General features: G+C 61.5%; 53 protein-coding genes and 1 pseudogene (2 of these 54 only partly in view). 25 read left to right on the forward strand and 29 right to left on the reverse strand.

Translation table 11 applies throughout. The annotated features are described in order from the left end of the window. Positions 1–501, reverse strand: partial view of a 3-dehydroshikimate dehydratase QuiC gene (quiC, locus tag FEE99_RS28355; protein ID WP_041477758.1) — the beginning only. The gene continues 1,401 nt to the left of window position 1, outside the view; only the first 501 of its 1,902 coding nucleotides appear in the window; its start codon is at positions 499–501; its stop codon lies beyond the left edge, outside the window. Positions 502–862: 361 nt separating this feature from the next. Between quiC and FEE99_RS28360 the strand changes: the two genes are divergently transcribed. After that, positions 863–2,197 carry an MFS transporter gene (locus tag FEE99_RS28360; protein WP_041477757.1) on the forward strand — a complete coding sequence of 445 codons (1,335 nt, stop codon included), beginning with the start codon at positions 863–865 and terminating at the stop codon, positions 2,195–2,197. Positions 2,198–2,317: 120 nt separating this feature from the next. Here the strand turns inward: FEE99_RS28360 and FEE99_RS28365 are convergent, their stop codons facing one another. Beyond that, positions 2,318–3,196 (reverse strand): DMT family transporter, encoded by an 879-nt coding sequence (locus FEE99_RS28365; RefSeq protein WP_041477756.1) that lies wholly within the window; start codon positions 3,194–3,196, stop codon positions 2,318–2,320. Positions 3,197–3,586: 390 nt separating this feature from the next. Between FEE99_RS28365 and ypfJ the strand changes: the two genes are divergently transcribed. Continuing rightward, the gene (gene ypfJ, locus FEE99_RS28370) at positions 3,587–4,471 is read left to right on the forward strand and encodes a KPN_02809 family neutral zinc metallopeptidase (protein WP_041477755.1); all 885 of its coding nucleotides are present in this window, start codon (positions 3,587–3,589) and stop codon (positions 4,469–4,471) included. Beyond that, the gene (locus FEE99_RS28375; protein ID WP_041477754.1) at positions 4,472–5,425 is read left to right on the forward strand and encodes an alpha/beta fold hydrolase; all 954 of its coding nucleotides are present in this window, start codon (positions 4,472–4,474) and stop codon (positions 5,423–5,425) included. A gap of 133 nt (positions 5,426–5,558) precedes the next feature. On the opposite strand, the gene FEE99_RS28380 is transcribed toward FEE99_RS28375, so the two are convergent. From FEE99_RS28380 to FEE99_RS28390, 3 genes are all read right to left on the reverse strand, one after another. Then, the gene (locus FEE99_RS28380; protein ID WP_041477753.1) at positions 5,559–6,152 is read right to left on the reverse strand and encodes an HAD family hydrolase; all 594 of its coding nucleotides are present in this window, start codon (positions 6,150–6,152) and stop codon (positions 5,559–5,561) included. After that, positions 6,149–7,018: an acyl-CoA thioesterase II gene (tesB, locus tag FEE99_RS28385; protein ID WP_041477751.1), complete on the reverse strand. Its 870-nt coding sequence runs from the start codon at positions 7,016–7,018 to the stop codon at positions 6,149–6,151. The genes FEE99_RS28380 and tesB overlap by 4 nt, the downstream gene beginning before the upstream one ends. Before the next feature lie 111 nt (positions 7,019–7,129). After that, a complete protein-coding gene (locus FEE99_RS28390; RefSeq protein WP_041477750.1) occupies positions 7,130–7,699 on the reverse strand; it encodes a GNAT family N-acetyltransferase in 570 nt (189 codons plus the stop codon). An 82-nt stretch (positions 7,700–7,781) separates the two neighbouring features. Here FEE99_RS28390 and FEE99_RS28395 point away from each other — a divergent pair, with 82 nt between their 5' ends. Together FEE99_RS28395 and FEE99_RS28400 are read left to right on the forward strand one after the other, a co-directional pair. After that, on the forward strand, positions 7,782–8,702 hold the full coding sequence (locus FEE99_RS28395) for a histone deacetylase family protein (RefSeq protein ID WP_024014421.1): 921 nt from the start codon (positions 7,782–7,784) through the stop codon (positions 8,700–8,702). Between the two features lie 280 nt (positions 8,703–8,982). Beyond that, positions 8,983–10,263: a TIGR03862 family flavoprotein gene (locus FEE99_RS28400; RefSeq protein ID WP_052392145.1), complete on the forward strand. Its 1,281-nt coding sequence runs from the start codon at positions 8,983–8,985 to the stop codon at positions 10,261–10,263. Positions 10,264–10,297: 34 nt separating this feature from the next. On the opposite strand, the gene FEE99_RS28405 is transcribed toward FEE99_RS28400, so the two are convergent. From FEE99_RS28405 to FEE99_RS28425, 5 genes are all read right to left on the reverse strand, one after another. Continuing rightward, positions 10,298–11,638 (reverse strand): DEAD/DEAH box helicase, encoded by a 1,341-nt coding sequence (locus tag FEE99_RS28405; RefSeq protein WP_041477749.1) that lies wholly within the window; start codon positions 11,636–11,638, stop codon positions 10,298–10,300. A 52-nt stretch (positions 11,639–11,690) separates the two neighbouring features. Further along, the gene (yedA, locus tag FEE99_RS28410) at positions 11,691–12,626 is read right to left on the reverse strand and encodes a drug/metabolite exporter YedA (RefSeq protein ID WP_041477748.1); all 936 of its coding nucleotides are present in this window, start codon (positions 12,624–12,626) and stop codon (positions 11,691–11,693) included. Positions 12,627–12,935: 309 nt separating this feature from the next. Beyond that, the gene (locus FEE99_RS28415) at positions 12,936–13,541 is read right to left on the reverse strand and encodes a 3'-5' exonuclease (RefSeq protein WP_024014425.1); all 606 of its coding nucleotides are present in this window, start codon (positions 13,539–13,541) and stop codon (positions 12,936–12,938) included. Positions 13,542–13,563: 22 nt separating this feature from the next. Continuing rightward, positions 13,564–14,043 carry a LabA-like NYN domain-containing protein gene (locus tag FEE99_RS28420; RefSeq protein WP_041477747.1) on the reverse strand — a complete coding sequence of 160 codons (480 nt, stop codon included), beginning with the start codon at positions 14,041–14,043 and terminating at the stop codon, positions 13,564–13,566. A gap of 287 nt (positions 14,044–14,330) precedes the next feature. Then, positions 14,331–15,092 carry a DUF2076 domain-containing protein gene (locus FEE99_RS28425; RefSeq protein ID WP_041477746.1) on the reverse strand — a complete coding sequence of 254 codons (762 nt, stop codon included), beginning with the start codon at positions 15,090–15,092 and terminating at the stop codon, positions 14,331–14,333. A gap of 177 nt (positions 15,093–15,269) precedes the next feature. Here FEE99_RS28425 and FEE99_RS28430 point away from each other — a divergent pair, with 177 nt between their 5' ends. Both FEE99_RS28430 and FEE99_RS28435 read left to right on the forward strand, forming a co-directional pair. Continuing rightward, positions 15,270–15,944 (forward strand): YciC family protein, encoded by a 675-nt coding sequence (locus FEE99_RS28430; protein WP_016773061.1) that lies wholly within the window; start codon positions 15,270–15,272, stop codon positions 15,942–15,944. Positions 15,945–16,019: 75 nt separating this feature from the next. Further along, positions 16,020–17,099, forward strand: coding sequence for an endonuclease/exonuclease/phosphatase family protein (locus FEE99_RS28435; RefSeq protein WP_041477745.1), 1,080 nt, complete (start codon positions 16,020–16,022; stop codon positions 17,097–17,099). A gap of 11 nt (positions 17,100–17,110) precedes the next feature. Here the strand turns inward: FEE99_RS28435 and FEE99_RS28440 are convergent, their stop codons facing one another. The 3 genes from FEE99_RS28440 to hrpB all read right to left on the reverse strand — a co-directional run bounded on the left by FEE99_RS28440 (position 17,111) and on the right by hrpB (position 20,772). Next, entirely contained in the window at positions 17,111–17,536 is a 426-nt protein-coding gene (locus FEE99_RS28440; protein ID WP_052392144.1) for a hypothetical protein, read from the reverse strand. Between the two features lie 13 nt (positions 17,537–17,549). Further along, positions 17,550–18,122 carry a hypothetical protein gene (locus tag FEE99_RS28445; protein WP_041477744.1) on the reverse strand — a complete coding sequence of 191 codons (573 nt, stop codon included), beginning with the start codon at positions 18,120–18,122 and terminating at the stop codon, positions 17,550–17,552. Positions 18,123–18,252: 130 nt separating this feature from the next. Then, positions 18,253–20,772 carry an ATP-dependent helicase HrpB gene (hrpB, locus tag FEE99_RS28450; RefSeq protein WP_041477743.1) on the reverse strand — a complete coding sequence of 840 codons (2,520 nt, stop codon included), beginning with the start codon at positions 20,770–20,772 and terminating at the stop codon, positions 18,253–18,255. 110 nt (positions 20,773–20,882) lie between these two features. Between hrpB and FEE99_RS28455 the strand changes: the two genes are divergently transcribed. Further along, complete coding sequence (locus tag FEE99_RS28455) at positions 20,883–21,302, forward strand: hypothetical protein (protein WP_041477742.1); 420 nt, start codon at positions 20,883–20,885, stop codon at positions 21,300–21,302. 13 nt (positions 21,303–21,315) lie between these two features. Next, positions 21,316–22,224, forward strand: coding sequence for a cation diffusion facilitator family transporter (locus FEE99_RS28460; protein ID WP_041477741.1), 909 nt, complete (start codon positions 21,316–21,318; stop codon positions 22,222–22,224). Positions 22,225–22,251: 27 nt separating this feature from the next. Here FEE99_RS28460 and FEE99_RS28465 read toward each other — a convergent pair whose 3' ends face one another. After that, positions 22,252–23,187, reverse strand: coding sequence for a DUF6515 family protein (locus FEE99_RS28465; protein ID WP_041477739.1), 936 nt, complete (start codon positions 23,185–23,187; stop codon positions 22,252–22,254). A 450-nt stretch (positions 23,188–23,637) separates the two neighbouring features. On the opposite strand from FEE99_RS28465, the gene FEE99_RS28470 reads away from it, so the two are divergent. After that, positions 23,638–24,117: an Lrp/AsnC family transcriptional regulator gene (locus FEE99_RS28470; RefSeq protein WP_007909658.1), complete on the forward strand. Its 480-nt coding sequence runs from the start codon at positions 23,638–23,640 to the stop codon at positions 24,115–24,117. Positions 24,118–24,287: 170 nt separating this feature from the next. Continuing rightward, positions 24,288–24,497 (forward strand): DUF2788 domain-containing protein, encoded by a 210-nt coding sequence (locus tag FEE99_RS28475; RefSeq protein ID WP_016773053.1) that lies wholly within the window; start codon positions 24,288–24,290, stop codon positions 24,495–24,497. On the opposite strand, the gene FEE99_RS28480 is transcribed toward FEE99_RS28475, so the two are convergent. The 4 genes from FEE99_RS28480 to FEE99_RS28495 form a co-directional block, all read right to left on the reverse strand. Then, positions 24,492–25,127, reverse strand: coding sequence for a pseudouridine synthase (locus FEE99_RS28480; protein ID WP_041477738.1), 636 nt, complete (start codon positions 25,125–25,127; stop codon positions 24,492–24,494). The genes FEE99_RS28475 and FEE99_RS28480 overlap by 6 nt on opposite strands. Before the next feature lie 72 nt (positions 25,128–25,199). Then, a complete protein-coding gene (gene amn, locus FEE99_RS28485; protein ID WP_167351308.1) occupies positions 25,200–26,699 on the reverse strand; it encodes an AMP nucleosidase in 1,500 nt (499 codons plus the stop codon). A 182-nt stretch (positions 26,700–26,881) separates the two neighbouring features. Next, positions 26,882–28,537, reverse strand: a complete 1,656-nt coding sequence (locus FEE99_RS28490) for an acyl-CoA dehydrogenase family protein (RefSeq protein ID WP_041477737.1) — start codon at positions 28,535–28,537, stop codon at positions 26,882–26,884. A 95-nt stretch (positions 28,538–28,632) separates the two neighbouring features. Then, positions 28,633–30,984, reverse strand: a complete 2,352-nt coding sequence (locus FEE99_RS28495; protein WP_041477736.1) for a hybrid sensor histidine kinase/response regulator — start codon at positions 30,982–30,984, stop codon at positions 28,633–28,635. A 475-nt stretch (positions 30,985–31,459) separates the two neighbouring features. Between FEE99_RS28495 and FEE99_RS28500 the strand changes: the two genes are divergently transcribed. The 4 genes from FEE99_RS28500 (at position 31,460) to FEE99_RS28515 (ending at position 34,977) form a co-directional block, all read left to right on the forward strand. Further along, a complete protein-coding gene (locus tag FEE99_RS28500) occupies positions 31,460–32,257 on the forward strand; it encodes a hydroxymethylpyrimidine/phosphomethylpyrimidine kinase (RefSeq protein WP_007909650.1) in 798 nt (265 codons plus the stop codon). Positions 32,258–32,275: 18 nt separating this feature from the next. Further along, positions 32,276–32,899: a thiamine phosphate synthase gene (thiE, locus tag FEE99_RS28505; protein ID WP_041477735.1), complete on the forward strand. Its 624-nt coding sequence runs from the start codon at positions 32,276–32,278 to the stop codon at positions 32,897–32,899. 15 nt (positions 32,900–32,914) lie between these two features. Beyond that, complete coding sequence (gene hemL, locus FEE99_RS28510) at positions 32,915–34,198, forward strand: glutamate-1-semialdehyde 2,1-aminomutase (RefSeq protein WP_041477734.1); 1,284 nt, start codon at positions 32,915–32,917, stop codon at positions 34,196–34,198. A gap of 224 nt (positions 34,199–34,422) precedes the next feature. Beyond that, positions 34,423–34,977 carry a tetratricopeptide repeat protein gene (locus FEE99_RS28515; protein ID WP_041477733.1) on the forward strand — a complete coding sequence of 185 codons (555 nt, stop codon included), beginning with the start codon at positions 34,423–34,425 and terminating at the stop codon, positions 34,975–34,977. 192 nt (positions 34,978–35,169) lie between these two features. Here the strand turns inward: FEE99_RS28515 and FEE99_RS28520 are convergent, their stop codons facing one another. After that, positions 35,170–35,499: a DUF1820 family protein gene (locus tag FEE99_RS28520; protein ID WP_016773045.1), complete on the reverse strand. Its 330-nt coding sequence runs from the start codon at positions 35,497–35,499 to the stop codon at positions 35,170–35,172. Between the two features lie 132 nt (positions 35,500–35,631). On the opposite strand from FEE99_RS28520, the gene miaB reads away from it, so the two are divergent. The 5 genes from miaB (at position 35,632) to lnt (ending at position 41,105) form a co-directional block, all read left to right on the forward strand. Further along, positions 35,632–36,960 carry a tRNA (N6-isopentenyl adenosine(37)-C2)-methylthiotransferase MiaB gene (gene miaB, locus FEE99_RS28525; RefSeq protein ID WP_041477732.1) on the forward strand — a complete coding sequence of 443 codons (1,329 nt, stop codon included), beginning with the start codon at positions 35,632–35,634 and terminating at the stop codon, positions 36,958–36,960. Positions 36,961–37,242: 282 nt separating this feature from the next. Next, positions 37,243–38,235: a PhoH family protein gene (locus tag FEE99_RS28530; protein WP_016773043.1), complete on the forward strand. Its 993-nt coding sequence runs from the start codon at positions 37,243–37,245 to the stop codon at positions 38,233–38,235. After that, positions 38,228–38,722, forward strand: a complete 495-nt coding sequence (gene ybeY / locus FEE99_RS28535; protein WP_041477731.1) for an rRNA maturation RNase YbeY — start codon at positions 38,228–38,230, stop codon at positions 38,720–38,722. The genes FEE99_RS28530 and ybeY overlap by 8 nt, the downstream gene beginning before the upstream one ends. A 5-nt stretch (positions 38,723–38,727) precedes the next feature. After that, positions 38,728–39,567 (forward strand): HlyC/CorC family transporter, encoded by an 840-nt coding sequence (locus FEE99_RS28540; RefSeq protein WP_024014438.1) that lies wholly within the window; start codon positions 38,728–38,730, stop codon positions 39,565–39,567. A gap of 14 nt (positions 39,568–39,581) precedes the next feature. After that, a complete protein-coding gene (gene lnt, locus FEE99_RS28545; protein WP_041477730.1) occupies positions 39,582–41,105 on the forward strand; it encodes an apolipoprotein N-acyltransferase in 1,524 nt (507 codons plus the stop codon). 118 nt (positions 41,106–41,223) lie between these two features. On the opposite strand, the gene FEE99_RS28550 is transcribed toward lnt, so the two are convergent. Both FEE99_RS28550 and FEE99_RS28555 read right to left on the reverse strand, forming a co-directional pair. Further along, positions 41,224–41,985, reverse strand: coding sequence for a YdcF family protein (locus FEE99_RS28550; RefSeq protein ID WP_064361244.1), 762 nt, complete (start codon positions 41,983–41,985; stop codon positions 41,224–41,226). 104 nt (positions 41,986–42,089) lie between these two features. After that, complete coding sequence (locus FEE99_RS28555; RefSeq protein ID WP_024014441.1) at positions 42,090–42,413, reverse strand: hypothetical protein; 324 nt, start codon at positions 42,411–42,413, stop codon at positions 42,090–42,092. A 255-nt stretch (positions 42,414–42,668) separates the two neighbouring features. On the opposite strand from FEE99_RS28555, the gene leuS reads away from it, so the two are divergent. The 5 genes from leuS (at position 42,669) to FEE99_RS28580 (ending at position 48,777) form a co-directional block, all read left to right on the forward strand. Continuing rightward, a complete protein-coding gene (gene leuS, locus FEE99_RS28560; protein WP_041477728.1) occupies positions 42,669–45,275 on the forward strand; it encodes a leucine--tRNA ligase in 2,607 nt (868 codons plus the stop codon). 88 nt (positions 45,276–45,363) lie between these two features. Then, on the forward strand, positions 45,364–45,969 hold the full coding sequence (locus FEE99_RS28565) for an LPS-assembly lipoprotein LptE (RefSeq protein ID WP_041477727.1): 606 nt from the start codon (positions 45,364–45,366) through the stop codon (positions 45,967–45,969). A gap of 39 nt (positions 45,970–46,008) precedes the next feature. Beyond that, the gene (gene holA, locus FEE99_RS28570) at positions 46,009–47,046 is read left to right on the forward strand and encodes a DNA polymerase III subunit delta (protein WP_041477726.1); all 1,038 of its coding nucleotides are present in this window, start codon (positions 46,009–46,011) and stop codon (positions 47,044–47,046) included. A 182-nt stretch (positions 47,047–47,228) separates the two neighbouring features. Beyond that, positions 47,229–47,393 (forward strand): alternative ribosome rescue factor ArfA, encoded by a 165-nt coding sequence (arfA, locus tag FEE99_RS28575; protein WP_016773035.1) that lies wholly within the window; start codon positions 47,229–47,231, stop codon positions 47,391–47,393. 61 nt (positions 47,394–47,454) lie between these two features. Further along, complete coding sequence (locus tag FEE99_RS28580) at positions 47,455–48,777, forward strand: lytic murein transglycosylase (protein ID WP_041477725.1); 1,323 nt, start codon at positions 47,455–47,457, stop codon at positions 48,775–48,777. Between the two features lie 96 nt (positions 48,778–48,873). Here the strand turns inward: FEE99_RS28580 and FEE99_RS28585 are convergent, their stop codons facing one another. The 8 genes and pseudogenes from FEE99_RS28585 to rodA all read right to left on the reverse strand — a co-directional run. Then, complete coding sequence (locus FEE99_RS28585) at positions 48,874–49,821, reverse strand: S66 peptidase family protein (RefSeq protein ID WP_041477724.1); 948 nt, start codon at positions 49,819–49,821, stop codon at positions 48,874–48,876. Positions 49,822–49,953: 132 nt separating this feature from the next. Beyond that, on the reverse strand, positions 49,954–50,952 hold the full coding sequence (gene lipA / locus FEE99_RS28590; protein WP_160768663.1) for a lipoyl synthase: 999 nt from the start codon (positions 50,950–50,952) through the stop codon (positions 49,954–49,956). A 25-nt stretch (positions 50,953–50,977) separates the two neighbouring features. Beyond that, positions 50,978–51,625 (reverse strand): lipoyl(octanoyl) transferase LipB, encoded by a 648-nt coding sequence (gene lipB / locus FEE99_RS28595; RefSeq protein ID WP_041477723.1) that lies wholly within the window; start codon positions 51,623–51,625, stop codon positions 50,978–50,980. Then, positions 51,625–51,900 (reverse strand): DUF493 domain-containing protein, encoded by a 276-nt coding sequence (locus FEE99_RS28600; protein WP_024014446.1) that lies wholly within the window; start codon positions 51,898–51,900, stop codon positions 51,625–51,627. Before FEE99_RS28600 ends, lipB begins: the two co-directional genes overlap by 1 nt. 86 nt (positions 51,901–51,986) lie before the next feature. Continuing rightward, positions 51,987–53,144, reverse strand: coding sequence for a D-alanyl-D-alanine carboxypeptidase family protein (locus tag FEE99_RS28605; protein WP_016773028.1), 1,158 nt, complete (start codon positions 53,142–53,144; stop codon positions 51,987–51,989). Positions 53,145–53,331: 187 nt separating this feature from the next. Beyond that, positions 53,332–54,341 (reverse strand): annotated as a pseudogene (locus tag FEE99_RS28610) (septal ring lytic transglycosylase RlpA family protein). Then, the gene (gene mltB, locus FEE99_RS28615; RefSeq protein WP_041477722.1) at positions 54,341–55,351 is read right to left on the reverse strand and encodes a lytic murein transglycosylase B; all 1,011 of its coding nucleotides are present in this window, start codon (positions 55,349–55,351) and stop codon (positions 54,341–54,343) included. The pseudogene FEE99_RS28610 and the gene mltB overlap by 1 nt, the downstream one beginning before the upstream one ends. A gap of 17 nt (positions 55,352–55,368) precedes the next feature. Next, positions 55,369–56,338, reverse strand: the 3' portion of a protein-coding gene (rodA, locus tag FEE99_RS28620) for a rod shape-determining protein RodA (protein ID WP_050977864.1). 134 nt of this gene lie beyond the right edge of the window; 970 of the gene's 1,104 nt are visible here — the last part of the coding sequence; the start codon falls outside the window, past its right edge; its stop codon occupies positions 55,369–55,371.

A 56,338-nucleotide genomic window follows, 5' to 3' on the forward strand; every position in this document is an offset into this window, starting at 1 on the left:
GAAGCTGTCGAGCAGCACGCCGAGGCTCGGGTGATCGGCCTTGCGGACGATGTCCCAGACCTGTTGATAAGTATTGACGTGACGGCCCCACGCCAGCGCTTCGTAACCGATGCGCAAGCCACGGGCGCCGGCGCGTTCAGCCAGCAGGCGCAAATCATCGACGAGGATTTGTTGATCGCCGACACTGTCCGGCGAGGCGTTGCTGCAGACCAGCACCAGGTCGGTGCCGAGCTCCTGCATCAGATCGAATTTGCGCTCGGCACGCTCAAGGTTGCGCGCCAGGCGATCGCGGCGGCAGCCTTCGAAGTCACGGAACGGCTGAAACAGGGTGATGGCGATCCCCAGATCGGCGCACATCTGTTTAATTTCCCGGGGGCTGCCGTCGTAGTACAGGAGGTCGTTTTCGAAAATCTCCACGCCGTCGAACCCGGCGGCGGCAATGGCTTCGAGTTTTTCCGGCAGGGTGCCGCTCAAGGAAACGGTGGCAATGGAACGCTGCATGTTTCAACTCCCGGACTGCGCCGCTTTATCTTTACTGTAGGAGCTGCCGAAGGCTGCGATCGTTTGATCTTGATTACCAAAACAGCAAAATCAAAAGATCACAACCTTCGGCAGCTCCTACCGGGGAATGGGTTTTTATAGTGAGGGAAATTATTGGCTGCATCCCTGCGCGCAGCAATTTAAAGTGTACTACCCGGTTAGTTTTGCGTGCGATTATCGAACACTAAGGCGATTTGGCGAATTGACGATTTTTTGTTCACTGCCCAACATCGGTTGCACATCGAGTCCGGCCACTAACCACCGGGCAAGGTGTTCGACAGAAAAGAACACCAAATAACAAATCCAAAAACGGGTGGAACACATGATTCCTTCACAGACTTCCCGCATGGCTCCGGCCATGAGCACTGCCACGGGTGGCATTGGCGACAAGATCCGCGGCGCCATGGCCGTCGGCAAGACCCGCTGGGGCATGCTGGCGCTGGTGTTTTTTGCCACCACCCTCAACTACATCGACCGCGCCGCCCTCGGCGTCATGCAGCCGATCCTCGCCAAGGAAATGAGCTGGACGGCGATGGACTACGCCAACATCAACTTCTGGTTTCAGGTCGGCTACGCGATCGGGTTTGTCCTGCAGGGACGCCTGATCGACCGGGTCGGCGTCAAGCGCGTGTTCTTCTGCGCCGTACTGCTCTGGAGCCTGGCCACCGGTGCCCATGGCCTGGCGACCTCCGCAGTCGGCTTCATGGTCTGCCGCTTCATCCTCGGCCTGACGGAAGCGGCCAACTACCCGGCCTGTGTGAAAACCACGCGCCTGTGGTTCCCGGCCGGTGAACGCGCTGTCGCTACCGGCATCTTCAACGCCGGCACCAACGTCGGCGCGATGTTCACGCCGATGCTGCTGCCACTGGTCCTGCATGTGTGGGGCTGGCAAGCGGCGTTCCTGTGCATGGCGGCACTCGGCGGCATCTGGCTGTTGTTCTGGGGCTTGAAGTATTTCAATCCGGAAGATCACCCGACGGTTAAACAGTCGGAACTCGATTACATCCAGCAGCAAGTCGAACCGGAACAGGCCCGCGTGCCGTTCAGCAAGATCCTGCGCATGCGCGGCACCTGGGCCTTCGCCCTCGCCTACTCGCTGACCGCGCCGGTGTTCTGGTTCTATCTGTACTGGCTGCCGCCGTTTCTCAATCAGCAATACAACCTCGGCATCAACGTGACGCAGATGGGTATTCCGCTGATCATCATCTACGTCACGGCTGACTTCGGCAGTGTCGGCGGCGGGATTCTGTCCTCGTTCCTGATCGGTCGCGGGATGAACTCGATCAAGGCGCGGCTGCTGTCGATGTTGCTATTTGCCTGCTGCATCATCGGCGTGGTCATGGCCGCCGGCTCGGCGAATCTGTGGGTGGCGGTGGCGGCGATCTCGCTGGCGATCGGCGCGCATCAGGCCTGGACTGCGAACATCTGGAGCCTGGTGATGGACTACACGCCCAAGCACATGATGAGCACGGTGTTCGGCTTCGGCGGCATGTGCGCGGCGATCGGCGGGATGTTCATGACCCAGATCGTCGGCCACATTCTCACCGTTACCAACAACAACTACACGGTGCTGTTCACGCTGATTCCGGCGATGTACTTCCTCGCACTGACGTGGATGTATTTCATGGCACCGCGCAAGATTCCGACCGTCGAATAACCCGCTAAATCGCCCCTGTAGGAGCTGCGGAACGCTGCGATCTTTTGATCTTGCTGTTTAAGATCAAAAGATCGCAGCCTCGTTTCACTCGTCAGCTCCTACAAGGGATCTTGCTCCTCCTTAGCGCCGGCTCTGCTGCCACGCTGCCGCCAATCCGCTGCAACAGATCACCGCGATACCAATCACCGTCAACCCGCTCGGTGTGTGATTGAACAGCAGCCAGCCCAACAACCCGGCAAAGACGATCTGGCAATAGCCGAACGGCGCCAGCAATGCCGGCGCGGCGTGACGGAAGGCCTGGGTCAGAAACAAGTGCGCAGTCATTCCGCAACTGCCCAGCGCCAGCATTAGCGCGGCATGAGGCAACGTCGGCACTTGCCAGAAGAACGGCACCAGCGCGCTCATCACCAGGGTATTGCACAGCCCGGCGAAGAAGTTGCTGGTGGTCGGGCTGTCCACTTCGGCGAGCTTGCGCGTCAGCAATTGGTAGAAGCAGAAGAACAGCGCCGAGCAGAACGGCAGCAGGATCGCCGGGGTGAACAGTTCGCCGCCCGGGTGGACGATGATCAGCACGCCGATGAAGCCGCAGATCACCGCGATCCACTGTCCGCGCGTCACTCGTTCCTTGAGCAGCGGCACCGATAACGCCGTCACCAGTACCGGCGCGAGAAAGTTGACCGCCGTGGCTTCCGCCAGCGGGATGTACAGCAGCGCAGTGGTGAAAAACAGGCTGGTGCCGAGCAGGCACAGGGCACGGGCGAGCTGCCATAACGGTTTTTTCGTACGCAGAACGCGCAAACCGGACTGCGGCAGGAAAATCCCCGCCATCAACAAGGTGTGCACCACATAGCGCGCCCACACCACCATCACGATCGGATAAAAACCGGAGAGGTATTTCGACAAGGCGTCGTGGCTGGAAAACAGGAACGTCGCCACGACAATCAGCAGGATCCCCTTGAAGGGTTGGTTGACACCGGAGAGCGGGGTGCTGACGGTCATTGGCAATCTCTGAAAAAATACCCGGGCGAGCGTTCGCGCTGGCGGCAATCGTTGTGGCAATCATAGTCGGCCGAGCTTTCAGCAACCGCACAGGTTGCACTCTTCTTCGCCGGGAAACCGCCGCCAGGCAAAACCTTGAGGCAAGATTCCCGCCACTTCGGCGCCCGGCCAGTGTGCAACATCACAGACTGCCGTCGAAACGGCGGGTTCATGAATCGGCAGAAGAAATCCCACTCGGGATTGAATTCACGGCCCGCTCGACCGTCAATACCAGGCCCGCACCATGTGGGCGCGTGTGCATGGACGGACGACCGGACTGGCGCCACACTCACACAGCGGCAACACTCATCACCAGCAGATTCATCACCGGCAATAAAAGAGGATTCCCACATGCTATGGAAAAAAGGCCGACGCAGTGACAACGTCGTCGACGCCCGGGGTGATGACGCAGGCGGTGGCGGCGGCATGCGCTTCGGTGGCGGCAAGGGCCTGAGCCTGACGGCCATCGTGCTGATTGTCGGCATCGGCTGGCTCACCGGCCAGGACCCGATGCAGATCCTCGGCCAGTTGACCGGCCAGATGGACCAACCGGCGCCCTCCTCGCAAACCCGTCAGGCGCCACCGGCCAATGATGAACAGGCCGAATTCGTCCGTTCGATCCTTGGCGACACCGAAGACACCTGGGGTCCGATCTTCCAGCAGGCCGGACGCCAATACAAAGACCCGACACTGGTGCTGTTCAGCAATCGAGTGAACTCCGCGTGCGGCATGGCCACTTCTGCCACCGGCCCGTTCTATTGCCCGGCAGACCAGAAGGTCTATCTGGACATGGCGTTCTTTCAGGAAATGTCGCAGCGCTTCAAAGCCGCCGGCGATTTCGCTCAGGCTTACGTGATTGCGCACGAAGTCGGACACCATGTGCAGACGCTGCTGGGCGTCTCGGCGAAGATGCAGGCGGCGCGTCAGCAAGGCCGGCAGATGGAAGGCGACGGCGGCTTGCTGGTTCGCCAGGAATTGCAGGCCGACTGTCTTGCCGGCGTCTGGGCGTATAACGCGCAGAAACGCCTGAACTGGCTGGAACCCGGCGACATCGAAGAAGCCTTGAACGCCGCCAACGCCATCGGCGATGATCGCTTGCAGCAACAGGGCCAGGGCCGTGTGGTCCCGGACTCGTTTACCCACGGTACGTCAGCGCAAAGGGTGCGCTGGTTCAAAACCGGATTCGCGCAAGGCCAGGTAAGCCAGTGCGACACCTTCGCGGCGAAAACCCTGTAAATGCATAAATGGCTTGTGGCGTTACTGTTCATCGCCGGCACCGCGCAAGCGGCCGGCGTCGACGCGATCAGCGCCGGTCGCCTGCAACTCAAGGCCGGGGAAATGGCAGTGGGCATCGGCCCGGCACCTGAGAAGATCGAGCGGGTGCTGATCGTCATTCACGGTCGCCTGCGCAACGCCGAGACCTACCGCAAAAGCGCGGAAAGCGCCGCCGAACTCGCCGGGCAGACCGCGCACACGCTGGTGATCGCCCCGCAGTTTCTCAATGAAAGCGACGTCACCCTGTATTCCTTGCCGCCGACGGTGCTGCGCTGGCAGGGCAACGAGTGGATGGGCGGCGGCTTGTCCACCGGGCCGAATCCGCTGAGTTCCTACGCGGCGCTGGACGAAATCGTCGCGCGGCTCAGCGACCGCAAACAGTTTCCGGACGTGAAGCAGATCGTGATCTTCGGCCACTCCGGCGGTGGTCAGGTGGTGCAGCGTTACGCCCTGCTGGCCAAGGATCAGCCGGCGCTCAAGGCCAACGGTATTCGCTTGCGCTATGTGGTTGCCAATCCCTCTTCTTACGCGTACTTCAACGAGCAGCGGCCAGTGGCGTTCGACCACGCACAATGCCCGGGCTTCAATCGCTGGAAGTACGGCCTGGCGGACATGCCGGTGTATGCCAGCGGGCAAACGCCGTTGCAGGTCGAGAGCGCTTACGTCAAACGCGAGGTGATTTATCTGCTCGGGCAGCAGGACGTCGACCCGGAACACCCGGCGCTGGACAAGAGCTGCGCAGCCGAGGCGCAAGGGGCTTACCGCTTGATGCGCGGGAAGCTGTATTTCGGCTATTTGCTGCGCCGCCATCCTGAGGGGGTCAATCAGCGGCTGGTGGAGGTGCCTGGGGTCGGGCATGACGGGGATGGCATGCTGACGTCGGCGGAGGGGCAGAAGGCGTTGTTTGATCAGTGAGTTTTTTGCTGAATCCACCGGCTCCTTCGCGAGCAGGCTCGCTCCCACATTTGGAATAAATGCCACAGTTGGAACGCATTCCCCTGTAGGAGCGAGCCTGCTCGCGAAGGCGTCCGATCAGACAACAACGATCTCAGGCCTGCAGCATCCGCCGCAACTCAACACAATCCCTTGCATGCCAATCCGTCAACTCCGGCCACGGGTTATCCGGCAGATTCACCAGCACCGTCCGCGCCCCCGCTGCTCGGCCGCAATCGAGATCAAAGCGATAATCACCAACCATCACCATGTCACTGGCCGGCACTTGCCAGGCATCGGCCAGTTTCAGCAAACCGCCCGGATGCGGCTTTGGCGGTGCTTCGTCGCGACCCAGCACATCCTCGACCGCGAAGCAGTCGGCCAGGCCGATTGCCTCCAGCGTGACATGCGCCAGCTCCCGCGCATTGCGCGTGAGGATGCCGAGGCGATAACCCCGCGCATGCAGGTCGCGCACCAGCTCAACCGCGCCGGTGGCCGGGGTCGAGCCCAGCGCCAGATCGCGTTCATGCTCGAGCAACCAGGCATGCTTGGCCGCCGCTTCATCCGCCGGCAACGCGGCGAGGTGGGTGAGGATGTCGTCCTCGGGCGGAATCGCCAGTGCCACACGAATCGCCGCGAAATCATGCACGGCTACAGTCAGCGTGCCGTCCATGTCGAATACCCAATGGCGAACCGCGGTCAGGCTCATGCCCAGTCCTTGCGATGGCGGATCAGACCTTCCTGAGTCACCGAAGCGACCAGTTGCCCGGCGCGGTTGAACACGCTGCCACGGGAAAAACCACGGGAGTTGCCGGCCCACGGGCTGTCCATCGCGTAGAGCAACCAGTCATCGGCGCGCAGATCATTGTGGAACCACAGCGCGTGATCGAGGCTGGCGACCTGCATGTCTTTCTGCCAGACCGACTTGCCGTGGGGCAGCATCGAAGTGGTCAGCAGGCCGAAGTCCGAGGCGTACGCCAGCAGGTATTTGTGCAGCGCCGGGATGTCGGCCAAGGCGCCGTCGGCGCGGAACCACACGTACTTCAGCGGATCAGCCGGTTGCGGGTTGTACGGGTCTTTTTCGGTAACCGGGCGTACTTCGATCGGTTTCGGGCACAGCAGTTTTTCACGCATGTGCTCGGGAATCAGGTGCGCTCGCTGCTGGATCAGTTCCAGTTCCGAGGGCAGGTTTTCCGGACCAACCACCGCCGGCATCTGGCCCTGATGCTCGAAGCCTTTTTCGTCGTACTGGAACGAAGCGCTGCACGTGAAGATCGGGTGGCCCTTCTGAATCGCCGTCACGCGGCGGGTGCTGAAGCTGCCGCCATCACGCACGCGATCAACCGAATAGACCACCGGCAACTTGGCATCGCCCGGGCGCAGGAAATAACCGTGCAGCGAGTGCACATGACGCGCCTCTTCCACCGTCTGACTGGCCGCCGACAGCGACTGGCCGAGCACCTGACCACCGAACAACTGGCGGAACCCCAGATCCTGACTACGACCACGGAACAGGTTTTCTTCGATCGGTTCCAGGGTCAGCAGATCGACCAGATCTTCCAGCACTTGGCTCATTCAGACTCTCCTCACACAAAGCAATGGCCGCGCAGTCTTGGCTGCGGCGGACGATTCAGGTTCTGGCACGGGCCAAATACGATGGCGGCCATTGTAAACGTCCGTGTCGGCTTATTCATGCAAGGTTTGCAGCCATTGTTCGCGGCTGATGCGATACAGAACATGACGGCGCAACGGGTGATCGAGCGCAAGCTTGGGGTGATCGAAATCATCCTGCGGATCGTGATGCATGCCGATCGCCTGCATGACCTTCTCCGACTGCGCATTCTGCCCGGCGGTAAACGAGATGATTTCCTCCAGTTTCAACTGGTCGAAACCGGCGCGAAGTGCGGTCCACGCCGCTTCGCTGGCGTAGCCCAGGCCCCAGTGTTCCTTGGCCAGACGCCAGCCGATCTCCACCGCCGGCGTGAAAGGCGCATCGAAGCCGACCACGCCCAACCCGGTGAAACCGATGAACTCGCCCGTGTCCTTGCGCTCCAGCGCCCACAGGCCGAAGCCATGCTCGGCAAAATGCCCGCGCACGCGGCCGATCAACGCGGCGCTTTCGAGCCGGGTCAACGGCGTCGGAAAGTAGCGCATCACCTGCGGATCGGCGCACATCGCGGCGAATGCCGGCAAATCCTCGTCCTGCCACTGACGCATCAACAACCGCGCGCTTTGCAGCTCCAGTATCGGCTCCATCGTCCCCTCCATTTCCATGCCGTTGAGTCTACATCGCTGGTAGGATCGTTCATTCTTTCCCTGGTTCTGCGCGAAACAAGCCATGCCCTTGCCGTTGATCTATCACGAAGACTACAGCCCCGAGTTTCCCGCGGATCACCGCTTTCCCATGGACAAGTTTCGGCTGCTGCGCGATCACCTGGTCGACAGCGGCCTGACCCGCGACGCCGACCTGCTGCGCCCGCAGATCTGCCCCAACGACATCCTCGCCCTCGCCCATGACCGCAGCTATATCGAACGCTACATGAGCGGCGAGTTGTCCCGCGAAGACCAACGGCGCCTCGGCCTGCCGTGGAACGAAGCGCTGGCGCGACGCACCGTGCGCGCGGTGGGCGGTTCGATCCTGGCGGCAGAGCAAGCCCTTGAGCATGGTCTGGCCTGTCATCTGGCCGGCGGCACCCATCACGCTCATTATGATTACCCGGCCGGGTTCTGCATCTTCAATGACCTGGCGATCATCAGCCAGTACCTGTTGCAGAGCGGCCGGGTCAATCGCGTGCTGATCTTCGATTGCGACGTGCATCAGGGCGACGGCACTGCGCGGATTCTGCATGACACGCCGGAGGCGATTACCGTTTCCCTGCACTGCGAAAAGAATTTTCCCGCACGCAAAGCCGAAAGTGACTGGGACATTCCGCTGCCCAAGGGCATGGGCGATGCCGACTATCTGCAGGTGGTCGATGACACGCTCAATTACCTGCTGCCGCTGTATCAACCGGATCTGGTGCTCTACGACGCTGGCGTTGATGTGCACAAGGACGATGCCCTCGGCTATCTGCAACTGACCGACGCCGGCGTGGCCGAGCGCGATGAACGGGTGATGCGCCATTGTCTGGGCCGCGACATCCCGGTGGTCGGGGTGATCGGCGGCGGCTACAGCAAGGATCGCCACGCCCTCGCCCGCCGCCACGGCATCCTCCATCACAGCGCGCAACGAGTGTGGGATTCACACGGCTGTCATTGAAACGTGCTGCGTTACCCACAATCGCTGTGGAACTGCCTGTGGATAACCTGAGTGAAAGGGACTGCAGGCCAGGCTGGGCATGGCGCCCAGCGCACTGTTTATTTTTTAACCAGCCTCGAAATACACCGCAGCCCCGGTGGGAGCGAGCCTGCTCGCGAAAGCTTTAGCACCTACAACATCTAATTGACTGACAGACCGCGTTCGCGAGCAGGCTCACTCCTACAGGGGTTCAGCGCTGTTAGAATGCGCGCCTTGTCCCGCCATACCGCAGCGCACGCCCATGACCCAGAACTCCGCCCCCGCCAACATCCACGTCGCCATCATCGGCGGTGGCCCCGCCGGCCTGATGGCCGCCGAAGTGCTGGGCGAGGCCGGAATCCGCGTCGACGTGTACGACGGCATGCCCTCGGTCGGGCGCAAGTTCCTGCTGGCCGGGGTCGGCGGCATGAACATCACCCACTCCGAAGCGTACCCGGCGTTCCTCTCCCGCTACGCTGAACGCGCACCGCAGATCGCCCCGCTGCTACGCGGATTCGATGCCGATGCCTTGTGCCAGTGGATTCACGAACTGGGCATCGAAACCTTCATCGGCAGCTCCGGCCGCGTGTTCCCCACCGACATGAAAGCCGCCCCGCTGTTGCGCGCCTGGCTCAAGCGCCTGCGCGACAGCGGCGTGGTTATCCACACCCGCCATCGCTGGCTCGGTTGGAACGCAAGCGGCGCATTGCGCATCGCCAGTCCGCAAGGCGAAATCAGCGTAAACCCCGACGCCACCCTGCTCGCCCTCGGCGGCGGCAGTTGGTCGCGCCTGGGCTCGGATGGCGCGTGGATGTTGACGCTGGAGCAGCGCGGCGTGGATCTGGCACCGTTGCAGCCAAGCAATTGCGGCTTCGAGGTGCAGGCCTGGAGCGAGCTGATGGTGAGCAAATTCGCCGGCGCGCCGCTGAAAAACATCGCCATCGGTTTGAACGACGATATCCCGCGCTTGGGCGAATGCGTGATCACCGCGACCGGCATTGAAGGCAGCCTGATCTATGCGCTGTCGGCGCCGATACGCGAGGAAATCAATCGCTATGGCGCAGCGGTTATCCACATCGACCTGCTGCCCGGCCGGCCTGTGGATAAATTGCAGGCGGCGCTGAGCAAACCACGCGGCTCGCGCTCAATGGCCAAGCATCTGCACAGCCAGGTGGGGATTGATGGGGTTAAAGCAGCATTGTTGCGCGAGCTGACCGACGCCGAAACCTTCGCCGATCCGGCGCTCCTGGCGCGAGCGATCAAAGCGTTGCCGCTGACTCTGGTGAAAACCCGTCCGCTGGACGAAGCGATCAGCAGTGCTGGTGGCGTGAGATTCGAGGCGATGGATGAGCGCTTGATGCTCAAGGCGCTGCCGGGGGTGTTTTGTGCGGGCGAGATGCTCGACTGGGAAGCGCCGACCGGAGGTTATTTGCTGACCGGGTGTTTTGCCAGTGGGCGCGCGGCAGGGTTGGGTATTGTGCAGTGGGTCAAGCAGCAGCAAGTTCTGAGCTGCAAGCTGCAAGCCGAAGCAAAGCGCTTCTAACTTGCAGCTTGCAGCTGAACGCTCGGAGCTGCTTTCAGGGTTTGCGCTTACGCGGCCCAGTATTGAACACCGGCACTTTGCGCACCGGCTTGATCGATGGCTCCGGTGCCGAGGTCTCGCCGCTGTCGACCCACTTGCCCAGATTGCGTTTTCCACCGCCACCGCCCGACGCTTTCGGCTTCTTCGGTTTCTTCGGCTTTTTGATCACCTGACCGCTGGCATCGGTGTCCGGCACGCGGTGCTCGGGCTCGAAATCCGGTTCGTTCTGGCGCTTCAGGTTCTGCCGCGTCAGCATTTCGATGGCCGAGAGCATGTTCACTTCATCGGCACACACCAGCGAGATCGCCTCACCAGTGGCACCCGCGCGGCCAGTCCGGCCGATGCGGTGAATGTAATCCTCGGCCACGATCGGCAGATCGAAGTTGACCACCAGCGGCAGGTCTTCGATGTCCAGACCACGGGCGGCAACGTCGGTCGCCACCAGAATCTGCACTTCGCTGAGCTTGAACCGGTCCAGCGCGCGCTGGCGCGTAGCCTGCGGTTTGTCGCCATGGATGCCGTCAGCATTCACACCGAGGCCCTGAAGTTTTTCCACCAGCGCATCGACGCCGTTGCGGGTCTTGGCGAACACCAGCACCTGCTTCCACTTGTTCTTGCGCATCAGGTGCACGAACAGTTCGGCCTTGCGCTTCTTGTCCACGGTGACGATCCACTGCTTGACCGTGTTGGCGGCGACGTTGCGCGGGCTGACTTCGACGCTCAAAGGATCATTGAGCATCTGCCCGGCAAGCAGGCGGATGTCATCGGAGAAGGTCGCGGAAAACAGCAGGGTCTGGCGTTTTTTCGGCAGCATGCGGTAAATGTTCGCCAGTTCTTCGGAGAAGCCCAGGTCGAGCATACGATCGGCTTCATCCAGCACCAGCGTTTGCAGTTGATCGAGTTTCAGCGCGTTCTGGCGGAACAGGTCGATCAAGCGACCGGGTGTGGCGACCAGCACATCGACGCCGCCGCGCAGCTTCATCATCTGCGGGTTGATGCTGACACCGCCATAGACCGCGTAAGTACGCAGCGGCAGGTTTTCCGCGTACTGGCGCACGGCTTCGTGGACCTGCTCGGCGAGCTCGCGGGTCGGCACCAGAATCAGCGCACGCGCCGAATTGGCGGTGACTTTCGGCCCTTCCATGGTCAGCAACTGCAACAGCGGCAAAGCGAAACCGGCAGTTTTACCGGTGCCGGTCTGGGCCGCTGCCATCAGGTCGCGACCGGCCAGCACCGCCGGAATGGCTTGCGCCTGCACCGGCGTCGGGGTCTGGTAGCCGAGCGTCTCGAGGGAGCGCAGCAAGGGTTCGATCAGGCCAAGGGAGGCGAAAGTCATGGGAGTACCGTAGGAAAAAATGACGCGGGGATGCAATGCCGCGCAGTTTACCCTAATTCGTACGCGCTTCCGTCGGAACGGCTTTCGCCTCTTCCACGGGTGGCTGCGCAGGTCGACGCCACTGCGGCAGGCTGATCAGCAGCACGGCGCTGATGATCACCAGCATCGCCAGCGCTTCTTCGATGCCGATGGTCTCGCCGACAAACACCACACCGAGCAACACCGCCACCGCCGGGTTGACGTAGGCATAACTGGTCGCCGCCGCCGGGCGCACGTGTTTGAGCAGATACATGTAGGAATTGAAGGCGATGATTGAGCCAAAGAAGATCAGATAGGCCAGCGCCAGCCAACCCTCGAGCGGCGGCATGGCTTGCAGGTGCTCGCCGCTCAGCGCACTGCCGATCAGCAAGACCACGCCGCCGACGAGCATTTCCACCGCACTGGCCATCGCCCCTGCTGGCAGCGGCAGATGCTTGCTCCATACCGAACCGAACGCCCAGCTCGCCGCCGCGAAGATCAGCAACATCGCGCCGAGCGGGCTCGATTGCAGGTTGGAACCCATGTTGAGCATGGCGATGCCAATAATCCCCAACGCCACACCGGCCCACTCCAGCCGCGTATTGCGCGCGCCCCAGAAGTAGCCGAACAACAAGGTGAACAGTGGCACCGTCGCCACCGCCAGCGCGGCAACGCCGGAAGCCACACCAGTGTGCTCGGCCACGCTGACCGCGCCATTACCAAAACTGAGCAGCAGAATGCCGACCAGCCCCGCCGCTTTCCACTGCGCCCAGGTCGGCGCCGCAGCCCCGCGCCAGCGCAGCCAGGCATACATCAAGCTGCCGGCAATGACAAAGCGCACCCCGGCCAGCAACAGCGGCGGCCAGTATTCGACGCCGATGCGAATCACCAGATAGGTCGATCCCCAAATCACATACAACGCAAAAAACGCAGCGATCAACGGCAGGGAAAAACGGCGCAAGGCAGGCATGGGCAGCTCGACAGTCAGGCTCGGTGGATGGATTATTCTAGAAAGGCGCACGAGCAAAAATAAGTTACAAAACCTGTTTTTAGCGCCGGTACACTTTTGCATGAAAGCAACTGAGACCGACAAGGTCCTTGTGGGAGCGAGCCTGCTCGCGAAAGCGGTGTATCGGTAGACATCCATCTTGGATCGTTCCCACGCTCCGCGTGGGAATGCCTCAACGGACGCTCTGCGTTCGGCTTTGAAAGGGACGCGGAGCCTCCCGGGCTTCATTCCCACGCCGAGCGTGGGAACGCTCAGTCGGAGTACCCGGGATCAGCGATAACGCTGCAAATGCTCGCCGACTTTCGCCGCAGGGACTTTCTGCAACTTGCACAGCAGGTCGTGATTCAACTCGCGCACCCCGTGCTTGCCGCGCAACTCTTGCGCCAGATGCGCCATCAGATTGGCCGCCATCTCCGCATCGGCCATGGCCCGGTGAGCCTGGCCCGTATGCGGCAACTGCGCGAACGTGGTGAGCGTGCCGAGCTTGTGATTCGGCGCCGCCGGCATCAGGCGCCGCGCCAGCAGCAGTGAACAGGCGAAATTCTGCAGGCGTGTGCGCTTGATCCGCCCCAGTTCGAAATCCCAGAATTTCTGGTCGAACGAGGCGTTGTGCGCCAGCAACGGCGTGCAGCCGACGAATTCGTTGACCTCTTCCATCACCCGCTCGGCCGGCGGCGCGGTGCGCAGCATGGCGTTGCTGATGCCGGTCAGTTGCTCGATGAACGCAGGGACGCGCACGCCGGCGTTCATCAGGCTCTGGTAACGCTCGACGATGCGGCCGTTTTCCAGCATGACCACGGCAATTTCCGTAGCGCGGCAGCTGCTGTTCGGCGACAGGCCGGTGGTTTCAAAGTCGATGACTGCAATGCGTTCCAAACCGTGTTGTACTCCGTCCAAATCAATTCTTCAGTAGCAGTGCGCCTTCGATCGGCACGTAGCGGCTGGCGGCGCGGATCAGCGAGTTGGCGGTCAGGCCAGGGACGCCGTAGGCCACCGCTTGCACACCGTGCTTGTTGATGATGCGCTCGAGCAGCATGTCGAAATCGCCGTCACCGGAGGCCAGCACCACTTCGTCGACATGGTCGGCGGCGTCCATGATGTCCAGGGTAATGCCCACGTCCCAATCACCCTTGGCCGAGCCGTCGCTGCGCTGGATGTAGGGCTTGAGCTTCACGATGAAACCGAGGTTGCGCAGGATCTGCTGAAACTGCTGCTGCTTGCTGTCGCCACGGTCGATGGCGTAGGCATAGGCCTCGACGATCTGCCCGTTCTTGCTGATGTCCGCCCACAATGCGGCGTAGTTGAAGTGGCAACCATAGGCCTGACGCACGGTGTAGTAGAGGTTCTGCACATCGGCGAACACTGCGATTTTTTTCACCGGAGTTCCTGTGGGCGCGCAAGCGCACGAAGCGGGGTCAGGCGATCAGGCCTGAAAAAGGCGCTCAGTATGCCAGCCAAGAGAAAGATTCAGCGAATAATCACCGGCTGGCGCCGAGATGTCCCTGACAAACGGTGGTGTGGCGAGGGGATTTAGCGAAACGTCGCACCGCCCCGCTGGGCTGCGCAGCAGTCCTCGCTCCAATTAGGAAAAGCGGGGCTGCTACGCAGCCCAACGGGGATAAATCCCCTCGCCACAGGGGTCCATGTCAGCCTTTAAAGGCGATGTCAGACAAAGGAGTCGTCGTCATCGAAAAACGACGAATTGTCGCTGCTGTAATCGGCGTCGCTGAAACCGCCCTGGTCATTGCCAGAGAAGCCGTTGTCCGCCACGCGCTGATCATCACCCCAGCCGTTGTTGCTCTGGTCGGCGACCTGCGCCGGTTCTTCCTTGATGACCTCGACGATTTCTTCCGGTTGCTGATTGTGGTGGAACAGGCTGCTGATGCCCTGCGCCAGCATCACACCGCCGGCCACGCCAGCGGCGGTTTTCAGCGCGCCGCCGAGGAAGCTGTTGCCCGCCGCCGGGGCTGCCTGCTGCGCATAGTTGGGCGGCGCGGCGCCGAAGCTCTGTTGTGGCGCCGGTGCCTGGTAGCTCTGCTGCGGCGCTGGTTCACGCCAGCCGCCGGAGGACGACGGCGCTGCGCTCGGGCTCGGCGCCGGACGCGAATTGCCGCCACCAAAAATGCTCGACAGGAAGCCACCGCCACCGCTTGCTGCCGCAGCGCCACTCTGGGCCTTGGCCGATTGCAGCTCGGCCTGCAGGCGCTGGACTTGCTGGGTCAGTTGCTTGTTCTGCTCATCGAGGCTTTTCAGCGCGGCCTCTTGCACCAGAATCGCCTGGGTCATGAAATAACCTGCCGCCGGTTGGCGCGTCAGGTGTTCCTTGATCCGCGCCTCGGCCTGGGCGTCGCGCGGGGCTGCCTCCGTCTCGGCCTGTTGCAGCCGGGAAAACAGTCCATCGATCAGGGTTTGCTCTTCGCTGTTCATGGCGACCTCGTAGATTGCCGGTAATAACGTGCCCGCGCCCACTCTGGGCGTGGTGCTCTCCTGTAATGGAGACAGTGACAAAACGTTTCAATGACCTTTACCGAATGTTTACGTTTGTGTCGCCCCGCGTTGCATCGGTTAAAGTGAGCCACTGTTTTCGACCTGCGATACCGACTGATGAATGCCCTCGAAGTACTGCGCGACTCTTTGTATTTTTTCAAACGCCATCTGGGCAGCATCGTGCAGTTGTGCCTGCCGCTGGTGATTGTCGAAGCTTTCTTGCAGCAGGCGGTCGATCACGCCACCGGGCCGGACACCTTCGCCGGAGTCAGCATCATCGTCGGCCTGCTGGTGTATCCGCTGTACACCGCCGCGCTGATCCTGTTTCTCGATGCGCGCAGCCGTGGCGAGTCGCCGCGCAACCGCGACCTGCTGGCGATGGCCGCAACCCTGTGGCCACGCTTCGCCGTGCTGACCGCGCTCAATACCTTGCTGATTCTGCTGGGCCTGTCGCTGTACTTCCTGCCGGGCCTGATGCTGATGGTCATGCTCGCCTTCGCTGAATACCTGCTGGTGCTGCGCGGCCTCGGGCCGTTGCAGGCAATGAAGGAAAGCCTGCGTCTGACCCGTGGGCACTTCTGGCGCATCCTGCTGTGCATTCTCTGCGTGATGACTCCGTTGTGGTTGCTCAAGGGCGCGACGCTGGCGGTGTACCCCGAACCGCAGAATCCGCTGATTGCCGGGCTGATCGACAGCGCTCACAGCTTTCTGCAACTGTTCACCAGTGTGGTGCTGTTCCGCCTGTTCATGCTGATCAGCGAATTGCCTGACAAACGTAACGGCGCAGTCTGACCGCGCCGTGCTTGGGCTTCGCGGCTGCCGTCAGGTATGCTCGGGGCCACTTCCTGTAACGCTATAAGCCGAGCCATGACCCGTCTGCTGCGCTACACCCTGCTTCTCGTCATCCTTGCCGTCGTCCTGTTCGGCGTACTGCTGTTCAGCCTGACCTGGCGCCCCGATGCCCGCGAAACCCTGCCGGTCAGTTGCAGCACCACGGCGCCGACGCTGGTGCCCGGGCAAGCACTGAAAGTCATGACCTGGAACGTGCAGTTCCTCGCCGGCAAGCGCTACGTATTCTGGAATGACCTGGCTCAGGGCGACGACGAAGCGCCGACCGCCGAAGACATGGCCTTCAGCCTCGACGAAGTGGCGCGGGTGATCCGCGACGAACAACCCGATGTGGTGTTGTTGCAGGAGCTCGACGACGGCGCCAAGGCCAGCGACTACCAGAATCAGCTAAAGCTGTTGCAGGAACGTGTCGCCGATCTGTACCCGTGCAGTACCAGCGCCTTCGACTGGAAGGCGGATTTTGTTCCCGAGCCACATATCTACGGCAGCGTCGGCCGCCAGTTGGCGACGTTGAGTCGCTATCGCATCGAACACGCCGAACGCCTGCAACTGCCCGTGGCCCCGAGCAACTTCATCAGCCGCCAGTTCCAGCCCAAAGATGCTTTGCTCGCAGTCAAACTGCCGCTCAGCGATGGCGGACAACTGACCGTGTTCAACACACACTTGCAGCGGGCCAGCCAGGCAGACGGCAACGTGCAGGCGCAAGTCGCTGCCGTGGCCAAAGTGCTCGACAAGTATGAAAGCCAGGGCCTGCCCTGGCTGATCGGTGGCGATTTCAATCTGCTGCCGCTGGGCCAGTACCGACGCCTGCCCGTCGAGCGCCGCTCGCCCTACTCTGCCGACAGCGAACTGCATCTGCTGTGGGACAAGTACCCGATGATCCCGACCAACAATGAAGCCGGCGGCATCGACCGGGCCAAATGGCTGACCCATTACCCCAACGACCCCGGGCTCAACGGCCCGGATCGCACGGTGGATTATCTGTTCTACAGCCCGAAGCTCAAACGCCTGCAAGCACAGGTGCGGCAGGACGATACCTTGCGCATCTCCGACCACTTGCCGGTGATTGCGCGGTTCCTCCTGCCCGCTGCGCCCTGAGCGCTCTGCCCTTAGAAGCCGGGCGGAATGTAACCGGGGACAAACCGGACGCCCAGGCACTTGCCATGCAGGATTCGCCCGTCCTCGATCAGGAACTGTGCAATCTTCTTCTGTTGATCGATCTTCGCCTGCAATTTGCAATCGGAACTGTGCCCAACTTGCTGATAATGCTCGGTGTAGACCATGCCGTTGCCGGTATGGGTCATCGAAGTGCCAGCCGCTTCGGTGGTGGTCCAGCTCGCGGACTTGTACCAGGTCAGCACGGCCAAGGGTTCGCCATTTGGGCCGATTTCTTTTTTCATCGAATCAGGCGTGCCGAACAGGTCCAGTGCTTCCTGGAGATCGCGGCCTTCCCAGCGGCTCTGCGCGATAGTGCCACAACCGCTCAAGAGCAATCCTGCCACCAGGGTTGCCAGCCACAAACGTGTGTAAGTCATTGGATGCCCCGGCTTATTTCTTGAGTTCGAGCAGGCTGTCGATGTTGTCCATCATCTGGCTCTTTTGCTGAATCGGCGCGAGCTTGAAGAACATCTGCTGCAGCATCTCGATCATCTGCAGGTATTCCATCTTGCCCACGGCGGCCATGTCGTTTTTCGCGCGACTGCCAGGCGCACAGGCAAACTTAAGCGCCTGCTGGACCCAGAACTCCTTTGGGGTCTGCCATTGATTGGCAACTTTCAGATGACGCATGGTGTAGGCAAGACGCTCGATGGACTGGCCATTGATAAAACGCACCTTGCCCGTAGAGCATTGGGCTTCGAGGTTGTAGACGTCGATCATCGGTTTGCCCGGTTCTTCATACACCAGAGTCACCGCGACCATGGTTGCGCCTTTGGTTTTCTGCGAAGGCACGACCGAGGTGGCATCGGCGACGTACATGATGTTTTTCTGGGGCACGCCGTTGCCGTAGATAATCCACCAGTCGCCAATCGGGTTGGACTCTTCGGCCATTGCCGGATCAGAGGCGGCCAGCAGCGCAGCCGACAAGAAGATCAACTTCTTGAACTTGAAGAAAGAGCTCATGGGCAGTTCCGTTCCTTGGGCGCAAGTTGTCAGGCAACAAGGCTTGTTATTGTTCAGACGGCGATTTTGCGAGCCTGAACAACCAAGGGCAATTAGCACGGACGGGCTAATGGCACGCAGCCATTGCGGGTCAGGTGCCCCGTGGTTTCGCCCGCGCCGTGGCTTCGGCGACCAAAGGATCGTCCGGCCAATAATGCTTCGGATAACGCCCCTTCAGATCCTTCTTCACCTCGGCATAGGTGCTGCGCCAGAAGTTGGCCAGGTCCTGCGTGACCTGCACCGGTCGCCGCGCTGGCGACAGCAGATGCAGCTTGACCACTTGCCGGCCGCCGGCGATCCGTGGCGTATCGGCCAGACCAAACAGCTCTTGCAAACGCACCGCGAGAATCGGTGGATGTTCGCTGTAATCCAGACGAATCGATGAACCCGACGGCACGCTCAAATGATGCGGCGCCAGCTCGTCGAGCTTCTGCGGCAGCGGCCACGGCAGCAGATTGCGCACGATGCTCGACAGGTCGAGGTTGGCGAAATGGCTCAGCCGCGAGACCTTGCCCAGATAGGGCATCAACCAGTCTTCCAGGGTATTGAGCAGCGCTGTATCGCTGACATCCGGCCATTGGCTGTCGTCCTGAGTGCGCAGATCGAGCTGGCGCAACAGCGCCACCCGCGCTTGCCACTGGCGCAGTTCTGGCGTCCATGGCAGCAGCTCCAGACCCTTGCGTCGCACCAGATTGACCAGGGCCTGACTGCGCGCGTTTTCATCCAGACCGGTCAACGGTTCGCGGCTGAGAATCAGCTCGCCGACCTTGCGCTGGCGCTCGGCACGCAGCACGCCTTCGCGTTCATCCCAATCGAGTTGGTCAACGCTGCGCACTTGCTCGGCGAGCACCGAGTCGAACAGCGCCGGATCGAAATCCGCCGCCAGATAGATGCGTTCTTCGCGCTGGCCCTGACGGCTGCCGAGGTCGGCGATGACAATCCACTCATGCTTCATCAAGCTGTCGGCCTCAGCGAACAGCGCGGCGCGACCGTTGGCCAAGCGGTATTCGGCACCCCCGGCACGCCGTTGCTGGGCGACGCGATCCGGGTAGGCCAGCGCCAATAGCGCGCCGAGCCAGCGCGGATGCTCGGGATCGTTTACCGGTTCGCTCGGCTTGCCGCGCAGATAGCCGCGATATTGCCGAGCCAATTGCCGGGCACGTTGTACCCCGCCCTGCGTACCACGACCGGCGCGCTCTTCGCCGGAAAGCAGCACCAGCCTGCTGTGCAGATCCGCACCGGCACCGCGCAAGATATCGCGCTCGCCGAGCAGCGCCGCCACATCGCAGGCCATCGCCGCCAGCCCCAGCGCCTGACCGCGCAACAGCAAATGCGCAATGCGCGGATGCGCCGGCAATTCAGCCATGGCCTGGCCGTGGGTCGTCAGCGTGTCGCCGTGCAAGGCGCCGAGGCGTTGCAGCAGATCCTGCGCTTGGGCATACGCGGCCGCTGGCGGCACATCCAGCCAGACCAGTTCGCCCGGGGTCACGCCCCAGCGCCCGAGTTGCAAAGCGAGGCTGGCCAGATCCGCCGAGAGAATTTCCGCGCTGCCATAGGCCGCCAGTTGTTCGTGCTGATCCTGTGACCACAAGCGATAACACACGCCCGGCTCCAATCGCCCGGCGCGGCCGGCACGCTGGGTGGCGCTGGCCTTGGAGATGCGTTGAGTGTCGAGGCGGGTCATGCCGCTGCCCGGGTCGAAACGCGGCACCCGCGCCAGCCCGGCATCGATGACCACGCGCACGCCGTTGATGGTCAGGCTGGTCTCGGCGATGTTGGTTGCCAGCACCACTTTGCGCTGACCGGGCGGCGCCGGATCGATCGCCGCGCGTTGCGCATTGAGGTCGAGTTCGCCGTGCAACGGGCACAGCAAGATGTCTTTGCGCTCGCCAATGGCGTCGGCCAATTGCTGATGTACGCGACGGATCTCCGCTTGCCCGGGCAGGAACACCAACAGGCTGCCGGTCTCGTCGTGCAGCGCTTCGAGCACGGTTTGGGTAACGCGCTGGTCGATGTATTCGCCTGGCTGAAACGGCCGGCCCCAGCGCATCGACACTGGATACATGCGCCCTTCGCTGCGCAGGATCGGCGCGTCATCGAGCAACCCCGCCAGGCGCTCGCCTTCGAGGGTCGCCGACATCAGCAGAATCTTCAGCGGCTGTTCAGCGCGAAACAGCTCGCGACCGTTCAGACTGAGGGCCAGCGCCAGATCGGCGTCGAGACTGCGTTCATGAAATTCGTCGAAGATCAGTAAGCCCACACCCTCCAGCGCCGGGTCGTCCTGCAAGCGCCGGGTGAGAATGCCTTCGGTGACCACTTCGATACGCGTCTTCGGGCCGACTTTGCTGTCGAGGCGGATGCGATAGCCGACGGTTTCACCGACCTGCTCACCGAGCTCGCTGGCCAAACGTTCCGCCGCTGCGCGCGCGGCCAGACGCCGTGGTTCGAGCATGACGATGGTCTGCCCGGCCAGCCAGGCTTCGTTGAGCAAGGCCAAGGGCACGCGGGTGGTCTTACCGGCGCCGGGCGGTGCTTCGAGCACGGCTTCGTGGCGTGACGCAAGGGCTTCACGCAGGGCGGGTAAAACATCATCGATCGGCAAAGAAATCATGCTGGCTCCCAAACAGAGCGGCGAGTATAACGACGAACTGTCTGACGTTCGTCAGGGTCTTAACTTCACAAGACGAAGCTTCGTTATTTGATGACTCAGGAGACATTTCCATGCGCTTACCCTCTCGCCTGATCGGCGGTGTTCTGGTTGCCACTCTGCTCACGCAACTCACGGCGTGCGGCTCGATTTTCTACCCGGACCGCCGTGGCCAGATCGACGGCAAGATCGACCCGGCGATTGCCGTGCTCGATGCCGTCGGCCTGCTGTTCTACATCATTCCCGGGCTGATCGCGTTTGCCGTCGACTTCGCCACCGGGGCGATCTATTTCGAACCGGGCCACACCGCGCAGATCGATCCGGCCAAGCTCAAGCAAGCCATCGGCCCTGACGGGCAGGTCGACAATCACAAGTTGCAGGCGATTCTTGAGAGCGAACTGGGTAAAGACTTTCCTCTCGACGACCCGCGTCTGATCCAGCACAAGGGCAGCACTCAGCAACTGGCGATGTTCGGCCTGCAACCCGCCGCTTGAATAAGGACGTTCAATGACCTCCAGCCCCGAACACGCCCGCCTGCTGCGGCTGGCGACCCGCGCCTCGGTGGCGGTCGCGTGCACGCTGATCGTCGCCAAAGCGATTGCCTGGTGGCTCAGCGGATCGGTGAGCATGCTCGCCGGCCTCACCGACTCGGCGCTGGATGGCGTCACCTCGATGCTCAATCTGCTGGCGGTGCATTACGCACTGCGTCCGGCGGATGACGATCACCGTTATGGCCACGGCAAAGCCGAATCGCTGGCGGGCATGGCCCAAGCGTTGTTCATCGGTGGCAGCGCGGTGCTGATCGCGTTTCAGGCCTACCAACGCTTGCAGACTGCGGAACCACTTGGCGCACCGTGGCTGAGCATCGGTGTGATCGTGTTTTCCCTGCTGCTGACGGCCGCGCTGCTGATGTTGCAGCACCGGGTGATCAAGCAGACCGGCTCCAACGCCGTGCGCGCCGACTCCCTGCATTACCGTTCGGACCTGCTGCTCAACGGCAGCATCCTGATCGCGCTGGTGTTGGCGGGAATGGGTTTTGCGCAACTGGACGCGTGGTTTGGGCTGGGGATCGCCGTGTACATCTTCTGGAGCGCGATTCAGATCGCCCGGGAAAGTTTTTCGGTGTTGATGGACGAGGAATTGCCGACCGATGTCAGCCAGCACATGCTCGAACTGGCGTGCAGCGTGCCGGGGGTGCTCGGTGCGCATGACTTGCGCACGCGGATCTCGGGCAACCACTGGTTCGTGCAATTGCACCTGGAATTGCCGGGCGAACTGACCCTGTCAGTCGCCCATGGCATCAGCGATCAAGCGGCGGCGGCAATTCACAGGGCTTATCCGAAGGCCGAAGTGCTGGTGCACGCTGACCCTGTAAAAGCAGCCACAAGCGACAAGCCTCTAGCTTCAAGCTTGTAGCTCGCAGCTCGTAGCTTGCAGCTGCCCCTATCTGACCTGATAACCACGACTGCTCAGGCAGTTGCCCTGCGCCTGGCGATAGGCCTGAACCACTTCGGGCGCCGGTTGGTAGGTCGCGGTGCGCGGGTCGAAACCGCTTTGCTGCACCGCGCACTGAGAGCACTGGTAACCGTCCTGCTGCACTTGCTGCGGCGACTGGCCGTTGGCCGGGTAGGCTTCGACGTCATAGCCCTGAGCTTGCGGTTGTGGCGGTTGCTGCAGCGGCGGCTCGACCACCACGTAATCCTGCGTTGCCTCTTGATAGGCGTAATACGAGCCGGCGGCGAGGAACAGCAGCGAGCCGCCGATCCACACTTCACGGGCGTAATCCGGCAAATACTGGATGCGGATCCCGCGCGGTGGCTGCACGACGATATAACGCGGGCCTTGCGGGCGATACCAATAGCCGCCGGAATAGAAGTAATCCTGACCGCGATACGGCACGCGGTAATCACGATCCGGGAAGCGGTCGATCACATGCCCCGGTCGATATTGCGGGCCAGGACCCCAGCCATTGCCATGACCGTTCGGCCGTCCCGGCCAGCGGTTGTCATCGGGACGTGGCCGCGTCTGCCATTGCTGATTGTGATAACCGTTCTGCGGGCGCTCGTCGCGGTAGTAACCCTGACGCGGCTCCTGAGTCTGGTGCACGGCGTCGGGTCGCGGCTGGATCGGCAGGTTGTTGCCCGGCTGGCGAGGCGGTTCTGGACGATCATCGACACGGTTGCGGTTCTGCCATTGACCGTCATTGTTGTGCGGCTGGCCGTTGTGCTCGAACTGACGGCTGTTGTCGCCACGGATAATCCCGTCGTTCTGCGGCCCGTTGCCAGGCCCACGACTCTGCGGCTCATCGGCCAGCACTTGCGCACTGACACCCACACAGAGCAAACCAACACCGGCCAGACGCCAGATGCGCGAATTCATGCTTTTCCTCACTGCGGGAGCCTGTCGTTGGCAGGGCTTGTTGCTGAGACTCGAAACAGCCCCATCGGGTTCTGCAACAGGTTATCAGTCGCGCGACTTATTTATTGAGGCGCCAACATGAAATCGCAGGCAAGAAAAAAGGGAGACCCGTCGGCCTCCCTTCTGGAGAACTTCGTCCTGGCTCGACGCTTTTGACGTCGGCTCACCTCACGCCGTCTTCTGGACAGTGTGCAGCTCGGGGGCCGGCACATCCCCGGTGGGGGTGGCGGCCGCGGCGGGCCTGATTGGGCGGGCCGCGTGGACTGTGTTACCGAGCAGTGATTCTGGTGTTAAGAATAAGCCTGAGGCTGCGACAGAGGATTGCGAAAATTGCTCAATTAAACACCGCTTGCGCAATTTTTAACCCTGGATAGATAATCTGCCGCAATAGTTACGACCAAGGACAGATTGATGAGCAAACTTGACCGGTATGACCTGAGTATTTTGGCGGAATTGCAGCGCGACGCCCGTATCTCCAACCAGGAACTGGCCGAGCGCATCGGTCTGTCGCCCTCGCCTTGCTCGCGCCGGGTCAAGCAACTGGAAGACGATGGCTATATTTCCCGCCAGGTTGCGCTGCTCGATCGCAAGATGCTCGGCTTGAGCCTGACGGCGTATGTGCTGATCGGCATGGATCGGCACACCCCCGAGCGCTTCGAGAATTTCGAGGCGGCAATTCGCACGTTGCCGCAAGTGCTGGAATGCAGTCTGGTGACCGGAGTGGATGCCGACTACCAGTTGAAAGTGGTGGTGCCGGATATGGATCACTATCAAAAGTTGCTGTTGGGGCATCTGACCCGGATCGAGGGGGTCACCAGCGTGCGGTCGAGTTTTGTGCTGAATCAGGTGCTCAACAGCACCGAACTGCCGCTGACTCATTTGCGTAGCTGATATCGCTTTCGCGAGCAGGCTCGCTCCCACAGGGGAATGCATTTCAACCTGTGGGAGCGCGCCTGCTCGCGAAGGGGCCGGCACAGGCGACGCAGATCAATGCCTCGCCATCCGCCCTTGGCGTATACTCGCCGCCGCCCTTTCAGCCCTGTCCGCGCCGGAGATCGCCAATGGATCCAGCACTGTTCGAAGAGTGGATGATGACCGGTCTGGTCAGCATCCTGATCATTTTCATGGGTTTCATCGTCTGGGATCTGGCGAAGAAGTCCAAGGCCGGGCGGTTCGGCTCGTTCATTCTGTTTTTCGTGCTGGGCCTGGGCGTGGCCGCGTTCATCATCAAGAGTGTGGTGATCGGCCTGATCGAATCCGGCGCCTTATAAGCGCGCCGGCACTTCCTGCCACTGGCCCTGATCCAGCCCTTCAATCGTCCAGTCGCCAATCCTGACTCGCACCAGACGCAACGTCGGCAGCCCGACCGCCGCCGTCATGCGCCGCACCTGACGGTTGCGCCCTTCGCGAATCACCAGTTCCAGCCATGAAGTCGGTATGGTCGCGCGAAAGCGTACCGGCGGATTGCGCGGCCACAACTGCGGCTCAGCCAGTTGCCGCGCTTCGGCGGGCAGAGTCATGCCGTCATTCAGCTCGACGCCATCACGCAGGCGCTGCAACTGCTCGGCAGTCGCCTCGCCTTCCACCTGCACCCAATAGGTCTTGGCCAGTTTGTGTTTCGGATCGGCGATGCGCGCCTGCAACTGGCCGTCGTTGGTCAGCAGCAACAAACCTTCGCTGTCGCGATCCAGACGTCCGGCCGGATAAATCCCCGGCACATCGATGTAATCCTTGAGTGTCGCCCGCCCTTCACCGTCGCTGAACTGCGTCAGCACATCGAAGGGTTTGTTGAACAGGATCAGCTTCGGCTCGGCCGGCGGCGCTTTTGCGACACGGCGTGGCGAGGACGATTGCGGCTTCACACCGGGACGGCGCGAAGGTGGACGGGGCGGACGGGACATAAGAGACAGAACATTTAGCGATCAGGGCTGACAATGCTAGTGCCCCGACCGCCAAATGACCACGACTAACCGTTAACGGAACGGCGGCTCGTCGAAGCTGCGCAGTTTGCGCGAGTGCAGCGAGTTGAGTTCGGTACGCAGCAGATCCACCGCTTCGATGCCGATTTTCAAATGCTGGCTGACCGCGCGCTCATAGAAGGCGTTGGCCGAGCCCGGCAGTTTGATTTCGCTGTGCAGCGGTTTGTCCGAGACACAGAGCAACGTGCCGTACGGCACCCGCAAGCGATAACCTTGCGCTGCAATCGTGCCGCTTTCCATGTCCACCGCCACTGCGCGGGACAGGTTGATCAGCGGCCGTTCCTGAGCCCAGCGCAGTTCCCAGTTACGGTCGTCGTAGGTCAGGACCGTGCCGGTGCGCAGGCGCTTCTTCAGATCGTCGCCCTTCTCGCCAGTGACATTCGCCGCTGCCTGTTGAAGCGCAAGCTGCACTTCGGCCAGTGCCGGGATGGGAATATTGGGCGGCACCACACGATCGAGAATGCCGTCGCGGCGCATGTAAGCGTGGGCCAGCACGTAATCGCCGATGGTCTGCGACTGACGCAGGCCACCGCAGTGGCCAATCATCAGCCAGCAATGCGGGCGCAGCACGGCCAGGTGATCGGTGATGTTCTTGGCGTTGGACGGGCCGACACCGATGTTCACCAGCGTGACGCCGTGGCCGTCGTTGGCGATCAGGTGATAGGCCGGCATCTGGTAACGGTGCCAGACCACACCGGCGGCAATCGCCGAGGCTTCGCCGTGGTCCATGCTCTTCTCGATGATCACGTTGCCCGGCAGGACCATGCGCACGAAGCGCGGGTCGCGGCGCAACTGCTCCAGACCATGAACGATGAACTGATCGACGTAGCGGTGATAGTTGGTCAGCAGAATCCACGGCTGCACATGGCGCCAGTCGCTGCCGGTGTAATGCACCAGACGGCGCAGCGAGAAGTCCACGCGCGCCGCATCAAACAGCGCCAGTGGCAGCGGATCGGTGTTTTCCCAGTCGTAGAGGCCGTCGGCAATGCCATCGGTGGCGGCGGACAGATCGGTACTCGGGAACACCCGCGCCAGCACCGCCGCAGTGACGCCGGAACCGGCCAGTTCATCGCCCTGCTCGACCACATACGGATACGGAATGTTCTGCTGGCTGACGCCGACTTCGACGGTCACGGTGAAGTCGTGCATCAACGGCGTCAGTTGTTCGAGCAGGTATTTGCGAAACGCCGCCGGGTGGGTGACGGTGACGCTGTAAGTGCCCGGCAACTGCACCTTGGCGTAAGCGCGGGTGGTCTGCGGCACTTCGCCCTGGCAGTGGTAGGTCAGTCGCAGTTCGGGATAACGAAACAGGGCACGCTGTTCGGCGTCGGGTTCGACGCGGTCCTTGAGGTAACGCTTGAGGGCAGAATTCAGCGCAGTGGTGGCCCGCTCATGCAGCTCGGCCAGACGATCCACGGCTTGTTCGGCGGTTTGAACGACAATAAACGCTTCGGTCACGATCAGCTTCCTGTGTTCTGACTTGCAGAGCTTCATCTTGCCTGCATCGTGGACGCACGGGAACAGTGGCGTTGTGGCGACACTTAAATCTGCAGACCAATGATGTCCCCTGTGGGAGCGAGCCTGCTCGCGAATGCGGTGGATCATCCAATAAAGATGTCGACTGACACACCGCTTTCGCGAGCAGGCTCGCTTCCACAGGGGGGATATGACGTGGGTCAGAAAAGCTGTGGAGTCGAGCGCGCGACGATGGCTTCGACGTCCAGCCCACGCGGCAACGCGCCGTAGACGCGACCGCCACCGCCACCGCTCAGACGGCTGGCAATGAAGGCATCACTGACCACCGAGTTGCCCGCCTCGAGCAACAGCTTGGCCTGCAACCCGAGCGCAATGTCTTCGGTCAACTGCCGCGCCCGATACTGAATATCACTGGTGTCCTTGAATTGCGCCTGCAACTGCTGGATATGTGCGGCCAGACGCTTGTCGCCATGGCCGTCGCCCAGTTCGCTGAACAGCACATCGAGCACGCCCGGTTCTTTTGACAATGCGCGCAGCACGTCGAGACATTGCACATTCCCCGACCCTTCCCACGTCGAATTCACCGGCGCTTCGCGGTACAGGCGCGGCAGGATGCTGTCTTCGACATAACCGGCGCCGCCCATGCATTCGGCGGCTTCGTTGATCATTCCTGGCGCACGTTTGCAGATCCAGTATTTGCCCACCGCCGTCACCAGCCGCGCGAACTGCGCTTCGTGGCGATCATCCAGATGATCGAGCGCCTTGCCCATGCGCAGACTCAGGGCCAGCGCGGCTTCGCTCTCCAGCGCCAGATCGGCCAGCACGTTTTGCATCAGCGGCTGCTCGCTGAGCAGTTTGCCGCCGATCTTGCGGTGCGCGCAGTGATGACTGGCCTGGGTCAGCGCCTGGCGCATCAGCGAACTGGAGCCGACCATGCAATCGAAACGGGTCATCGCCACCATCTCGATAATGGTCGGTACGCCACGCCCTTCTTCGCCGATCATCCATGCCAGTGCGCCACGAAACTCCACTTCGCTGGAGGCGTTGGACTGGTTGCCGAGTTTGTTTTTCAGACGCTGGATGTAGAACTGATTGCGCGTGTCGTCCGGGCGATGGCGCGGCAGCAGGAAGCAACTCAAGCCCTTGTCGGTTTGCGCCAATGTCAGGAAGGCATCGCACATCGGCGCCGAGCAGAACCACTTGTGCCCGACCAGTTCATAAGCCTGACCCGGACCACTGGCGCCGACCGGATAAGCCTTGGTGGTGTTGGCGCGGACATCGGTGCCGCCCTGCTTCTCGGTCATCGCCATGCCGATGGTCACGCCGGCCTTGTGCGCCATGCCGACATTGCGCGGATCGTATTCGGTGGCGAGGACTTTCGGGAGCCACTGTTCGGCCAGGTCCGGTTGCAAGCGCAGGGCCGGCACGCTGGCGAAGGTCATGGTCAACGGGCAACCGCTGCCGGCCTCGGCCTGGCTGTGCAGATAGGTCATCGACGCGCGGGCGACATGTGCGCCGTCCTGCGGGTGTGCCCAAGGCAGCGAGGTCAGGCCATGTTTGATCGCCGTGCGCATCAGCTCGTGGTAGGCCGGGTGAAATTCGACCAGATCGATACGATGACCATAGCGATCATGGCTGGCGAATACCGGTTTGTTCTGGTTGGCGAGAAACCCCGCTTCCATCAGCGGCCCGCCCGCCAGTGCGCCGTAGGCATCGATCCGCGACTCGGCCCAACCGGCGCCAAAGCGCCGCGACCACTCCTGCAGCGGCAGATCGATGCGGTACAGGTTGGTGCCGTCCAGCGACGGTGGCTGATTGGTGACTTCGTGGGTTTCGGCGAACTGATGCAGGTTCATGACGGCGCTCCGTGTTCAGCAATGGCACCAGTTAAGCACTGGTGCTTTTTTGAACAAAGTGTCATAGACGCCGTTTTTGCGGCGCTTTTACCCCATCAGCAACTGAGCACGCGGCGCTGCAACGCAGCCTGCAGATCCTCGAATTTCACCGGTTTGTGCAGATAGTCGATAGGCGCGCCCGGGTCGCATTGCTCGCGATCCGCACCCAGCGCCAGCATGAATACCGGCAAGTGCGCACAGCCCGGCAATGCATGGATCTGGCAGCACAGCGATGCGCCTTCGTGGCGGGGCAACTGGCAATCGATCAGCACCGCATCGAAACTTTCCCGTTGCAGGCAGTCCAGCGCGGCGGCGCCGTTGTCAGCGCTGCGCACGCGGAAACCGAGCTTGAGCAACATGCCGCGCATCACCAGTTGATTGACGCTGTTGTCGTCCACCAGCAGCACCGTGCAGTCCTGCGGCGCACGAATGCAATCGCGGGTCGACTGATCCGCAGGCGCTTCGATCACCGGCAGTTCGAATTCGACATCGAGCTGGAAGCGGCTGCCGCGTCCCGGCTCGGAACGATGGGTGAGTTTGCCGCCGAGCAATTCGACCAGTTGCCGACAGATCGCCAGACCCACCCCCAGGCCGCCGTATTCGCGAGTCATCGAACCATCGAGCTGGAAGAAACGCTGATACAGGGTCGCCTCGCCCAGATCAGTGAAACCGATACCGGTGTCGATCACCGCGAACGATAGCGCCATGCGCTCATCCGCCGACGGCCGCCCGGTAACGCGCAACGCCAGCCCGCCAACGCGGGTGAACTTGATCGCATTGTCCAGCAGGCATTCCAGGCACTGCGCCAGTTTCGCGCTGTCGCCGAGCAAGCGATCCGGCAGGGTCGGCAGCACCTCGACCTTGAAGTCCAGCGACTTGCTCGCTGCATTACCTTCGAACTGCACGCGCAACGCCTCGACCACTGCGCGCAGGCTGAAACTGCCCGGCGTCGCCTTGAGTTTGCCGGCCTGCAATTCAGTGAGCGTGAGGATGCCATTGACCATGCGCATCATGTCGCGAGCAGAACCGGCGGCGGTTTGTTGATATTGCTCAAGCTCGGGATCGAGGTCGACGGTCTGCATCAGCTCCAGCGAACCGATCACGCCGTTCATCGGCGTGCGCAGTTCGTGGGTCAGCGTGGCGAGGAATTCATCCTTGAGCTTGTTGCTGTGAGCCAGTTGCTGGTTGAGCACTTCGAGTTTCTGCCCGGCGTCGAACAAGGTCTGCGCCTGTTGTTCGCGCATGGCGTTGATGCGATCGGCCAGCGCCAGCGACAGCAGCGCCACCTCGATCGCCGAGCCGATCTGGCTGGCGTACATGGTCAGGAACACGTTGGGCAGCAGGCCCAGCACCATCAGCGTGTTGACGATGCCGCCGAGCAGGAACGCCGACCAGGCGATGATGAAGTAACGCGCCACCCGCAGGCCGCGCCACCAGGCAAGAATCCCGGCGGCAAAGATCACCACGGTGAAGGTCAGCGCCAGTGTGGTCGCCAGGCGCAGGGCCAGGGCATAACTGGTCATCAGCGACAGGCCGATCACCAGCGCACTGAAGACAATCAGGCCGATCAGCAAGCGGTCCAGCCAGGGGCTGTGGGTCTTGGTCTGCAGGAAACTGCGGGCGAACTGGCTGCCGAACAGACCGGCGCAACCGATGAAGAACGGCGTCGCGGCGTTGGCCCACCATGGGTTGTCCGGCCAGAAATACTCGACCGCCGCACCATTCACCGACAATTGATAGAGGCCGAACGAGCCGATATAGAAGATGTAATAGAGGTAACTGGTGTCGCGCACGCTCAAGTAGATGAACAGGTTGTAGACCAGCATCCCCAGCAGCACGCCATAAATGATGCCGAGTACATACAGGCGCACCGGCTGGTCTTCGAGGTATGCGCTGCTCGACCACAACGTCACCGGCGCCTGGATCGAGCCTTCGCTGGCCAGGCGCAGGTACAGCGTCTGCTGTTGATCCGGTTTGAAGGGAAGGTCGAACAGGTAGTTGTTCTGGCGGATCTCGCGACTGGCGAAAGGGAAGGCATCGCCGGTCTGGCGCACCAGTCGGTATTCGCCGCTGGTGTCAGGCAAGTACAGGTCGAGGTGATCAAGCGGCGGATACGCCAGTTCCAGCAGCCAGGTGCGCTGGGCGGCCGGGTTGCTCGGGCGGTAATGCAGGTCGATCTTCAGCCAGAACGCCGAACGCGAGTAACCGGCGTTGAGCGTGGCTTTGTCGTGGGCTTTGAACTGGCCGGCGGCGTCTTGCGCGCGGACGTCGGCAATCGTCGCCTGACCGCTCGGGTCTTCGAACACTTGCAGCGATCGGCCCAGTGGCAGGCTTTGGGTGAATTCGTCGAATTCGACAGCGCTCGCCATGAGGGGCAAGCAGAACAGCAACATCAGCAAATAGCGCATTGAAGCCCCAGCGTGGCTCGTCCGGTTGTGTCAGGAAGCCCCCCATTCCCTTTGAGTAGACGTAAAACCGGTATTACCTGTGATTGTTTGGATCCAGCCTAGCATAGCCGTTGATGGCCATTGAGCACCATGGAAATTTTTCCTACAACGGCTCTAGAACGGGCGTTCCAGGGCAAAGCACCGAGATAGAGCTGTTGGGTTGGTCAACTCGCGACGACAGCCTCCTTGATAGATGACCAATTGTGGCGAGGGGATTTATCCCCGTTCGGCTGCGAAGCAGTCGCAAGTCCATCCAGCGAGGTGTGTCAGAAAGAACCGGATTGCAGGGTTTGGGGCCGCTTCGCAGCCCAACGGGGATAAATCCCCTCGCCACAAATGTGCTCCAAATAAAGACTGCGGGGTTGTCCGACAATCTGCTCGCAAACACCGTGAGTACTGAACCCCAAAATCAGCTTTGGTGGTAAGCTCGCGCACCATGAATATCTACAGCTCCCGCCCCGTTGTCCTCTGTCTCTCCGGCCACGATCCCAGTGGTGGCGCCGGCTTGCAGGCAGATATCGAAGCCCTGCTCGCGCAGGGTTGCCATGCGGCTCCGGCCGTCACCGCCCTGACCGTGCAAGACACCGTCAACGTCACTGACTTCCGCGTCCTCGACCGTGAGTGGGTACTGGCCCAGGCCAACGCCGTGCTCAACGACTCCGAAGTCGCCGCAGTGAAACTGGGCATGCTCGGTTCGCTGGAGATGGTCGACACCGTGGTCGAACTGCTCTCGGCGCACCCGCATCTGCCGGTGGTCTGCGACCCGGTGCTGCGTGCCGGCGGCGGCGGACGCCTGGGCAAGGACGAGGTCGGCTACGCGATGCGCGAGCGTCTGCTGCCGCTGTCGATCATTGCCACGCCCAATCTTCCTGAAGCGCGCATCCTCGCCGAACTGCCCGAAGGCACGGCCGACGAGTGCGCGGAAAAACTCCTGCCATTCGTCAAAAACCTGCTGATCACCGGCGGCCATGGCGACGAAACTGAAATCCACAACCGCGTGTACAGCCGCGACGGCCTGCGCGAAACCTTTATCTGCCAGCGCCTGCCGGGCAGCTATCACGGCTCCGGTTGTACGCTGGCCAGCGCCCTCGCCGGTCGCCTGGCTCAGGGCGAACACCTGGCCAGTGCCGTGCGCAGTGCGCTGGATTACACCTGGCGCACTTTGCGCGATGCCGAACAACTGGGCAAAGGCCAGTTCGTGCCGCGTCGCCTGCCGCTGGATTTCTGCTCGTAACGTCGTGAGGTCTGCCCGATGAAACTACGTGGCCTGTATGCCATTACCGACAGCCAGTTGCTGGCCGGCAAGTTTCTGTCTTACGTGGAGGCGGCGCTCGACGGCGGCGTCACCCTGCTGCAATACCGCGACAAGAGCAGCGACGAGGCCCGCCGTCTGCGCGAGGCCGAAACGCTGCGCAACTTGTGCGAGCGCTACAAGACGCAGTTGATCATCAACGACGACGCCGAATTGGCCGCGCGCCTCAATGTTGGCGTGCACTTGGGCCAGACCGACGGCCCGCTGTCGCCGACCCGCGCCCTGCTCGGCTCGAAAGCCATCATCGGTTCGACTTGTCACGGGCAAATCGCCCTGGCCGAACAAGCCGCTAAAGAAGGTGCGAGTTATGTCGCCTTCGGCCGCTTCTTCAATTCCACCACCAAACCCGGTGCACCAAGCTGCAGCCTCGACTTGCTCGACGAAGCCAAGCGCACGCTGCACTTGCCGGTCTGCGCGATTGGCGGGATCACCCTCGATAACGCCGCGCCACTGGTCGAGCACGGTGTCGATCTGCTCGCCGTGATCCACGGTTTGTTCGGCGCCGAGAGCAGCGCCGAAGTGACCCGCCGCGCCCGCGCCTTCAACGAACTTCTGAAAATCTGATTTGAGAGCCCGATCATGTCTCGTTCCGAAACCCTGTTTGCCAATGCTCAGAAACACATCCCCGGCGGCGTCAACTCGCCGGTGCGCGCGTTCAAGAGCGTTGGCGGCACCCCGCTGTTCTTCAAACACGCCGAAGGCGCTTACGTCACCGACGAAGATGACAAGCGTTATGTCGATTACGTGGGTTCGTGGGGGCCGATGATCCTTGGCCACAGCCATCCGGACGTGCTCGACGCGGTGCGCAATCAGCTGCAACACGGCCTGTCCTACGGCGCGCCGACGTCGATGGAAACCGAGATGGCCGATCTGGTCTGCTCGCTGGTGCCGTCGATGGAGATGGTGCGCATGGTCAGCTCCGGCACCGAAGCGACCATGAGCGCGATCCGACTGGCCCGTGGTTACACCGGTCGCGACAGCATCATCAAATTCGAAGGCTGCTACCACGGCCACTCCGACAGCCTGCTGGTCAAGGCCGGTTCCGGCGCTCTGACCCAGGGCGTACCAAGCTCGGCCGGCGTGCCGGCAGCGTTCGCCAAACACACCCTGACCCTGCCGTTCAACGACATCGACGCGGTTGAAGCGATGCTCGCCGAAGTGGGCGAGGACGTGGCGTGCATCATCGTCGAACCGGTCGCCGGCAACATGAACTGCGTGCCGCCAGCGCCGGGCTTCCTCGAAGGCCTGCGTTCGCTGTGTGACAAGCACGGCGTGGTGTTGATTTTCGACGAAGTGATGACCGGTTTCCGCGTCGCCCTCGGCGGTGCCCAGGCGCACTACGGCGTGACGCCGGACCTGACCACGTTCGGCAAGATCATCGGCGGCGGTATGCCGGTGGGCTGCTTCGGTGGCAAACGCGAGATCATGCAGCGCATCGCCCCGCTCGGTCCGGTGTATCAGGCAGGTACGTTGTCGGGTAATCCGCTGGCGATGGCTGCCGGCCTGACGACCTTGCGTCTGATCAGCCGCCCGGGTTTCCACGCCGAATTGACCGACTACACCGCGCGCATGCTCGACGGTCTGCAACAGCGTGCCGATGCTGCGGGCATCCCGTTCGTGACCACCCAGGCCGGCGGCATGTTCGGTCTGTACTTCAGCGGCGCCGATAACATCGTCACCTTCGACGACGTGATGGCCAGCGATGCAGCAATGTTCGGTCGCTTCTTCCACCTGATGCTGGAAGGTGGCGTGTACCTGGCGCCGAGTGCGTTCGAAGCCGGTTTCACCTCGATCGCCCATGGCGAAGCCGAGCTGCAACTGACGCTGGACGCTGCCGAGCGCGCCTTCGCCGCATTGAAATAATCGCCGTACCGCTGACGTTGGCTATGGCCAGCGTCAGCTTTCGCCTACATCCGCTCGGTTTTTCCGACGTGCCTGCGAAAATCCTGCCCGAATCGGGCGATATATTCCCCACGCAGCAGAAAAACGAGTAAAGACTTTGTAAGGTTGGCCCTGCTTATTTCATAATGCGCGCTTATTGGATCCCTCGACGGGTCCGCGTGCCCTTCAGAGGTAAGTCGATTCCCATGAACCGCACCGGCCGCACCCTTGCATTGGGCTGCCTGTTGCTCCTTCAGCCCCTGCTCGCGCATGCACAAGCAGGCGGCAACTCGTTGTTGATCCCGGCGATGGGTCGTTGCACCCTCAATACTCAGCCGCAAGACGTCACGCAGGCACTGGCCGCCTGCCAGAAAGCGGCGGACGAAGGGGACGCGCAAGCGCAATACGAGTTGGGTGAGTTCTACTACGACGGCAAGAACGCGCCGCGCGACCTCAATCAAGCCCTGAGCTATTTCGAAAAGGCCTCGTTGCAAGGCCACGCCCAGGCGCAATACAAGCTCGGCAGCATGTTCTTCCACGGTGAAGGTGTGCAGGCCAATAATATCCAGGCCTACATCGTGCTGAAGATGGCAGCGGTCAACGGTGCCGAAGAGGCGCTGGACACGGCCGACGAAGTCTCGGAAAAGATGTCCCGCGAGGATCTCGAAACCGCCACTCAGGTGCTCGGGCAGATTTTCCGCAAATACCTGATGGAACTGCAGAACGCCGATGGGCGTACGCCGTTTTCACCATTGCCCTAAAGGCTGCGGAGATTACCTGTGGCGAGGGGATTTATCCCCGTTGGGCTGCGAAGCGGCCCCAAAACCTGCAACCCGATTCTGTCTGACACACCTTACTGAATGGAGCTGCGACTGCTTCGCAGCCCAACGGGTCGGTGCGACGTTTCGCTAACCTCCCCTCACCACAAACTCATTCCAATCCAGAATCTGCTGTTACTTTTCAGGCATCGGCATCGGAAACGGCATGACATTGCCGACCGCGCCACGGGCCTCGCTGATTTTCGGTGTGCCCAGACGTTCCACTTCATCGATGCGCACGATCGAATGCATCGGCACAAAGCTGCGCACCACGCCTTCGAATTGCGCCTTGAGCTTTTCTTCGCTCGGATCGACGACCATTTGCGTACGCTCGCCAAAGACGAATTCTTCAACTTCCAGGAAACCCCACAGATCACTTTGATAGATCTGCTTGGCGTACATTTCGAACACCTGGCCCTGGTTGAGGAAAATCACCTTGTAGATTGGAGCTTCGCGTTTGGTCATGGCGGGCGGATAACATCGGGGTAAAAATGAGGGCGCGAACTATAGCATAGCCACCGGACGCACAGCGGTAGGAACCTGACGGCTTGTTCCCTATAATGCGCGGTTCTTTGAATCACGTGACGACCCGAATCCATGGCCAAGAAGCTTTACATCGAAACCCACGGTTGCCAGATGAACGAGTACGACAGCTCGCGCATGGTCGATCTGCTGGGCGAACATCAGGCCCTGGAAGTCACCGCTCGCGCGGAAGACGCCGACGTGATTCTGCTCAACACCTGCTCGATCCGCGAACGCGCGCAAGACCGCGTGTATTCGCAGCTCGGCCGCTGGCGCGAACTGAAGCTGGCCAATCCGGACATGGTCATCGCCGTCGGCGGTTGCGTGGCCAGTCAGGAAGGCGCGGCGATCCGCGATCGCGCTCCGTACGTCGACGTGGTGTTCGGCCCGCAGACCCTGCACCGTCTGCCGGAAATGATCGACGCCGCGCGCAGCAGCAAGCTGCCGCAAGTCGACGTCTCCTTCCCGGAAATCGAAAAGTTCGACCACCTGCCCGAGCCGCGTATCGACGGCCCGAGCGCTTATGTGTCAGTGATGGAAGGTTGCAGCAAGTACTGCACGTTCTGCGTGGTGCCGTACACCCGTGGCGAAGAGGTCAGCCGGCCGTTCGATGACGTGATCGCGGAAATCATTCACCTTGCCGAACACGGCGTGCGTGAAGTGACCTTGCTCGGGCAGAACGTCAACGGCTATCGCGGCCAGACCCACGACGGTCGCCTGGCCGATCTGGCCGAACTGATCCGCGTGGTCGCCGCTGTCGATGGCATTGACCGCATCCGCTACACCACGTCGCACCCGCTGGAGTTCTCCGACAGCCTGATCCAGGCCCACGCCGAAGTGCCGGAACTGGTCAAGCACCTGCACTTACCAGTGCAGTCGGGCTCGGACCGGATTCTCGCAGCAATGAAGCGCAACCACACGGCGCTGGAGTACAAATCCAAACTGCGCAAACTGCGCGCTGCCGTGCCGGGGATCTGCATCAGTTCGGACTTCATCGTCGGCTTCCCCGGTGAAACCGAGAAAGACTTCGAACAGACCATGAAGCTGATTGCCGATGTCGGCTTCGATTTCTCCTACTCGTTCGTTTACAGCCAGCGCCCGGGCACGCCCGCTGCCGATCTGGCCGACGACACCCCGGAAGAATTGAAGAAAGAACGTCTGAACGCGCTGCAACATCGTTTGAATCAGCAGGGCTTCGAGATCAGCCGACAAATGGTCGGCTCGATCCAGCGCATTCTGGTGACCGATTATTCGAAGAAAGACCCAGGCGAACTGCAGGGCCGCACCGAGAATAACCGTATCGTCAACTTCCGCTGCGACAATCCCACGCTGATCGGCCAGTTCGCCGATGTGCACATCGACGCCGCGCAACCGCACTCGCTGCGTGGTTCGCTGGTTCAATAACACCATCGCATTGTGGATGGGGCTTCTGTGGTGAGGGGATTTATCCCCGATGGTTGGCGCAGCCGACCCAAAACCTGCAATCCGGGTGATCTGATACACCTCTGATAATGGTTTCAGGGCCGCTTCGCGCCCCATCGGGGATAAATCCCCTCACCACAAAAGAACCCGCCAGCCGCAGTGACTGGGTTGGAAAGCAGCATCGATATTAAGAGCTTTCGCACCCACGCCACTGGCGTTATCCTTGATTTCATCCTAATTGCCCCAGGGCGGCTAAATACGACCTTGAACGCACCCATCGAACCACACCGTTTTCTCCTCGAGCCTTTTGAGGCTCGCCGCTTCGCCAATCTGTGCGGGCAATTCGACGAGCATTTGCGCTTGATCGAACAGCGCCTGGCCATCGAGATCCGCAATCGCGGAAACCAGTTCGAGCTGATTGGCGATCCAAAACTCACCACGTCCGCGGAAAACCTGCTGCGCCGCCTGTACCGGGAAACCAAGGGTACCGAGCTGTCGCCAGACCTGGTGCACCTGTTCATTCAGGAATCAGCAGATATCGACAACCCGGCCCCTGCCGAAGCGACCGTCGCCCTGCGCACCAAGAAAGGCATGATTCGCCCGCGCGGCTTGAATCAGCAGCGCTATGTGAAGGAAATCCTCGGTAACGACATCAACTTCGGCATCGGCCCGGCCGGTACCGGCAAGACCTATCTGGCCGTGGCCTGCGCGGTAGATGCGCTGGAGCGCGAGCAGATCCGCCGCATCCTGCTGGTGCGTCCGGCAGTCGAAGCGGGAGAAAAGCTCGGCTTCCTGCCCGGCGACCTGTCGCAGAAGATCGACCCGTACCTGCGCCCGCTCTACGACGCGCTGTACGAAATGCTCGGTTTCGAATACGTCGCCAAGCTGATCGAGAAACAGGTGATCGAAGTCGCGCCGCTGGCCTACATGCGCGGTCGTACGCTGAACAACAGCTTCATCATTCTCGACGAAAGCCAAAACACCACCGTCGAACAGATGAAGATGTTCCTCACGCGCATCGGCTTCGGCTCCACCGCCGTGATCACCGGTGACATCACCCAGGTCGACCTGCCGCGCGGCACCAAGTCCGGGCTGCACCATGTGATCGAAGTGCTCAAAGACGTGCCGGGCATCAGCTTCACCCACTTCCAGCCCAAAGACGTCGTGCGCCACCCGTTGGTGCAGCGGATCGTCGAGGCCTACGAGCGCTTCGAGACCCGTGCCGAAGCCGCGAAGGAAGCCTCGCGCGATGCTTGAGCTGGATCTGCAAATCGCCACCGAGGCCAGCGCGCCGAGTAAAGCCGAGTTCCGCCAGTGGTGCGAACTGGCCCTGCGCCAGCGCAGCGCTGATTCGGAAATGACCATTCGTCTGGTCGACGAGGAAGAAGGCCGCGAGCTCAATCACACCTGGCGCCACAAGGACTACGCGACCAACGTGTTGTCGTTCCCGGCGGAAGTGCCTGACGAGTTTCTCGATATCCCGCTGCTCGGCGATCTGGTGATCTGCGTGGCCGTGGTCGAACGCGAAGCCGCCGAGCAGGGCAAGGAACTAAAGGCCCACTGGGCACATCTGGTCATTCACGGCTGCTTGCATCTGTTGGGTTACGACCATATAGATGACGACGAAGCCGAGGAAATGGAAGCACTGGAACGCGAGTTGCTTGCTGAACTGGGCTATCCGGATCCGTACGCGGACGACGAAACCGAACACTCCCCCATCGTTACAACAAAGGATTCAGAGTAATCGCTATGAGCGAAGATCGATCGAGCAACGGGCAGAAGTCATGGCTGGGTAAGCTGACCCAGGCTTTTGCCCACGAGCCGAAGAACCGTCAGGAGCTCCTCGAGCTGCTGCGTGATGCACATCAGAACAAACTGCTGGACAGCGAAGCGCTGGCCATCGTCGAAGGCGCCATCCAGGTGGCTGACCTGCAAGTGCGCGACATCATGGTGCCGCGCTCGCAGATGGTCAGCATCAAGGCGACCCAGACACCCCGCGAATTCCTCCCCGCCGTGGTCGACTCGGCCCACTCGCGCTATCCGGTCATCGGCGAAAGCCATGACGACGTGATGGGCGTGCTGCTGGCCAAGGATCTGCTGCCGCTGATCCTCAAGGAGAACGGCGACAGCTTCAACATCAAGGACCTGCTGCGCCCGGCCACCTTCGTGCCGGAGTCCAAGCGTCTGAACGTGTTGCTGCGTGAGTTCCGCGCCAACCACAACCACATGGCCATCGTCATCGACGAATACGGCGGTGTGGCCGGTCTGGTGACCATCGAAGACGTGCTCGAGCAGATCGTCGGCGACATCGAGGACGAGCACGACGTCGAAGAAGACAGCTACATCAAGCCGCTGCCCAGCGGTGATTTCCTGATCAAGGCGCTGACGCCGATCGAGAACTTCAATGAGTTCTTCGACAGCGAGTTCTCCGACGACGAATTCGACACCGTCGGCGGCCTGGTGATGAGCGCGTTCGGGCACTTGCCAAAACGCAACGAAACCACTGAAATCGGCGCTTATCGTTTCCGCATCCTGAACGCCGACAGCCGTCGGATTCACTTGCTGCGACTGACGCCTATCGCTCGTTAATTCTAAGGACTGAAATGCGCTGGACAACCCGCCCCGGCTGGCCCGGTAACCTGCTGGCCGTGGCGGCCGGTGCAATCACCACATTCGCTCTCGCACCGTTCGACATCTGGCCGCTGGCATTGCTGGCGGTTGGTCTGTTCTATGCCGGTTTGCGTGAGCTGAGCCCGCGTCAGGCGCTCGGCCGTGGCTGGTGCTTCGGCTTCGGCCTGTTCGGTGCCGGCACCAGTTGGATCTATTACAGCATCCACCACTTTGGTGGCGCTTCGGTGTTGCTCGCCGGGTTCCTGATGCTGCTGTTCACCGCGGCGATTGCCTGGTTCTTCGCCCTGCCCGCGTGGCTGTGGGCACGCTGGTTGCGGCGTAACGAAGCACCGCTGGCGGATGCCTTGGCGTTTGCGGCGTTGTGGGTCGGCCAGGAAGCCTTTCGCGGCTGGTTCCTCACCGGTTTCCCATGGCTTTATTCCGGTTACAGCCAGCTCGACGGCCCGCTGGCCGGGCTGGCGCCGGTGGGCGGGATGTGGCTGGTCTCGTTTGTTCTGGCACTGACCGCAGCGCTGATCTACAACGCGCCGCGCTTGTTGCAGGCTCGTCGCAAGGTTTTCATCGCGGCCGGTGTGGTACTTCTGGCGGGGCCTTGGGTAGCAGGCATCGCCCTCAAAGGCCACGCGTGGACCAGCCCGTCCGGCGCACCGCTGACCGTGGCCGCAATTCAGGGCAACGTCGCGCAGAGCATGAAATGGGACCCGGCCGAGCTCAACGCGCAACTGGCGCTGTACCGTGATCTGAGCTTCCGCTCCAAACCGGTCGATCTGCTGATCTGGCCGGAAACCGCCGTGCCGGTGTTGAAGGAGTCCGCCGAGGGCTACCTGACGATGATGGGCAACTTCGCCGCCGAGCGTAAATCAGCGTTGATCACCGGTGTGCCGATCCGCCAGACCGTGCATCACGAACGGCGCTTCTTCAACGGCATCACCGTGGTCGGCGAAGGCGACGGCACTTACCTGAAGCAGAAACTGGTGCCGTTCGGCGAGTACGTGCCGTTGCAGGACGTGTTGCGCGGCTTGATCGCGTTCTTCGACCTGCCGATGTCGGACTTCGCCCGCGGCCCGTCGGATCAAGCTCTGCTGCAAGCCAAGGGTTACCAGATTGCACCGTTCATCTGCTACGAGGTGGTCTATCCGGAATTCGCCGCCGGGCTGTCGGCACGCAGCGACCTGCTGCTGACGATCAGCAACGACACCTGGTTCGGCACGTCGATCGGCCCGCTGCAGCATTTACAGATGGCGCAGATGCGCGCGCTGGAAGCCGGACGCTGGATGATCCGCGCGACCAACAACGGCGCCACCGGCCTGATCAACCCGTTCGGGCAGATCACCGAACAGATTCCGCAGTTCGAACAAGGTGTGCTGTACGGCGAAGTGGTACCGATGCACGACCTGACGCCGTACTTGCAATGGCGCTCGTGGCCGTTGATCGCGTTGTGCCTGCTGCTGTTTGGCTGGGCGCTGATGGCCAGCCGGATGTCGAAGACCCTCTGAGAAATGTGACAAGGGGATTTATCCCCGCTGAAGTGCGCAGCAGTCCTCTCTTCTGAAGGTAAGAGAGGGGGCCGCTACGCGCCCCATCGGGGGATAAATCCCCTCGCCACAATGATCTTCAGCGGTAAAACAACGAATACCCCACCTGCCCCACCGCTTCATTGAGCAACTGCCCGCTCTGCCAGATCGACTTGAATTCCGGCAACCAGCCGCCAAACGGGCGAGCGTTATCCGTACCGAGGAAACCCACCGGCGCCGGCACCACCTCGAAACCCGCCTGCTCAAAGCTCCACACTGCACGCGGCATGTGCCACGCCTGCGTCACCACGACGACCCGCTTGATCCCTTGCGGCAAGAGGATATCTGCCGTCATCTTCGCGTTCTCCCATGTGGTGCGGCTCTCGCCTTCCTGCCAGCGCACCGTTACGGCGAAATCATCACGCAACGAATCTGCCATCAATTTCGCTTCGGTCGGCGGCGTGCCGTAGTGCAGGCCGCCGCTGGTCAGGATCGGCAAGCCCGAGGCCTTGGCCAGGCGCGCCGCGTAACGCTGCCGCTCCAGTCCGATGCCGGTCGGCTGGTCTTCGCCCCAGGCGATGTCTCCACGCTCGCGCCCCGAGCCCAGCACCACAATCGCATCGGCACGTTGCGCCAAGGTCGTCCACTCTGACCGCGCCAGCGGCGGCTCACGTTCCAGCGCCTTGGCGCTCCACTGCACTACCACCGGCAGGCTCATCAGCAGCAGGCCACCAAAACCGACGGCAAAACATACGCCAGCCAGCCGTGGCCGTGAGCGGCGCAGCCACCAGGCGGCCAGCAACAACAGCAAAAGAATGCCGGGCGGCAATAAAAGTTGTTTGATGAAATAGCGAAAGGGCATCGGGCATCTCCAAAGATGCCCGAAGCCTAAAAGTGTTGATTACGCGTTACAACCATTAGGCGGGATCCTGTTGCAAAAGATCCGTTTCCTGACCTGCCATGCGCTTACTTGGCCTGTACAGAACGCACCTTGCCGGTGTCTCTGCGCGGCGCCTTGTCCTTGAGCCAGATGACCTTGGCCGAATGTGCTGCATCGAGTTGCTTCACTGCTTGAGACAGGCATCCCTGCGTTTCACGTTCACTGCGATCCAGATAGGCCTTGACCAGTTTGAACTCGGCGGGGCTCAAGCCACGCAATTCCAGTTCCAGGGGGCGCTCGTCGCGCAGCCGGTCAGCGGTTTTCACGGCGTCCAGCGCCATGCCCAGACGATCGATCAACCTTTCGTACAACTCGGGTTTCGTTACGTTCTTTTTCCGTTGCTCCACCATCCCTCACCTCATTGAAGATAAGACTCACTCCCCAATTAGAGCTTAGCTTCGCTGCACGAACCGGCTACACGCCGCGACCAACGGCCCTCGTCGCCCAAAAGCTCTGGCAAACAGCTGTAATCAGGGTTTCCCTCGGCCAAGCGCGGTCATGTATGCTACGGCGCTTCCTGTCATTCCACTTCCAGCGCACCCGGGCCATCCCGGATGCCGCCGTCGAAGAGGATTAGGCCACCCCTATCCAGTACAAAAGTAGCCATGCACGAACAATATCAGCCACGTGAGATCGAAGCCGCCGCCCAGTCGTTCTGGGATGAGCAAAAGTCCTTTGAAGTCAGTGAACAGCCAGGCAAGGAAACCTACTACTGCCTGTCGATGTTCCCTTACCCCAGCGGCAAGCTGCACATGGGCCACGTGCGCAACTACACCATTGGCGACGTGATCTCGCGCTACCAGCGCATGCAGGGCAAGAATGTTCTGCAGCCAATGGGTTGGGATGCGTTCGGCATGCCGGCGGAAAACGCCGCAATGAAAAACAACGTAGCGCCCGCCAAGTGGACCTACGAGAACATCGCCTACATGAAGTCGCAGCTGCGCAGCCTCGGCCTCGCGGTGGACTGGTCCCGTGAAGTGACCACCTGCAAGCCGGACTACTACCGCTGGGAACAATGGCTGTTCACGCGCCTGTTCGAAAAAGGCGTGATCTACCGCAAGAACGGCACCGTGAACTGGGACCCGGTCGACCAGACCGTTCTGGCCAACGAGCAAGTCATCGACGGCCGTGGCTGGCGCTCCGGCGCGCTGATCGAAAAGCGCGAAATCCCGATGTACTACTTCAAGATCACCGCTTACGCCGACGAGCTGCTGGAAAGCCTCGACGAACTGACTGGCTGGCCGGAACAGGTCAAGACCATGCAGCGCAACTGGATCGGCAAGTCCCGTGGCATGGAAGTGCAGTTCCCGTACAACGTCGATTCGATCGGCGAAGCCGGCACCCTGAAAGTCTTCACCACCCGTCCGGATACCCTGATGGGCGCGACCTACGTCGCCGTCGCTGCCGAGCACCCGCTGGCCACCCTGGCCGCGCAGAACAATCCCGAGCTGCAAGCGTTCATCGCTGAATGCAAGGGCGGCAGCGTTGCCGAAGCAGACGTCGCCACCCAGGAAAAGAAAGGCCTGCCGACCGGCCTGTTCGTCGAGCACCCGCTGACCGGCGAAAAGCTCCCGGTGTGGGTCGCCAACTACGTGCTGATGCACTACGGCGACGGCGCAGTCATGGCCGTTCCGGCGCACGACGAGCGTGATTTCGAATTCGCTCACAAATACAACCTGCCGGTGAAATCGGTGGTGCGCACCAGCTCCGGTGACACCAACCCGGCGCCGTGGCAGGACGCCTATGGCGAGCACGGCACGCTGATCAACTCCGGCGAGTTCGACGGCCTCGACTTCGCCGGCGCGTTCGACGCCATGGAAGTGGCCCTGATCAAGAAACAACTGGGCGCCTCGCGCACCCAGTTCCGCCTGCGCGACTGGGGCATCAGCCGCCAGCGCTACTGGGGCTGCCCGATCCCGATCATCCATTGCGCCGCCTGCGGTGACGTGCCGGTGCCGGAAGACCAACTGCCGGTCGTGTTGCCGGAAGACGTGGTACCGGACGGCGCCGGTTCGCCGCTGGCGCGCATGCCCGAGTTCTACGAGTGCAGCTGCCCGAAATGCGGCGCGCCGGCCAAGCGCGAAACCGACACCATGGACACCTTCGTCGAGTCGTCGTGGTACTACGCCCGCTACGCCTCGCCGCACTTTGAAGGTGGCCTGGTGGAGAAATCCGCAGCCGATCACTGGCTGCCGGTGGATCAGTACATCGGTGGTATCGAACACGCCATTCTCCACCTGCTTTACGCGCGCTTCTTCCACAAGCTGATGCGTGACGAGGGTCTGGTCAGCTCCAATGAGCCGTTCAAGAACCTGCTGACCCAGGGCATGGTGATCGCCGAGACTTACTATCGTCGCGAAGCCAATGGCGCTTACACCTGGTTCAACCCGGCGGACGTGGAACTGGAGCGTGACAGCAAAGCCAAGGTGATCAGCGCCAAGCTGAAATCCGACGGCCTGCCGGTGGAAATCGGCGGCACCGAGAAGATGGCCAAGTCGAAGAACAACGGCGTCGACCCGCAGTCGATGATCGACCAGTTCGGCGCCGACACCTGCCGTCTGTTCATGATGTTCGCCTCGCCGCCTGACATGAGCGCGGAATGGTCCGATTCCGGCGTTGAAGGTTCGCACCGCTTCCTCAAGCGCGTCTGGCGCCTGGCGCAAGCGCACGTTACCCAAGGCCTGCCGGGCAAACTGGATATCGCCGCGCTGAGCGACGAGCAGAAAACCGTGCGTCGTGCGATTCACCTGGCGATCAAGCAGGCCAGCCATGACGTCGGCCAGAACCACAAATTCAACACCGCCATCGCCCAGGTAATGACGCTGATGAACGTGCTGGAAAAAGCCGCCCAAGGCACCGAACAGGACCGCGCGCTGCTGCACGAGGGTCTGGAAGCGGTGACCCTGCTGCTGGCACCGATCACCCCGCACATCAGCCATGAACTGTGGAAGCAGTTGGGTCACGCCGATGCGGTGATCGATGCAGGCTGGCCGGCCGTGGACGAAAGTGCCTTGGTGCAGGACAACCTGACCCTGGTCATTCAGGTCAACGGCAAGCTGCGCGGGCAGATCGAAATGCCGGCCAGTGCCACTCGCGAAGAGATCGAAGCCGCCGCGCGCATCAACGAGAACGTGCTGCGTTTCGTCGATGGCCTGACCATTCGCAAAGTGATCGTGGTGCCGGGCAAACTGGTCAACATCGTCGCCAGCTAAATTGGATCGGGTGCCGGGCTCGCCTGGCACCCAGTAAAACCTTTCGGGCCGCAGAGTCGGCTCACCTGGTTTCAAGGGGAGCAACACAATGATCAAACGCAATCTGCTGGTGATGGGCCTCGCCGTTCTGCTGAGCGCCTGCGGTTTCCAGTTGCGTGGTACCGGCACCAACGAACTGTCGATCAAGGAAATCGACCTGAGCGCGCGTAACGCTTATGGCGAAACCGTAAGACAGCTGCGTCAGACGCTGGAGTCCAGCGGCGTCAAGGTATACACCGGCGCGCCTTACAAGCTGTACCTGGCTGACGAACAGGAAAGCCAGCGCATTCTCAGCTATGCCGGTGCCGGGCGCACAGGCGAATATCAGGTCAACACTGTGCTGAGCTATGACATCCGCGGCGAGAAAGACCTGTCGCTGATCAGCGACAAGCTCGAAGTGCAGAAGGTGTTCATTCACGACGGCAACAACCTCGTCGGCTCCGATCAGGAAGCCAACGACGCCCGTCATGAAATCCGTCGCGAGCTGGTTCAGCGCATGATGCTGCGCCTGTCGCAGCTGACCCCGGGCCAGTTGCAGCAATTGCAGCAAACCGCCAATGACCGCGCCAAGGCTGAAGCCGATGCGCTGGAAGCGGCGCAGAAGGCTGAGGCGGAAACACCGCGTCAGTCGCCGCTCGAAATCCCGCAGCAGTAAGACGGCCGGGGCGCCCAGGCGCCCCGCTCGCCCTTCCTTATGAAGCTCGCTCCCGCGCAACTCGGCAAACACCTGCAAGGCGCACTTGCGCCGGTCTACATCATCAGCGGCGATGATCCGTTGCTGTGTCAGGAAGCCGCCGACGCCATCCGCACCGCTGCTCGCCAGCAAGGTTTCGACGAACGTCAGGTGTTCGCCGCCGACGCCAATTTCGATTGGGGTACGTTGCTGCAGGCCGGCGCAAGCATGTCGCTGTTCGCCGAAAAACGCCTGTTGGAACTGCGCCTGCCTTCCGGTAAGCCTGGCGACAAAGGCGCCGCCGCGCTGATCGAATATTGCTCACGCCCCGCTGAAGACACGGTCCTGCTGATCAGCTTGCCGAAGCTCGATGGCAGCGCGCAGAAAACCAAGTGGGGCAAGGCACTGGTCGAAGGCCAGCAAACCCAGTTCGTGCAGATCTGGCCGGTGGATGCCAATCAGCTGCCGAGCTGGATTCGTCAGCGCCTGTCCCAAGCCGGTCTGTCGGCCAGTCAGGACGCGGTCGAATTGATTGCCGCGCGTGTCGAAGGCAACCTGCTCGCCGCCGCCCAGGAAATCGAAAAGCTCAAGTTGATGGCCGAAGGTGGGCAGATTACCGTCGAAACCGTGCAGGCCGCCGTGGCCGACAGTGCCCGGTTTGACGTGTTCGGCCTGACTGACGCGGTGCTCAACGGCGAACCGGCGCACGCGTTGCGCATGCTTGAAGGCCTGCGCGGTGAAGGCGTCGAGCCGCCGGTGATCCTCTGGGCATTGGCGCGGGAGTTGCGCCTGCTGGCCAACATCTCCCTGCAATACAGTCAGGGCACGCCACTGGACAAATGCTTCAGCCAGTCGAAACCGCCCGTCTGGGACAAGCGCAAGCCGCTGATGAGCAAGGCGCTGCAACGTTACTCGGCGCAACGCTGGGCGCAGTTACTACTTGAAGCGCAGCGCATCGATGCGCAGATCAAGGGCCAGGCGGCGGGTTCACCGTGGATGAGCCTGAGTCGGTTGGCGCTGTTGATGGCTGGCCAGCGATTGTCTTTGCCTGCCGAATAAGGCAGTCGACCGCGTAGCGTCCATTCGCGAGCAGGCTCGCTCCCACAGCTGACCGCGTACCAATGTGGGAGCGAGCCTGCTCGCGAAAGCGCCAGAATATTCCTACGCATGAGCTACTGGACAGATGCGCCACATCGGCAGATTATTCCCGGCGCAAAACCCACCACGCCGAGAGAACCCTCATGAGCAAAAAGCCAGCAAAGCATGGCCCCAACAAGGCCAAATCCATCGTCGCCCAGCCCTTGTTCCGCAGCCGCCAGGAACGACCAGCCAAGGGCAAAGGCAGCTACCGCCGCGAAGCCTTCCGGTCTGACAACCGGGAGGCTTTTTACTTTCTGGCTGCCTGAAGCGCACTACCCCTCGCTCATGTTAAGGTCTGCACCTGATTCGTTTCCCCTGGAACTGTGCATGCCCCCAAGTCTTTCCCGTCGTTGGCCCGTGCGCCAATTGATCGCTGCCTCCAGCTTCATTCTGCTTGTCGCCTGCGCGGAAAAACCCACCGCCGCCGATGCACAACCGCTTCAAGCCGCCCCGGTCACCACGGCCCCAGCGATCATTCCGCCGGTAGTGCCGTCCGCCGACCCGCTCGATATTCAACCGACCCAGACCTTTGCCGAATGGCAGGCGGGTTTCCGCAAGGACGCCCTCGCCGCCGGGATTCGCCCCGAGCTGTTCGATCAGGCATTTGCCAATATCAGTTTCGATGCCAGCGTGATTCGCGCCGACCGCAGTCAGCCGGAGTTTTCTCGGCCGGTGTGGGAATACCTCGACGGCGCACTGTCGCCGCTGCGCGTACGCAAAGGCCAGGCGTTGATCAACCAATACGCCGACATTCTGCAAAGCATCGAGCAGCGCTATGGCGTTGATCGCCAGGCGCTGGTGTCGGTGTGGGGCATGGAAAGCAATTTCGGCCAGTTCCAGGGCAGCAAGTCGGTGATCAATTCGCTGGCCACCCTCGCCTACGAGGGGCGTCGTCCGGGCTTTGCTCACGCGCAACTGATCGCCGCCCTGCAGATTCTGCAACAGGGCGATATCACCCCGGAGAAGATGCTCGGTTCCTGGGCCGGCGCGATGGGCCAGACCCAATTCATTCCGACCACCTACAACACCCACGCCGTGGACTTTGACGGTGACGGCCGCCGCGACATCTGGGGCAGCCCGGCCGATGCGTTGGCTTCGACTGCGCATTACCTGCAAAGCTCGGGCTGGCAGCGTGGCCAGCCGTGGGGTTTCGAAGTGCAATTGCCGAGCGGCTTCAACTACACCCTGGCCGATGGCGCGATTCGCAAGAGCGTCGCCGAATGGCGGCAACTGGGTGTGAACCTGCCCAATGGTGCGCAGGTGCCAGCCGGCTCCGAACAACTGTCCGCTGCCCTGCTGCTGCCAGCCGGTTATCGCGGCCCGGCGTTCCTGATCCTCGACAACTTCCGGGCGATTCTCAAGTACAACAATTCGTCGTCGTATGCGCTGGCGGTGAGCCTGTTGTCCGAGCGTTTCGAAGGCGCGGGCCTGATCAATGGCAGTTGGCCCAAAGATGATCTGCCGCTGAGCCGCACCGAACGCATCGAACTGCAGACGCTATTGAGCGCGCGTAATTACGATGCCGGCACGGCGGACGGGATTATCGGCGCCAATACGCGCAAAGCGATTCGCAGTGCCCAGCAGGCGCTGGGCTGGCCGGCGGATGGGTATCCGACGCACAAGTTGCTTGAGAGCCTGCGCGCCCAATAGAGCAAATCAAAAGATCGCAGCCTTCGGCAGCTCCTACAGGACGATCATCAATCCCATGTAGGAGCTGCCGAAGGCTGCGATCTTTTGCCTCCCGAATTATCGGATGACCACATCCTGCTCCAGCAGCAACTCCTGCTTCCCTGCATCCAGGCGCACCAGCGCGCCCAACGGCAGCGTCAGGTTCGGGTCGCAATGACCACTGCGCCAGCCCGACAGCACCGGAATCCGCAACGGCTCAAAGGTTTGCTTGAGCAGGCGATTCAGCGCGTCGACATCCACGCCGGCGATATCACCGACCAGCACACCGCGCAGTCTGGCCAGCTTGCCGGCCAGACGCATCTGGGTCAGCAGCCGATCAATCCGATACAGCGGCTCGTTGATGTCTTCGATAAACAGAATCACCCCTTCCACATCAATCTCGTAGGGCGTGCCGAGGGTTGCAGCAATCATCGCCAGATTGCCGCCAAGCAGCCGCCCGTGAGCGATGCCCGGTTCGACGGTTGATAATGGATAAGCCGCCGGATGGCTGAGCACACTCCCTGACTTCATTTGCCCGCGCAGCATGGCGAAGAATGAGGTGACGGTCGGCGGCTCCTTGTCGCCCAGCAGGTCGGCGTTGAGCAGCGGCCCGTGAAAGGTCACGAACCCGGCGTAGCGACTGATGGCCAGGTGCAGCGCGGTGATATCGCTGTAGCCGATAAAGGGTTTGGCGTGCCGGCTCAGCAGGTCGTAATCGATTCGGTCCAGCAGGCGCGGCGTGCCGTAGCCGCCGCGCAGGCAAATGATCGCGTCGACTTCAGGATCAGCGAATGCCGCGTGCAGATCGCGCAGGCGTACGTCGTCACTGCCCGCCAGATAGCCGTCCTTCTCATAGACACCGGAAAACACCTTCAGCCCATAGCCGCGCGCGCGCATCCATTGCAGCGCTTTTTCAGTGTCGAGAGTGCCGGGACCGGCAGGCGCGATGACGCCGATCGTCCCTTCGGAGGGCAGCGCCGGTACGGCTCGGTGGGCAATCAGGGTGTGGCTCGGTCGAACGGTCATCCTTGGGCTCCATCGGTAAAGTCATGCACACACAGTAGACAGCTCAAGAGGCAAACAAAAGGGCCTTGTCTCAGGCAAAAAAATGCCCGCCGAGGAACCATCCTCGGCGGGCATTTTTACATCAGCAGTGAATCAGGAACCAAGCAGCTCGGCCTTGACCAGCTTCGCCTGCTCGTCGGCGTGGTACGAGGAACGTACCAGCGGGCCAGAAGCAACGTTCTTGAAGCCCATCTTGTAACCTTCTTCGGCGAACCAGGCGAAGGTGTCCGGGTGCACGAAACGCTGCACCGGCAAGTGGCTGCGCGACGGTTGCAGGTATTGACCGAGGGTCAGCATGTCGATGTCGTGTTCGCGCATGCGCTTCATGACTTCGATGACTTCCTCGTCAGTCTCGCCCAGACCCAGCATCAGGCCGGATTTGGTCGGGATATGCGGCATCATCTGCTTGAAGCGTTGCAGCAGGGTCAGCGACCACTGGTAGTCCGAACCCGGACGCGCAGCCTTGTACAGGCGTGGCACGGTTTCCAGGTTGTGGTTGAACACATCCGGCGGCTCGGCAGCGGTGATTTCCAGGGCGATGTCCATGCGGCCACGGTAGTCCGGGACCAGGGTCTCGAGCTGCACGTTCGGCGACAGTTTGCGGATTTCGCGGATGCAGTCGGCGAAGTGCTGGGCACCGCCATCACGCAGGTCGTCGCGGTCCACCGAAGTGATCACCACATACTTGAGCTTGAGGTCGGCGATGGCGATGGCCAGGCTTTCCGGCTCGTTGACGTCCAGTGGCTTCGGACGACCGTGGCCAACGTCGCAGAACGGGCAGCGACGGGTGCAGATGTCGCCCATGATCATGAAGGTTGCGGTGCCGCCGGAGAAGCATTCGCCGAGGTTCGGGCAGGACGCTTCTTCGCAGACGCTGTGCAGCTTGTGCTTGCGCAGCAGGCTCTTGATGCGGTCGACTTCCGGCGAAACCGGGATGCGCACGCGGATCCAGTCGGGTTTCTTCGGCAGTTCGGTAGTCGGGATGATCTTGACCGGGATGCGTGCAACCTTCTCGGCGCCGCGCAGCTTGACGCCGGCTTCAACCTTGGGACGCGGGGCCGGGCGCTCGGTCACGTCGAGCGTCGGGATCATGGTTTGCACTGCATCAGTAGTCATATCAGTCGATTCCGCCCGTGAGGGTCGTCTGCTCAGCATAGTCGAGGTGTTTGACGAGCTGCGCGCGCAGCCGGGCACTTACCTCGGCAAATTCAATCGATCCTGCATGATCGCTCAGCTGGGTCATGGCCAGCCCGGCGTAGCCGCAGGGATTAATCCGTCGAAACGGTTCCAGGTTCATATCCACGTTCAGGGCCAGGCCATGAAAGGAACAACCGTGGCGAATGCGCAAACCCAGAGAAGCGATTTTCGCTCCATCGACGTACACGCCGGGAGCATCTGGCTTGGCGGCGGCGCTAACGCCGTAGCTGGCCAGCAGTTCGATGAGGCAGGCTTCCATGCGGCTGACCAGATCGCGCACGCCGAAACCCAGCTTGCGCACATCCAGTAACAGATAGGCCACCAGTTGCCCGGGGCCATGATAAGTCACTTGGCCGCCACGATCGACCTGCACCACCGGAATATCTCCCGGCAGCAACAGGTGTTCGGCCTTGCCGGCCTGGCCTTGGGTGAACACCGGCGGGTGTTCAACGAGCCAGATTTCGTCGGCGGCCGCATTGCCGCGTTCGTTGGTAAAGCGCTGCATGGCATGCCAGACCGGCTCGTAAGGCATCTGGCCCAGTTCGCGAAAGCCCAGCGTGCCGTGCATCACAACACCATGTGCACGATGCCGGAAGCCCGCAGTTCGCTGTTGATGTTGTACAGCTGATCCTGGTCGGTGGCGACGATGTGCAACTGGATGGTGGTGTATTTGCCGTTGCTGCTTTGACGCTCGTCGATGCGCTCATCATTGATGGTCGCGTGTTTCAGGACGATCGCGATGATCTTGTCCTTGTTGCCAACACCCGTATCGCTGATCACCTTGATCGGATAATCAGTCTGGGGGAATTCGATCTTTGGCGCCTTTACTTCGGTATCGGTCATGGCGTAACGGCCTCTATAGCGCAAGCCGTGGTAACGCACATGGCCCCGCACCGGATCGGGGCGGGGCCATGCAGGTCAACACAAAATCAGTTGAACAAGCCGTAGAAGAATAGACGGATGCTATCCCACATGCGGCGGAAGATACCACCCTCCTCGACGCCGTCCAGAGCGATCAGGTCAGCGCTGTGCACCACCTTGTCTTCCAGTTTGACTTCGACTTTACCGATCACGTCGCCCTTGGCGATTGGCGCAACCAGTTGCGGGTTCATGGTCATGCTGGCAGCGAGCTTCTTCAGCTGGCCTTTTGGCAGAGTCATGGTCAGGTCTTGCGCCAGGCCGGCCTTGACCTGGCTGGTGGTGCCTTTCCATACCGGCGCCTGCGCCAGTTCAGTGCCCTTCTGGTAGAAGGTCTGGGTTTCGAAGAAGCGGAAACCGTAGGTCAGCAGCTTCTGGGTTTCAGCCGCGCGGGCCACTTCGCTGTTGGTGCCGAACACCACGGCGATCAGGCGCTGGCCGTCACGTACCGCCGAGGACACCATGCAGTAGCCGGCTTCATCGGTGTGGCCGGTTTTCAGACCGTCAACGGTCTTGTCGCGCCACAGCAGCAGGTTGCGGTTAGGCTGCTTGATGCCGTTCCAGAAGAACTCTTTCTGCGAGTAGATCGCATAGTGAGCCGGGTCTTCGTGGATGATCGCACGGGCCAGGATCGCCATGTCGTGCGCCGACGAGTAGTGCTCAGGGTTTGGCAGACCGGTCGGGTTCATGAAGTGGGTATTGGTCATGCCCAGTTCGGTGACGGTCTTGTTCATCAGATCGGCGAACGCATCTTCGCTGCCGGCGATGTGCTCGGCCAGGGCGACGCTGGCGTCGTTACCGGACTGGATGATGATGCCGTGCAGCAGGTCGCTGACAGTGACCTGCGAACCGACCTTGATGAACATCCGCGAACCGCCGGTGCGCCAGGCGTTTTCGCTGACGGTCACCGGATCGTTTTCACCGATCTGGCCGCGACGGATTTCCAGGGTCGCGATGTACGCGGTCATCAGCTTGGTCAGGCTGGCCGGTGGCAGACGCTGGTCGCCGTTGTTTTCGACCAGCACGTTGCCGCTGCTGGCGTCCATCAGAACATAGGCCTTGGCGGCCAGTTGTGGTGGCGACGGCATCATCTCGGCCGCGAAGGCGGCTGGCGAGAGGAGCAGCGGGACTAGCAGACACAGGCGTTTGGCAAAGGTGGTGATGTTCATCCGTCTCTCGAAATCGCTAATGGAAACTTGCCCGAAGGCAAAACTTATTCAGACAGCCTTCTAACGGGCCATCGCGTGTTCAGTTGCTCACTCCAGTCACCCTTGCCGGGCTTTTGTTCTTCGACGAGCCAACAACCTGGTTCACCCCCCGAATACCGCAAGTGAACCGTCAATCAAGGTCTACGTGTTACTCGGTGACCACGCTGGGCGAACCCAGATTGGCCAGCCGCACACTGTTCTGCACCTGGGCGATCTCACCCGGCGAGCCGATCGGCCCCAGGCGTACCCGGTGCAGGGTCTGCTGATTGCGCACGATCGAGCTGATGAACACCGGCGCGCTCACCATCCCGCTGAGCTTCGACCTCAGCAGCTCGGCAGCGTCCGGGTTGGCGAACGCGCCCACCTGCAGATACTGGCCAGACGCTGGTGCAGAAGCGTTTTTTTTGCATCGATCTGCACGGGCACCACGGCCGCGGCGTGTTGCTGCGGCGGCGGCGTCCATTGCTCGACGGTACCGGCCGACGCGGTGATGACCGGGGCGCTATTCTGCGCCACTTGCGGCTCATTGAGCATCAGCGGCGCCGGACGGCCCTTGGCCGCCCACCACTGCTGCGGATCGATGCCTTCGACCTTGACCCGTGCGGTGCCGGTTTCGGCATAGCCGAGCTTCTTCGCCGCAGCATAAGACAAGTCAATGATTCGATCGGAATAGAACGGCCCACGGTCGTTGACGCGCAGGATCACGGTCTTGTTGTTGTCCAGGTTGGTCACCCGGACGTAACTTGGCAGCGGCAAGGTCTTGTGCGCGGCACTCATGCCGTACAGGTCATACACTTCGCCGTTGGCGGTGTTCTGGCCATGGAACTTGGTGCCGTACCAGGACGCCGTGCCCGAAGCCACGTAGGTCTTGGATTCCTGCAACGGAAAGTAGGTCTTGCCCAGCACGGTGTACGGGTTGGCCTTGTACGGGCCGGTGTGCAGGGTCGGTGTCGCATCCGGGATGCGCGAAACATCGACATCCCACCACGGCGCGCCGTCTTTGTGCGCGCGGTTGATGTCCAGGCCCGGTTGGGCGCGGACAGCGGTGGACGGGGTTTTCTGCGTCGGCGTGCGGCTGGTCGTGCAACTGGCGACCAGGACTGCCAACGCAGCGAAAGCCACCAGCTTCAGGGGTTTATTGTTAGGCAATGCCTGCATTACTTGACGCCCCGTGCTTGTACCAGCTGTTCAGACAGTTGATGTACGGCCATGGCGTACATCACGCTGCGGTTATAACGCGTGATCGCGTAGAAATTCTGCAGGCCCATCCAGTATTCAGGGCCGTTGTCGCCTTCGAGGCGAAATGCGGTAACCGGCATATCATCGCGCAGCGCATCATGACTTGACCAGCCCAGCGCCCGCAACTCTGCGACCGTTTTCACCGGTTCGATACCAGTAGTCAGGCCTTCATCAACCTGCTCGCCGCGCACATCGGCGCGGCTGACCACCGGCTCACCGGCGACCCAGCCATGACGCTTGAAGTAGCTGGCGACGCTGCCAATGGCATCGTCCGGGTTGTTCCAGATATTGATGTGGCCGTCACCGTCGAAATCCACCGCGTAGGCGCGAAAGCTGCTCGGCATGAACTGCGGCAGGCCCATGGCCCCGGCGTACGAGCCTTTCAGGGTCAGCGGGTCGACCTGCTCTTCACGGGCCAGCAGCAGGAACTCACGCAGTTCCTTGCGGAAGAATTCGGCACGGGGAGGATAGTCGAAGCCGAGGGTCGACAATGCGTCGATCACGCGGAAATTACCGGTATTACGTCCGAAAAAGGTCTCGACGCCGATGATCGACACGATCACTTGTGCCGGCACGCCGTATTCCTGCTCGGCACGGGCCAGGGTCGCCTCGTGCTGACGCCAGAAGTCGACACCCCGGGCGATGCGCGCGTCGGTGATGAACATCGGACGATATTCGTTCCACTGCTTGACCCGTTCGGCGGGTCTGGAGATGGCGTCGAGAATCGACTGCTTGCGTTGCGCCTCGCGGAACACACCCATCAGTTGTTCACCGGCGAAACCGTAGTCGCGGGTCATTTCGCCGACGAATTCGGCCACCTGCGGCGAGCCTTCATAGTCGCCGGCCAGCGCTTCCTGCACGCTCCCCAGCAGGCCCACCAGGCCAACCAGCGGCGCGCATCGAGTCGCCCAGCCACGCATTACTTGCATTGCACTCTTCACCTTATTCAAACCTGTGCGATCCACTTGCGATGGGTATGGATCGACATCAAAACCCCAAACGCTGACAGCAGCGTCACCAGCGAAGTTCCTCCGTAGCTAATGAACGGCAACGGCACTCCCACGACCGGTAACAGGCCACTGACCATACCGATGTTGACGAAAACGTAAACAAAAAAAGTCATGGTCAACGCGCCGGCGAGCAATTTGCCGAACAGCGTTTGCGCCTGCGCGGTGATCACCAGCCCGCGACCGATCAACAACAGATAGATCAGCAGCAGCGCGCAAATCCCCACCAGACCGAACTCTTCGCCAAGCACGGCAATGATGAAGTCGGTGTGGCTTTCCGGGAGAAAGTCCAGGTGTGACTGGGTGCCGAGCAGCCAGCCTTTGCCGAATACGCCACCGGAACCGATCGCGGCTTTGGACTGGATGATGTTCCAGCCGGTGCCGAGCGGATCGCTTTCCGGGTCGAGGAAAGTCAGGACACGCTGCTTCTGATAGTCGTGCATGACGAAGAACCACATCGCCACCGACACCGGCACCGCCGCCGCCAGCACGCTGAGAATCCAGCGCCAGCGCAGGCCGCCCATGAACAGGACGAAGGCGCCACCGGCAAGAATCAGCAACGAGGTACCGAGATCCGGCTGGCGCACGATCAGAATGAACGGCACGCCAATCAGCATCAGGCTGATGCCGACGTGCTTGAGCTGCGGCGGCAAGGTGCGTTTGGACAGATACCAGGCGATGGTCGCCGGCATCAGGATCTTCATGAATTCCGAGGGCTGGAAGCGGATCACCCCAGGGATGTTGATCCAGCGCGTGGCGCCCATGGCGTTGTGGCCCATGATGTCGACGACGATCAGCAATATCACGCCGATCACATAACCGAGCGGCACCCAGCGCGCCATGAAACGCGGTTCGAACTGGGCGATGACAATCATCGCCACCAGGCCGATGCCGAACGACGTGGCCTGC

It is taken from the genome of Pseudomonas sp. ef1 (assembly GCF_007293365.2).
Lineage (GTDB): Bacteria > Pseudomonadota > Gammaproteobacteria > Pseudomonadales > Pseudomonadaceae > Aquipseudomonas > Aquipseudomonas siliginis.

What these genes read in the sequence shown, in the direction of transcription:
- FEE99_RS28400 (WP_052392145.1), top strand. Translation starts at nt 8,983, where the DNA reads ATGACCCAGAACTCCGCCCCCGCCAACATCCACGTCGCCATCATCGGC.
- hemL (WP_041477734.1), top strand. Translation starts at nt 32,915, where the DNA reads ATGTCTCGTTCCGAAACCCTGTTTGCCAATGCTCAGAAACACATCCCC.
- FEE99_RS28375 (WP_041477754.1), top strand. Translation starts at nt 4,472, where the DNA reads ATGCATAAATGGCTTGTGGCGTTACTGTTCATCGCCGGCACCGCGCAA.
- FEE99_RS28455 (WP_041477742.1), top strand. Translation starts at nt 20,883, where the DNA reads ATGCGCTTACCCTCTCGCCTGATCGGCGGTGTTCTGGTTGCCACTCTG.
- FEE99_RS28360 (WP_041477757.1), top strand. Translation starts at nt 863, where the DNA reads ATGATTCCTTCACAGACTTCCCGCATGGCTCCGGCCATGAGCACTGCC.
- FEE99_RS28395 (WP_024014421.1), top strand. Translation starts at nt 7,782, where the DNA reads ATGCCCTTGCCGTTGATCTATCACGAAGACTACAGCCCCGAGTTTCCC.
- leuS (WP_041477728.1), top strand. Translation starts at nt 42,669, where the DNA reads ATGCACGAACAATATCAGCCACGTGAGATCGAAGCCGCCGCCCAGTCG.
- FEE99_RS28520 (WP_016773045.1), bottom strand. Translation starts at nt 35,499, where the DNA reads ATGACCAAACGCGAAGCTCCAATCTACAAGGTGATTTTCCTCAACCAG.
- FEE99_RS28550 (WP_064361244.1), bottom strand. Translation starts at nt 41,985, where the DNA reads ATGCCCTTTCGCTATTTCATCAAACAACTTTTATTGCCGCCCGGCATT.
- amn (WP_167351308.1), bottom strand. Translation starts at nt 26,699, where the DNA reads ATGAAGCTCTGCAAGTCAGAACACAGGAAGCTGATCGTGACCGAAGCG.
- mltB (WP_041477722.1), bottom strand. Translation starts at nt 55,351, where the DNA reads ATGCAAGTAATGCGTGGCTGGGCGACTCGATGCGCGCCGCTGGTTGGC.
- FEE99_RS28405 (WP_041477749.1), bottom strand. Translation starts at nt 11,638, where the DNA reads ATGACTTTCGCCTCCCTTGGCCTGATCGAACCCTTGCTGCGCTCCCTC.
- lnt (WP_041477730.1), top strand. Translation starts at nt 39,582, where the DNA reads ATGCGCTGGACAACCCGCCCCGGCTGGCCCGGTAACCTGCTGGCCGTG.
- FEE99_RS28430 (WP_016773061.1), top strand. Translation starts at nt 15,270, where the DNA reads ATGAATGCCCTCGAAGTACTGCGCGACTCTTTGTATTTTTTCAAACGC.
- FEE99_RS28435 (WP_041477745.1), top strand. Translation starts at nt 16,020, where the DNA reads ATGACCCGTCTGCTGCGCTACACCCTGCTTCTCGTCATCCTTGCCGTC.
- FEE99_RS28460 (WP_041477741.1), top strand. Translation starts at nt 21,316, where the DNA reads ATGACCTCCAGCCCCGAACACGCCCGCCTGCTGCGGCTGGCGACCCGC.
- FEE99_RS28380 (WP_041477753.1), bottom strand. Translation starts at nt 6,152, where the DNA reads ATGAGCCTGACCGCGGTTCGCCATTGGGTATTCGACATGGACGGCACG.
- ypfJ (WP_041477755.1), top strand. Translation starts at nt 3,587, where the DNA reads ATGCTATGGAAAAAAGGCCGACGCAGTGACAACGTCGTCGACGCCCGG.
- FEE99_RS28480 (WP_041477738.1), bottom strand. Translation starts at nt 25,127, where the DNA reads ATGTCCCGTCCGCCCCGTCCACCTTCGCGCCGTCCCGGTGTGAAGCCG.
- FEE99_RS28540 (WP_024014438.1), top strand. Translation starts at nt 38,728, where the DNA reads ATGAGCGAAGATCGATCGAGCAACGGGCAGAAGTCATGGCTGGGTAAG.
- ybeY (WP_041477731.1), top strand. Translation starts at nt 38,228, where the DNA reads ATGCTTGAGCTGGATCTGCAAATCGCCACCGAGGCCAGCGCGCCGAGT.
- FEE99_RS28475 (WP_016773053.1), top strand. Translation starts at nt 24,288, where the DNA reads ATGGATCCAGCACTGTTCGAAGAGTGGATGATGACCGGTCTGGTCAGC.
- lipA (WP_160768663.1), bottom strand. Translation starts at nt 50,952, where the DNA reads ATGATCCCGACGCTCGACGTGACCGAGCGCCCGGCCCCGCGTCCCAAG.
- hrpB (WP_041477743.1), bottom strand. Translation starts at nt 20,772, where the DNA reads ATGATTTCTTTGCCGATCGATGATGTTTTACCCGCCCTGCGTGAAGCC.
- miaB (WP_041477732.1), top strand. Translation starts at nt 35,632, where the DNA reads ATGGCCAAGAAGCTTTACATCGAAACCCACGGTTGCCAGATGAACGAG.
- FEE99_RS28445 (WP_041477744.1), bottom strand. Translation starts at nt 18,122, where the DNA reads ATGAGCTCTTTCTTCAAGTTCAAGAAGTTGATCTTCTTGTCGGCTGCG.
- holA (WP_041477726.1), top strand. Translation starts at nt 46,009, where the DNA reads ATGAAGCTCGCTCCCGCGCAACTCGGCAAACACCTGCAAGGCGCACTT.
- FEE99_RS28515 (WP_041477733.1), top strand. Translation starts at nt 34,423, where the DNA reads ATGAACCGCACCGGCCGCACCCTTGCATTGGGCTGCCTGTTGCTCCTT.
- FEE99_RS28465 (WP_041477739.1), bottom strand. Translation starts at nt 23,187, where the DNA reads ATGAATTCGCGCATCTGGCGTCTGGCCGGTGTTGGTTTGCTCTGTGTG.
- FEE99_RS28500 (WP_007909650.1), top strand. Translation starts at nt 31,460, where the DNA reads ATGAATATCTACAGCTCCCGCCCCGTTGTCCTCTGTCTCTCCGGCCAC.
- FEE99_RS28440 (WP_052392144.1), bottom strand. Translation starts at nt 17,536, where the DNA reads ATGACTTACACACGTTTGTGGCTGGCAACCCTGGTGGCAGGATTGCTC.
- FEE99_RS28470 (WP_007909658.1), top strand. Translation starts at nt 23,638, where the DNA reads ATGAGCAAACTTGACCGGTATGACCTGAGTATTTTGGCGGAATTGCAG.
- lipB (WP_041477723.1), bottom strand. Translation starts at nt 51,625, where the DNA reads ATGCACGGCACGCTGGGCTTTCGCGAACTGGGCCAGATGCCTTACGAG.
- arfA (WP_016773035.1), top strand. Translation starts at nt 47,229, where the DNA reads ATGAGCAAAAAGCCAGCAAAGCATGGCCCCAACAAGGCCAAATCCATC.
- yedA (WP_041477748.1), bottom strand. Translation starts at nt 12,626, where the DNA reads ATGCCTGCCTTGCGCCGTTTTTCCCTGCCGTTGATCGCTGCGTTTTTT.
- FEE99_RS28490 (WP_041477737.1), bottom strand. Translation starts at nt 28,537, where the DNA reads ATGAACCTGCATCAGTTCGCCGAAACCCACGAAGTCACCAATCAGCCA.
- FEE99_RS28585 (WP_041477724.1), bottom strand. Translation starts at nt 49,821, where the DNA reads ATGACCGTTCGACCGAGCCACACCCTGATTGCCCACCGAGCCGTACCG.
- thiE (WP_041477735.1), top strand. Translation starts at nt 32,276, where the DNA reads ATGAAACTACGTGGCCTGTATGCCATTACCGACAGCCAGTTGCTGGCC.
- FEE99_RS28565 (WP_041477727.1), top strand. Translation starts at nt 45,364, where the DNA reads ATGATCAAACGCAATCTGCTGGTGATGGGCCTCGCCGTTCTGCTGAGC.
- FEE99_RS28390 (WP_041477750.1), bottom strand. Translation starts at nt 7,699, where the DNA reads ATGGAGCCGATACTGGAGCTGCAAAGCGCGCGGTTGTTGATGCGTCAG.
- FEE99_RS28605 (WP_016773028.1), bottom strand. Translation starts at nt 53,144, where the DNA reads ATGAACATCACCACCTTTGCCAAACGCCTGTGTCTGCTAGTCCCGCTG.
- tesB (WP_041477751.1), bottom strand. Translation starts at nt 7,018, where the DNA reads ATGAGCCAAGTGCTGGAAGATCTGGTCGATCTGCTGACCCTGGAACCG.
- FEE99_RS28555 (WP_024014441.1), bottom strand. Translation starts at nt 42,413, where the DNA reads ATGGTGGAGCAACGGAAAAAGAACGTAACGAAACCCGAGTTGTACGAA.
- FEE99_RS28495 (WP_041477736.1), bottom strand. Translation starts at nt 30,984, where the DNA reads ATGCGCTATTTGCTGATGTTGCTGTTCTGCTTGCCCCTCATGGCGAGC.
- FEE99_RS28425 (WP_041477746.1), bottom strand. Translation starts at nt 15,092, where the DNA reads ATGAACAGCGAAGAGCAAACCCTGATCGATGGACTGTTTTCCCGGCTG.
- FEE99_RS28600 (WP_024014446.1), bottom strand. Translation starts at nt 51,900, where the DNA reads ATGACCGATACCGAAGTAAAGGCGCCAAAGATCGAATTCCCCCAGACT.
- FEE99_RS28580 (WP_041477725.1), top strand. Translation starts at nt 47,455, where the DNA reads ATGCCCCCAAGTCTTTCCCGTCGTTGGCCCGTGCGCCAATTGATCGCT.
- FEE99_RS28365 (WP_041477756.1), bottom strand. Translation starts at nt 3,196, where the DNA reads ATGACCGTCAGCACCCCGCTCTCCGGTGTCAACCAACCCTTCAAGGGG.